Genomic DNA, 56,809 nt, shown 5'->3' on the forward strand with positions numbered 1-56,809 from the left:
CGCCGAGCAGGATCAGTGCCGGCCCGGCAAACACCCAGCCTGCGGTACTAGCGCGCATCGGAGACCTCCGCGCTCGGATGTGCCGCGCCTTCCGCTGCCGCCTGCGCGCGCACCCAGCGCCGCTTCTCGAGCAGCGTGTCCACGCGCGCATCCAGCCCCTGCAGCGCCTGGTCCTGCGGCATGCCGCCGCGGACCACGCGCTCACTGGCCAACCGCATCTCCTGCACGATCCGCTCCCATTCCAGGACCTTCGGCGTGGGCCGCACGTGTTCGAGCTGCTCGCGGAAGGCCAGCGCCTCCTCGCCGTACTGCATTTCGCCCGAGGCCCAGGTGCTGCGCCGCGGCGGCAGGTTGCCGATCATCTGGTAGAACCGCGCCTGGATGTCGGGCCGCGACAGGAACTCGACCAATTGCCAGGTCGCCTCCTTGTTGGGCGAATCGCGGAACATCACCAGCGACGTGCCACCGGCAATGCCCACACCCGGACCATCCGGCCCGGGCAGCGGCGCGGTCGCCCACTTGTCCTGCAGCTCGGCTGGCAACCGCGTGCGGAACTCGCGGATGTTCCAGGGGCCCGAGACGTAGAAGGTGAAGAACCCGCGGCCGAACTCGTCCCAGACATTGGAGATCTGGGTCTCCGACATCCGCGGCGCCCAACCCTGCTCGAACATATTGGCGTAAAACCCAAGTGCACGACGGAAACCCGGACTCTGGAAGTTGCCGCGGCCGTCGTCGTCGCGCAGCAACGGGTCGTCCTGCTGCAGGCCGAACGACAGCAACTGCTCGAACTCGTTGAGCGGCAGCATCACCGCGTAGCGCGACGGTCCGACATGGCGCTTGACCGCCGCCATCGCGTCTTCCCATTCCGCCCAGGTCTGCGGGAAGCGCGTCACGCCGGCCGCCTCGAGCAGGTCGCGGCGATAGAACACCAGGCGCGTGTCGACGTACCAGGGCACGCCGAGCAGCGTGCCGTCGACGACATTGGTATCCCAGATGCCCGGGAAGTAGTCCGCCTGATCGATGATCGTCGAGGCATCGACCCGCGACTGCACCGGCTCCAGCGCGCCGAGCACCGCGAACTCCGGCACCCAGGTGTTGCCGAGCTGGCACAGGTCGGGCAGCGCGTCGGCGGCATAGGCGGTGAGCAGCTTCTCGTGCGCCGAGGTCCACGGGATCTGCTGGATCTGTACCCGGATGCCCGGATGCTGATCCTCGAACTCGCGCACCAGTTCGGCGACGACCTCGGCCTCGCGGCCCATCGCCCAGAACCGGATCACGGTCTCGTCGGACCGCCGCGCGCAACCGGCCACGACCAGCACCAGTGCGCACAATAGCCAGGCACGGCGGATCACGGACGTCATGCCCGCCCTGCCCGTGCACGCCACGCGCGGCGTCCGACGCGACTCACTCGACCGGCACCGGATCGGACGCGCGCGCAGGCGCGGGCGCAGGCGCCGGCGCGTCACGCGGCGGCGTCTGGTTGGCACCGCGCGACTCGGCGATGCCGACCGCACGCGCAGTCGCTGCATCGGCGTCCGGCGGGCCCGAATCCTTGGGCTCGTCCTCGCCGGCAAGCCAGCCACCGGTGAACCCCGCCCGCTCCAGACCGGCGCGGATGTAGGGGTTCTTCTTCATCACGTTCCAGACGAAGTCGTTGCGGTAGTTGGCGATCATCGCCAGGATCGGTCCCTGGTCGATGGCGATGTAGTCGCTGGCCACCCAGCCCTTGCCCGGCACGATGCGACCGGTCTTCAGCGGCACGTCCTCGTAGGTGAAGCTCGGGTTGAACGCATCCAGGAAGCCGTAGCTCGAGTACAGGTAGTCGCCGTAGCGACGGTGCATTTCCTCGGTCGCCGGGATCACGATCTCCGGTGCGAACGCGATCGACGCGACCGCCGCGGTCGGCGCGATCGTGCCGTCGTCGAATGCGACGTCCAGACCCGCGCCGCGTGCGCTGTAGTGGCGGAATTCGCGCTGCTCGCCGTTGTAGTCCTGGTCGGTGCGCTGCGGGCCGTCGCTGGCGGTCAGGCCCCAGACGTTCTCGCCGTAGTCCTTCCAGCCCATCGGGTTGTCGATTGCGTACTGGCGCTGCGCATAGGTCGCGCGGCGGCTGTTCTCGAAGTAGTCGATGCCACGGCGGCGCATGTAGTCGTCACGGATGCCGCGGAAATCCACCCAGACATGGGTGTACTGATGGCCGAAGTGCGGCGCGAAGCTCAGGTACTCCTGGCCGCGGAACACACCCCACAGCCGGTCGTAGGTGCGCGTCCACACTTCCCACGCCTCGGGCCCGACCGGATGCGTCGGCGAGCCGAGCGCGAGGATGTAGACCAGCATCGCCTCGTCGTAGCCGGTCCAGTCGTGCTCGATGAAGCCGCTCTCGGGATACCAGCCCATCGAGATCAGCGGCTTGCGCTGCTGCAGGAACGGCCAGCGCACATTGCGGTACAGCTGATCGGCAAGCTTGCGGATCTCGGCCTCGCGCGGATCGTCACGGTCGTAGTACGACTGCGCGAACAACACGCCCATCATCATCAGGCCGGTGTCGACGCTCGACAGTTCCACCCACGGTTCGACGCGGTGGCCCTTGTCCATGTCGATGAAGTGATAGAAGAAGCCCTGGTGGCCACCGGTGCCGGTGGCCTGCGGCCCCATCTTCACGTCGCGGAAGAACCGCAGCGTGGTCAGCGTGCGATCGACCGCCTGCGTGCGGCTTACCCAGCCGCGCTCGATGCCGATCGGATACGCAGTCAGCGCATAGCCCACGGCCGCGACGCTGGAGAACGGCCGCGACGGGAAGCGGTCAGGCGTCAGGCCGTTGACCTCGTTGGTGGTGTCCCAGAAGTACTGGAACGTCCGACGCTCGATATCGGCGAACAAGGGCGGCAGTTCGGGCGGCCCCTTTTCTTCGGGCTCGGGTTCGGGTTCGGGCACCTGCGCGATGGGTCCCGGCTTGGGCGGCGGCACCGCCGGTTCGGCAGGCTCCTGTTTGCCGCAGGCGGCCAGGAACAAGGCCGCGATTGCGACGAGCATCAGGAGTTGGAACGCACGGAGACGGGATCGCATCGTGAAGGAAACCTCGCGGTGAAATCGTTTTCAGGGTGGAGTATAAAACTGCCGGTCTCCCGAGGGGGACCGGCAGCGGGGGTGACTTACCAGTCGATGCCGAACGACAGCTTGAAGGTGCGGGTCGGCAAGCGGATCGCGAGGTTGTGCTGACCGAAGTTCGCGCTCGTCCAGTCGTCGTTGTACGACTCCCAGTTGTAGCGGTTGGTCACATTCAACACGTCAGCGCGCACACGCAGGCTGATGTCGTCGGAGGCGTGCCACACCTTCTGGGCCGCCAGATCGAGCTGCAGATGGCCGAACGTGCCATCGGGGCGATACGAATCGAAGAACGCCTCGCCCTGGCTGCGATTCACACCGACGCGCTCGCGCTGACTCTCAAGCGTCAGCTTGCCCGAGTAAGTGATGCCGCCCGGACCATCCCAGATGCCGGTGGTGACGAAACGGTGCCGCGGAATCTGCGACACCGGCAGGTAACCGTAGTAACCCGCGTAAGGCCAGTCGAAGATCCCAGCGCCGTCCTCATTCGAGTTCCGCTCGGCATCGGTATACGTGTACGCGGTTGTGACACCCCAGCCCGACGCATTGGTATAGGGCTTGTCGAACTTCACCAGCAACGAGTTGGTGCGGGTCTCGAGCCCATTGTCCAGCAGCACCAGGCGGCCGAACGGCGGATCGTAGTTCCACGGCGGACCGAAATTGCTCCCCGGCTCGAAGAAGCTGCCGTCCGGGCGACGATTGCCCAGGCGCACGGACAGCCCATCGCGGCTGCGAACATGCGCAACGGCGACCTCGCTGTTCCACGTCGTTTCACCAAAGTCCCAGGCGTTGCGGATGCCGAGGCTGAACTGATCGGAGTACGGCACCTTCAAATCATTGTTGATCAGGTAGTACTCGCGCGAGACCTGACCCGAGTTCACCAGTTGGTCGCGGCCGGCTTCGGTCAGATAGCTGTCGTCCCAAGCGACACAACCACCGCCATTGCGGCACTGGCCATCGACGTCGGTGAACCACACGCGGTACGGCGCGGCGTAGGAGACCGTCTGCTCCTCCTTCTGCAGATTGGTGAACAGGTTGCGGTCGTACGACCGACCCGCACCACCGAAGATCACATGGCGCTGGTCACCGTTCAGGTCATAAGAGAAGCCCAGACGCGGCTGCCATGCGCCCTTGTAAGCACTGCGGTTGCTGCCGTTGCTGATGTAGTTCTCAACATCGATGTCGGAGTTCTGCAGGTTCGGGTAGTTGCGCAGGTTGGCGGCCAGGCCGGCCGGCGTCACGTAGTCCTCGTAGGCCGGGGTGGTCTCATAGTCGTAGCGCAGACCGAAGTTCAGCGTCAGGTGCTCGTTGACCTCCCAGTCGTCCTGAACGTAAATGCCGAACTGCTTGTTGTCCGACTTCGAGACGCCACCAGGCGTGCCGGGAATCGCGCGACCGAACTCGATCCGGTACGGCTGGTCGGTGCTCTGCGCGATGTCGTAGTACAACTGCGGGTTGGTGAAGTTGCGCTCGGTCGACAGCAGGTCCACCTGCTTGAACTTCACGCCCATCTTCAGCGTATGCGCGTCCCAGCCACTGAAGGTCAGGTCGTTCTGGAACGACCAGCCTTTCTGCCCCTTGTCCTGATTGCCCGAACCGGGGCCGGAGCTGACGATGTTGCGGGTGTTCTCGCGGAAACCATTGGTGGCGTTGTAGTCGGACACCGTCAGGATATAGCCGTTGCCGCCGACCAGCGGCTGCTGCACCCAGGCCGAATCCTCATAGGTGAGATGCATATCATTGAGCCAGCGGTCGCCGCTGTACTGCCAACGCAGGTCGTAACGGCTGACGTCGTTGTCGATGAAGCTGGCGCGGTCGATCGTGTACTCGCCGTTGTTGCGGATCGTCTCCTCTTCGCGGCGGATCTGCGTCGAGAGTTCGACCAGGTTGTAATCGTCGACCGACCAGCTCAGCTTGCCGAAGTACATGTCTTGCTTGAACGGCGAATTCGCAGGCCCGATGCCGGCGACGAGTTCGGCCGGAACATCCGACTCGTCGTAGCGACTGTCGTCGAGCAGTTCGAGCGTGCGCGGCGTGTTGTACTCCTTCGCCTCGTAAGCAACGAAGAAGTGCAGCCGATCCTGCAGGATCGGACCGCCGAACGACACACCGTACTGCTCTTCCTTCGAGTCGGACTTGGTGCCGTTGTCGAGCTCGGCCGGCGTCCGGGCGCGCCACTCGGCGGCGGTGCGATCCCAGAAGAAGCTGCCTTCGAATTCGTTGGTGCCGCTGCGCGTCGCAGCAACCACCGCGGCGCTGCTGATCTGGTCAAACTCGGCCTTGTAGTTCGAGGTGATGACCTTGTACTCGCCGATCGCCGACTGCGGGAACGGATTACCGCGGCTCGAATCCTGGCCAGGCACGCCGCCGGGCATCGTGTAGCTCTTCTGGCCGACACCGTCGATGAAGACGTTGATGTTGTTGGCCGACTGGCCGCCCGACCGCAGCTTGGCGTTGCCATTGCCATCCTGCTGGAACACCATGCCGGGCACGGTATCGGCGAAGGCCAGGAAGTTGCGGGTCGCCTGCGGCAGCGACTCGATCTGCTTCTGCGACACGTAGGTCGCCACTTCCGAGGTCTTGGTCTCGACCAGGGCTTCGGCGGTCACGCGCACGGCGTCCATGTTGGTCGCCTCACCCGCAGTCGCGGTCTCGGCGACGCCGCCCACGCCCAGATTCAGGGTCGCGGTCTGGCCGACGGCCACCGTCACGTTCTGCGAACTGCTCTGCCCGTTCGCCTCGACCTGCAGGCGGTAGGTGCCCGGCGGCAGGCCGGCGAGGTTGTAGCTGCCGTTGGCGCCGACCGCGACGCTGCGCGTCAGGCCGGTCGCGGTGTTGATCGCGGTCACGCGCGCATCGCCTGCCGGCGCCGAATCGACCGTCACCTGGCCGCGGATGGTCGCCGCCGTGGACTGCGCAAGCACGGCCGGCGCGGCCATCGACAGGCAACCTGTCAGTGCAATGCTGAGGAGGGAACGCGAGATCAGACGCGAGCGTTGGCGAAGGGGTTTCATCTGGGATTCTCTAAAGAAGGATCGGGGATTCGGCTGAAGGACACGGAAGGCAGGGCCGCGCGCACGGCCTCACCCGGACAGGAAATGGCCGGGCAGGTCTTGTGGGGACATGCGGATCGTCATCGGCGCCCCTCCCAAGGTGCCTTGCATCGCACGGCGGTCATTGCGGCGACCGGCTGCCGCACGAATCGCGGACCACCAGCACCGGGCGCAGCAGCGCGTCGTCGCCGGGCGGCGCGCCATCGACATGCGCTTCCAGGGCCACGAGCGCCTTGAGCGCGCGCGCGCCGAGTTCAGCGATGTCGACGCGCATCGTCGTTAGCGCCGGGTGAACGTAGCGTGCAAGCGGGATATCGTCGAAGCCAACAATTGCGACCTCATCCGGCGTGCGGACCCCACCCCGCCCCAGCGCATACAGGCAGCCGATCGCCATCATGTCGTTGGCTGCGAACACCGCATCGGGGCGCTCGTCCATCGCCAGCAAGGCCTCACCGGCCCGGTGGCCGGAATCCTCGTCGAACTGTCCCTTCAGTTCCCACGGGGCGTGGCCGACATTGGCCGCAGCCAGGCCATCGCGATAGCCGCGCAGGCGCTCGCGCGCATCGTCGTTGTCGTCCGGGCCGGTGATGAAGGCGATGCGGCGGTGTCCCGCGGCTGCCAGGTGACGGACCATTTCGCGGGCGCCGCCGTAGTTGTCGATGCCGATCGAGCGGTAGGCACTCTCGCCCGCGGCATTCATCAGCACCAGCGGCAGGCTGATATCGACGTTGCGCTCCAGGAAATCCGCGTCGTGGACATAGGGCGACATCAGCAGCAGCCCGTCGACGCGGCCGCGCATCGCCCGCAGTGCCGCGCCCTGCGCCTCGGGATTGCCGTGGTAGCTCGACACCAGCAGGTGCAGCCCCCGCGTGCGTGCGACCTGGTCGACGCCGCGCATCAGCTCGGAGAAGAACTCGCCATGCAGGTCCGGCAGCACCACGCCGACGGTCTGCGTGCGCCGGCTGCTCAGGCTGCGCGCCGCGTGGTGCGGGCTGTAGCGCAACTGGGCCGCCGCCTCGGCCACCCGCCGCCGCACCGCATCGGCCACGTTCTGATGGCCGTTGAGGGCGCGCGACACGGTGGCAACCGACACGTTGGCGGCCTTCGCGACGTCCTTGATGGTGACGCTCATCCCCACTCCGCTATGCGCGATTGCCGCGGAATGTAAGCGTTTTCATCCACCCATGTAATGCTGCAACGCAACAGATGCAGGGCGTGCGGCGGACGCGTGACGACCTGCAACCTGCCTCCTGTTCGCACGCGCCTTGGTCTGCGCACTGGATCACCTCGAGCCAGTGCGTGTGCCATGAGACATCGGGACGCTGGACACGGCCGGGGCGCTGCGCGTACCCTGTTGCCCAGCAACCCCGGCCCCGTTCCGCCGCGGCGGCGCGTCGCTCCAGACGCCAGCCCGCCCGCGGTCGTCGCACCGGTCCGGGTCCGACGCCTTCCGATCTCCGCGCCTGTCGCCTGCAGACGCGCTTCGCGCTTGGCGTACGGTCCGAAGACGTCCTCGCAGCACCGTTGTCCCTATCGCGCCGGCCGATGCCGCGCACCCGATCGGACCCGCGCCGCAGTGGCCGCCGTCCTGTCGCCACGCCCTGCCAATGATGCCTCGCCAGTGATCCCGCTCCCGAGCGACCCGATGCGGCCGCGCCCCGAATGAGCCAGCCCGAGACCGCGTCCGCGGCCGCAGGCCCCTCGCCCCAGCAGCAGGAAATGCCGCTGGCGCTGGTGCACGGCCAGCCGGTGCTGCAGATCCCGCAGGACCTGTACATCCCGCCGGACGCGCTCGAGGTGATCCTGGAGGCCTTCGAAGGCCCGCTCGACCTGCTGCTGTACCTGATCCGCCGCCAGAACCTCGACATCCTCGATATCCCGGTGGCCGAGATCACCCAGCAATACGTCGACTACATCGGCGTGATGCAGGAACTGCGCTTCGAACTGGCCGCCGAGTACCTGGTCATGGCCGCGATCCTGGCCGAGATCAAATCGCGGATGCTGCTGCCGCGGCCGGCGATCGAGGAAGGCGATGAAGGCGACCCGCGCGCCGAACTGGTGCGCCGGCTGCAGGAGTACGAACGCTTCAAGCAGGCGGCCGAGGACATCGACCGCCTGCCGCGCCAGGACCGCGACACCACGCCGGCGCAGGTCGCCCTGCCCGAGCGCCCGGTCAACCGCGAGCCGCCGCAGGTGGAACTGCGCGAGATGCTGCTGGCCCTGCACGACGTGCTCAAGCGCGCCGAGCTGTTCACCGGGCATGCGATCCGGCGCGAGGCGCTGAGCGTGCGCCAGCGCATGGGCGAGGTGCTGACCCGGCTGGCCGGCGGCGCGTTCCACCGCTTCGAGTCGCTGTTCGAGCCCGAGGAAGGCCGGCTGGGCGTCGTGGTGACGTTCCTGTCGATCCTCGAGCTCACCAAGGAACGCCTGCTCGATATCGTGCAGGAAGCGCCGCTGGCGCCGATCTACATCAAGTCGCTGGCCAGCGCCGACGGCGAGGCACCGCCGACGCGTTTTTCCAGCGAGTTCGACGACGACGTCCCTGACGCGCCGCAGTCCTGACCCCTTCTTTTTTCTGGATCTTCCGACCCTCCCGATGGACCAGACCCTGATCAACCGCATCGTCGAGGCCGCCCTGCTCGCCTCCACGCAGCCGCTGACCGTCGCCCAGCTCGGTGCGCTGTTCACGCTCGACGAGGCCCCGCCCGACGACAGCCTGAAGCAGGCCCTGGCCGAACTGCAGGCCGCCTGCGCCGAGCGCGGCGTCGAACTGGTGGAGCTGGCCTCGGGCTGGCGCTATCAGGTCAAGAGCGACGTCCACGGCTGGGTGGCGCGGCTGTGGAGCGAGCGGCAGACCAAGTACACCCGCGCCACGCTCGAGACGCTGGCACTGATCGCCTACCGCCAGCCGATCACCCGCGGCGAGATCGAACAGGTCCGCGGCGTGGCGACCAACAGCAACATCATCAAGGCCCTCGAAGAGCGCGAGTGGATCCGCGTCGTCGGCCACCGCGACATGCCCGGCCGCCCCGAACTGCTGGGCACCACCAAGGCGTTCCTCGATTACTTCGGCCTCAAGCGGCTCGACGAACTGCCCCCGCTGTCCGAGCTCAAGGATTTCGCCGAGCTCGACCCGCAACTGCGCCTGGCCGGCGCCGAGGGCGGCAGCGACGAGGGCACGCGCGGGATCGGCGGCATCGCCGGACACGACGATGTCGACCCGGCTGCCCACGACGATGCCAACGCCGACAGCACCCCACCGTCCGAAGCGTCGGACGCCGACCCATCGGATGAGGCCCCGGCCTCGTCGCAAGCCTCACCGCAAGACCTGCCGCCGGACGCACCGTCCGACACCTCACCTTCCACGCACACTGACGAAGACCCCGCCCTCGCCGCCGACGGCGACAGCGACCGGAGCCCCACATGACGCAGCAACGCAACACCGAAAAACCCGCACGCACCCTGTCGCTCAAGCGCGGCGAGACGCCTGCCGCCGAGGCCGCGCCGCGCCTGGAAGAACGCCTGCACAAGGTGCTCGCGCAGGCCGGGCTGGGCTCGCGCCGCGCGCTCGAGCAGCGCATCGCCGACGGCCTGGTCAAGGTCAACGGCGAGGTCGCGCAGACCGGCATGTCGATCAAGGGCGGCGACCGCATCGAACTCGACGGCAAGGTCTTCGTCGCCAGCGCGCTGACCGAGCCGGCGCGCGTGCTGATCTACAACAAGCCCGAGGGCGAAGTCACCACGCGTGAAGACCCCGAAGGCCGGCCGACGATCTTCGATGCCCTGCCCGCGCTGAAGGGCGCGCGCTGGATCGCGATCGGCCGCCTGGACATCAACACCACCGGCCTGTTGCTGCTCACCACCGACGGTGAGCTCGCCAACGCGATGATGCACCCCTCCTACGAGGTCGAGCGCGAGTACGTGTGTCGCGTGCGCGCCCCCGAGGGCGAGGACACGGTCTCGGAGAAGATCGTCGATCGGCTGCGCCGCGGCGTCGCGCTCGAGGACGGGCCGGCGAAGTTCGACGAGATCGAGCGCATCGGCGGCACCGAATCGCACGACTGGTTCCAGGTGCTGCTCAAGGAAGGCCGCAACCGCGAAGTCCGCCGCCTGTGGGAATCGCAGGGCTGCCAGGTCAGCCGGCTCAAGCGCGTGCGCTACGGCCAGGTCGTGCTGCCGCAGCCGCTGCTGCGCGGCCAGTCGCAGGAACTGCCCGACGCGCAGGTCGAGGCGCTGCGCAAGGAACTCAAGCTCGAGGAAGGCCCGCCGCCGGCGCTGACGCTGCAACCGGTGATCGGCCAGCGCAAGGCCGCCAAGTCGACCGTGCACCTGGGCAAGGGTGGCGCCGGCAAGGCCTACGTCAACGGGCACACCAGCGGCGCCGACGAAGGCCGCGAACTGCGCCGCTTCGACCACGTGCGCGAAGACCGCGGTCGTGGTCGCGGTGGTCCGCGCAAGCCGCATGGCGGCCTGACCGTGAGCGGCGATGCCGCCGCCAAGCAGTCGCACAAGCCGTTCAAGCAGCGCGCCGACAAGGGTGCGCGTGCGCTGCCCGAGGGCAACCCCGCCGCCTTCCGCACCTGGTACGTGCCCGATGGCGTGGAGACCGGCCCCAGCGGCCATCGCAACGCCGACGGCCGCGGCCCCAAGAAGCCCTACGGCGGTGCCGGCGCGAAGAAGCGCGGCCCCGGCGGTCCGGGCGGACAAGGTCCGCGCGGCGGCGGCCAGGGCCCTTGGTCCTCCAAGCCGGCCGGCGCTGGCGCAGGTCGTCCGCGCGCCCCGTATGGTCATCCCGACAGCGCCCCGACGTTCCCGTCCGACCACGCCAACCCCGGCAGCTTCAACCCCAACGCCGGCCCGCGCGGCCCGCGTCCGGGCGGCAACCGCGGCCCGAAGGGGGCAGGCGCCCGTGGTCCGGGTGGCGGCAATCGCGGACCGGGTGGCCCAGGCGGCGGCCGCGGCCCCGGCGGTCGTCCGCCCGGCGGCGGCAACCGCGGTCCGCGCGGTGGCGGTCGCTGAGGCCAGCGACCAGTCGTGCATCAAACACGGGGCCTTCGGGCCCCGTGTCGTGTCCGGCATATCAGCGACCGAAACGGCCCTCTCCCTCCCCCGCTTGCGGGGCATTGCGCCCTTCACGGGTGGAGGGTTGGGGTGGGGGCCGCTTTCCTGGGGAAAGCCCATGCCCCCCCACCCGACGCGCGTGGCGCGCCGGCCTCCCCCGCTCGCGGGGGAGGCGAAGAGCGTGGTGCCTCGCTTTCTCCGTGCCCGGCTGAATTGCTTCCGTGCGCACAACTCCGGACACATCAGCAACCGAAACGTCGGACGCCCTTCTCCCTCCCCCGCTTGCGGGGCATTGCGCCCTTTACGGGTGGAGGGTTGGGGTGGGGGCGCTTTTCCCGGGAAAGCCCATGCCCCCACCCGACGCGCGTGGCGCGTCGGCCTCCCCGCACGCGGGGGAGGCGAAGCGCATCGTGCATTCGCGCAAGGAGCGCCTGCCTCCTTCCCGCTTGCGTAGCATCGCGCTCCTTGGCGGGCGCTTTCGCGGGGATCAGGGGTCGAGGATTTCGAAGCGGTCGGCGTCGAGCATCGCGGGGAACCGTTCGCGGTGTGCGGCCAGTTCCGATGCCAGCAGCGTCGTGGTCGAGGCGACTTCGGCGTCCGTGCACTCACTCAGCGGGGTGCCGAGGAAATCGAGCACGGCACTGTTGCCGCTGTAGTCCAGGCCGTTGCCATCGCGGCCGACGCGGTTGACGCCGACCACGTAGCACAGGTTCTCGATCGCGCGTGCACGCAGCAGCGTTTTCCACGCGTACGCACGCGCCGCCGGCCAGTTCGCCACGAACAGCTGCAGATCGAAGTCCAGTTGCCCCGGACGCTCGACATCGAAGCGATTGCGGCAGAACACCGGAAAACGCAGGTCGTAGCAGACCTGCGGATTGATCCGCCAGCCCTTGAGCTCGACCGTCAGCCGCGCCCGCCCCGGCGCGTAGCGCTTGTGCTCGCCGGCGTAGCGAAACAGGTGCCGCTTGTCGTACCACTGCAGCGCGCCATCGGGCGTGGCCCAGAGCATGCGGTTGTAGACGCCGTCGCCGTCGCGCAGTTGCACGCTGCCGGTCACGGCCGCATCGAGCGCGGCAGCCTGCGCGCGGATCCAGGCCACGGTGGGTCCGTCCATGTCTTCGGCGCGGTCGATCGCGTCGTTGCTGAAGCCGCTGGTGAACGTCTCGGGCAGCACCACCAGATCGCTGAGGCCACGCAGCGGCGCGATCAGGCCGCCGTAGTAATCGCGATTGGCCTCCGGGTCGTGCCAGATCGTGGCGCCCTGGACGATGGAAACGCGGAGGTTGTGCATGCTGCGGCCCTGTCGACGACCGCGACGCGGCCGGACCCCCGATTCTCGTCCGCGCCGCCTGCCGACTCAAGCCAGGCAGCCGCGGCGCCTGCGATCACTCAGGCGCGGCAACGCGCAGCGGTTGCTCGGCCCAGCGCTCGACCGAGCCGTCGCGGCCGACGATCTCCAGCCCCAGCCAGTACAGGCCCGGCGGCCGGTCGCGCAGATCAAGCGTCGCGGTAAAGGCGATGTCCGGCTGCCCGGGATCGTGCGAGCGTCCCTGCAGGAAGCCGCCGACGAACGTGTTGCGCAGCCCGTAGTGGGCGGTGGCGACAGGCGCGCCGTCCAACGTCACCACGACCGACTCGACACCGGCGACGTCCTTGATCGCCCAGCCGCTCACCTCGACCTGCCCGGCCACGCGAGCACCCGGCGCCGGCGCATCGATATGCGCCACGACAGGCGTGACGCAATCAGCGGCCGGCGCAGCGTCGCGATCGAAGCGCAGCAACACGAAGCGCTGTCCGCCGCGATCGACGTTGACCACGCGCGTCACCGGCAGGCTGCCCAGCGTTGCGCACAGTTGCTGATAGCGCTCGAGCAACGCGCTGAACTTCACGTCGGTCGCGCCCACCACCACCAGCGCCGGGCGACCGCCCAGTTCCGCGCGGTCATCGAGCTGCAGCCCCCAGAGCTGGAGCTGCGGCGCGCGGCCATGATGGCGGTTGATAGGATGATCGAGCACGCGGATGTCCGGATCCCCCAGCGCGAAACCCAGTTCGGCACCGATCTTGAAATTGTCGGCGACGAGCACCGTGTCGTCGGGCATGTCGGCCCGCACCTCGCGCACCGCATCGGCCAACTGGTCCCAGCCGGCGAAGTTCGACGGGTACCACTTCAGCGCCGTGGCACGCTCGCGCACCTGCGGCGAGGACACCGCGACGTAGTAGCCGTTGACCAGCAAGAAGCCCGCAACCAGCGACGCCCAGGTCAGCGCCTGCAACCAGCGCGGCCAGCCCACCAGTACGAAGCCGGCCAGTGGCAGCAGCGCCAGATAGCCCGGCAGCGGCCAGTGGAAGCTGACGCGTTCGGTATCGGCGACGAAGCCGAGCGCGAAGAACCCGACGACGATCAACGCGCCGCACAGCGCGAGGAACCGCGCGGCATCGTCGGGCATGCGGCGCATGCGCCAGGCCGCGAGCGCGAGCACCGCGAACACCAGCGGCGTCACCAAACCTGCCTGGATCACCAGGAACTGCCAGCCGTCGAGGTGGAACGCCCACGGGTGACGGTCGACCATCTGGAAGCGCAGCCCGGCCTCGGCGTTGGCGAGATTCCAGGCCAGCAGCGGCCCCCAGGCGGCGGCGCCGAACGCGATCGCGATCCACACCCGCGGGTCGCGCAAGGCCAAGCGACCGGACGGCAGCGACGCCAGCGCGACGATGCCCACGGCGATCACTGCGATGAAGCGGTAATGGCTCAACGCGCCCAGCGCCAGGCCGAGCGCAAGCAACAGCGACGCACCGTAGGTCACCCCGCGCAGCAAGCGCGTGCCGGCGTCCAGGCACAGCACCGTCGCCAGCGCCAGCACCGCATCGGGCAATGCCATCACCCCGAGCGAGCCCAGCAGCGGCAACAACAGCGCCAGGCAGCCGGTGGTCCAGGCCGCATCGGCGTCGAACTCGCGCGCGGTCAGGCGCACCAACAGCCACGGCACCAGCGCCGAGATCGCGACGAACGGCAGGCGCACCGCCAGCAGTCCATCGCCGAAGAGCTCGGTGCCCAGCCGGATCAACCAGGCGGTCAGCCCCGGCAGATCCGAGTAGGCCCAGGCCAGCCGCTGCCCCTCGAGCCAGTAGAAGGCCTCGTCGACGAACAGCGGCAAGCGCATCGCGATCGCCAGCTTCAGCGCGACGACCAGCACCCACAGCGCAATGAACACCGTGCGCATTTCGATCCGCCGCATTGAACCCGACCTCGCTACACTCGGAGAAGAACGTCGCAGGGAAGACCGCGCATGCCCGATCCGTCCACGACCCGCGCCATGCTAACCGACGCACAGCGCAACGCTCTGTCGTCGGCGCGCGCCCAGGTCAATCGCCTGGTGCTCGGCAAGGAGACCGCGGTCACCATGACCTTCGTCGCGCTGCTCGCCGACGGCCACCTGTTGATCGAGGACCTGCCGGGCCTGGGCAAGACTACGCTCGCGCATGCGATCGCCGCGACCGTCGGGCTCGGCTTTCAGCGCGTGCAGTTCACCTCCGATCTGTTGCCGTCCGATGTCGTCGGCGTCTCGGTCTACGACGGCGCCGCGCGGCGCTTCGAGTTCCACGGCGGCCCGGTGTTCACCAACGTGCTGCTGGCCGACGAGATCAACCGCGCGCCGCCGCGCACGCAGAGTGCCCTGCTGGAGGCAATGGCCGAGCACCAGGTCACGGTCGATGGCACCACGCACGCCCTGCCCGACCCGTTCTTCGTCATCGCCACGCAGAACCCCGTGGACCTGTCGGGCACCTATCCGCTGCCCGACTCGCAGCTCGACCGCTTCCTGATGCGGCTCAACCTCGGCTATCCCGACCGCGACGCCGAGCGTGCGCTGCTCGCCGGCGAAGACCGGCGCGTGCTGATCGCCGGCACGTTGCCGCAACTGGGCGAAGCCGACCTGCAGCAGATGCGCGCCGCGGCCGCTGCGGTTCACGCCAGCCCGGCGCTGATCGACTACGTGCAAGCGCTGCTCGCGCGTAGCCGCCACCATCCCGGCGTCCGTGTCGGTCTGTCGCCGCGCGCGGGCCTGGCCCTGCTGCGCGCCGCGCGCGCGCTGGCCCTGCTCGAGGACCGCGCGCACGCGCTGCCCGACGATGTGCAGCGGCTGTTTCCATTGATCGCCGCGCACCGGCTGGTCGCCGACGATGCCGGCGACGGCGACGCGCTGGCCACCGGCATCCTGCAGGCCGTGCCGGTCGACTGACGCGATGGCTGCCACTGGCTTGCGCCGCCGCCTCGAACGCTGGATGCGCCCGCGCCACGCCGAGGCGCTGCCGGTGCGCATCGACCGCCAGCGTATCTACGTGCTGCCCACGCCATTCGGCGGTTTCGTCATCGCGCTGCTGGCGACGATGGCGGCCGGCGCCCTGAACTACAACAACAATCCGGCGCTGCTGCTGTGCCTGCTGCTGGGCGGTGCGACGCTGGCCAGTCTGCTGTGGACGCAATTGCAACTCAGCGGCCTGGAGGTGCGCGCGGTGCGCGGCGAGCCGGTCCCCGCCGGTCGGCCGATGCCGCTGCACGTGCACGTGGGCGCAGCGCCGGGGCGCGAGCGCCGCGGCCTGCGGGTCGATTGCGAGGATGCCGTCGCCGCGCCGCTGTCGCTGGAGGAGACCGGCGGCGAGACCACGTTGGCGCTGCCGACGCAGCGGCGTGGCTGGATGGCCGCGCCGCGGATCCGCATCTCCAGCACCCGGCCGCTGGGCCTGGCGCGCGCCTGGGCCTGGGTGCGCCCCGACATCCGGCTGCTGGTGCATCCCGCGCCCGAGGCGCACGGCCCGCCGCTGCCGCGGGGCGCCGGCGAGGACGCGCAGGCGCGGCCGCACCCGGCCGGCGACGACCTGCACCATCTGCGCGAGTGGCGCCAGGGCGACGCGCGTCGCGCAATCGCCTGGAAAACCTCGGCCCGACGCGATGCGCTGGTTGTGCGCGAGTTCGAGCGACCGCAGGGGGCCGACGTCGTGCTCGACTGGGCGGCGTTGGGCGGCCTCGGTCACGAAGCGCGCATCCGCCGGCTCGCGCGCTGGGTCGACACCGCCGAACGCGACGGCGTGCGCTCGCTGCTGCGCGTGCCCGGCCATGCACCGCTCGGCCCCGACCGCGGCGAGTGGCACCGCCAGGCCTGCCTGCGCGCCCTCGCCCTGCTCCCCGAGGGCCCATGACCCGACCCACCGGCCAACCGCTGGACGCACGCGGACGCCGCCGCACGCTGCTGGCCGCAGCGGTGTGTCTGCTGCCGTTGCTGCTTCAGCTTGCGTTGCCGGTGGCGATCGTCGTCGCCGCGGTCGGCGTGCTGGTCACGTCGGTCTCCGGCCGCCGCCAGCTGCCAGCGTGGCTGCGCGGCGCCGCGGCCCTCGCCCTGCTGGGCTGGGTGCTCGCGCAGGCCGGCGGCACGGTCGGACGCGAGACCGGATGCGCGCTGCTGGCGGCGATGCTGGCGGTCAAACCGTCCGAGCTGCGCACGCTGCGCGACGCCCGCAGCCTGCTCGGCTTCGCGCTGTTCGCGCCGTTCGCCACGTTCCTGCTCGACCAGGGCCCGCTGTCGCTGCTGCTGGGCCTGGCCGGCACGCTGCTGGTGGTGGTCGCCTTGCTCGCACTGTCGGATGCGGAATCGGGCCTGGCACCAGACAGCGACCGCCGCCGATGGGGCACCGCGCTGCGTCTGATCGCGCTCGGCCTGCCGCTGGCGCTGGCGGTGTTCTGGTTGTTCCCGCGGCTGTCGACGCCGCTGTGGGGCGTGCCGGACCGCGCCTCGGCCACGCCGGGGCTGTCGGACGAGATGGGCGCCGGCCAATGGCTGGATCTGCTGGCCGACGATTCGCCCGCGCTGCGCGCGGCGTTCACCGGCCCCGAGCCTGCGGTCTCGCAGATGTACTGGCGCGGGCCGACGCTCACCGACTACGACGGCCGCACCTGGACGCGCTCGCGCCGGCAGCCGCCGCCCACGCCAGACCTGGTCGCCCACGGCACGCCGACCTGGGACTACGAGATCGTGATCGAACCGACCGGGCGCGACCTGCTGGTCGCGCTGGACCTGCCGACCGCGTTGCCCGACGGCGTGCGCGGCACACGCGACTACACGCTGCGCAGCCCGCGTCGCCTCGACAGCGTCAGCCGCTGGCGTCTGCGCTCGGCGCCGCCGCGGCAGTTCGAGCCCGAACTGCCCGCGCTCGCACGCGCCGAGGCCCTGCGCGTGCCCGCCGGCCTGAACCCGCGCACCCGCGCGCTCGCCCGGCAATGGCGCGCGGAGACCCGCGACGACGCCGCACTGGTTGCGCGCGCGCTGGCCTGGATCGAGCGCGACTTCGCCTACACCCTGGACACGCCGCTGCCCGGCCGCAACGCGATCGACGACTTCCTGTTCGACCAGCAGGCCGGCTTCTGCGAGCATTTCAGCTCGGCCTTTACTGTGCTGATGCGCGAGGCCGGGATTCCCGCGCGCGTGGTCACCGGCTACGTCGGCGGCCGCCGCAACGCCTACGGCAACTACTGGCTGGTGCGGCGCATGGACGCGCACGCCTGGAACGAGGTCTGGCTCGAAGGCCGCGGCTGGGTCCGCGTCGACCCGACCGCAGCGGTCGCGCCCGAGCGCATCTACGACACACTCGAGGACCGGCTCGCGGCCGGGCGCGTAGGCGGCGCGCGCTTCGCGCCGATCTTCGACCTCGGCGACTGGGCCCGGCGCGGCTGGAACGATTTCGTGCTCGGCTTCGACGCCGACCGCCAGCAAACGATGCTGCAACGGCTCGGGCTCGGCGGGCTGGGCGCCAGCGGCCTGGTTGTGCTGCTGACGGTTGTCGCACTGCTGGCGCTGGGCGCGATGGGGTGGCTGATCGCGCGCAGCGAACGCGAGCGCGATCCCCTGCTCCGCGCCTGGCACCGGATGGGCCGGCGCTATGCCCGCCGCGGCCTCGGCCGCCTTCCGCACGAGCCCGCCTCGGCCTGGGCCGCCCGCATTGCGCCGGCCACCGGCGACGCCGTCGGGCTGACTGCACTCACCCGCCGTTTCGTCGCCGCACGCTACGCTGCCGCCCCGGCCGACCCCACGCTGGCGCGCGACCTGCGCGCGCATCGCCCCACCGCAACGCCTGCTGCGAAGGAGACTTCCCGATGAGCCCCGCCCGCCTGTTGCCCATCAGCGCCCTGGCCCTGCTGCTCGGCGCCTGTGCCTCGCAGCCCAAGCCGCTGCAGGGCGGCTTCGCCGAATCGCCCACGCCACATGCCGCCGTGCAGGGCGATTACACCGGCACCGCGGTGCGCTGGGGCGGGCGCATCGTCCAGGTCGAGCCGCGGCCCGACGCCACGTGTTTCGAGATGATCGCCACCCGGCTCACCGCGACCGGGCGCCCGTACTGGGCCAGCGACGACACCAACGGCCGCTTCATCGCCTGCCGCGCCGGCTTCTACGACCCGGCGGTGTTCGAGAAGAACCGCGAGGTCACCTTCACCGGCCGCATCGCCGGCTACGACACCCGCCGGATCGGCGAGTACGACTACCGCTTCCCGCGCCTCGATGCCGACGTGGTCTATCTGTGGCCGGTGCGCGAGACGGTCGACGTGCTGACCCGCCCGGCGCCCTGGCCGTGGTGGGGCTACTGGTAAGCCCGCGCCGGCACGCTCACGCGGGCGTGCCGAAGCGCCCGAGCGGCGCACCGGCGAGCAAGTGCAGATGGATCTGGTACACCGTCTGCCCGCCGTGGTCGTTGCAGTTCATGACGATGCGGTAGCCGTCCTTGTCGAACCCCTGTGCCTTCGCATAGCGCGCGGCGGCCAGCGCGAGCCGGCCGATGACCTCCGGCGCATCCTCGGGCACATCGTTGAGCGTCGCGTAATCCTGCTTGGGCACGAACAGCACATGCACCGGCGCCTGCGGGCCGATGTCGCGGAATGCGATCAGGTGCTCGTCCTCATAGACGATGTCGGCCGGGATCTCGCGGCGGATGATCTTGTGGAAGATGGTCATGGAAGCCGTCACTCGTGATTCGCGATGGCCAGAGCATACCGCTGCCGCCGGTCGCACTGCCGCCCCGTCGACGCGCAACGCACATCACCGGGCCTGGATCACGAATCGCCGATTTCGCTGCGGCTGCCGAACGCATGCGATAGCGTGCCGCGATCGACGAACTCCAGTTCGCCGCCCAGCGGCAGGCCGTGCGCCGGACGGCTGGGCCGCACGCCGTGCTGGCGCGCGATCTGCGCCAGGTAGTGCGCAGTGGCCTCGCCCTCGACCGTGGGATTGGTGGCGATGATCAGCTCGCGCACTTCGCCCTCGGCCAGCCGCGCAGCCAGAAGGTCCAGGCCCAGCTCGCGCGGGCCGATGCCGTCGAGTGGACTCAGCCGGCCCTGTAGCACGAAGTAGAAGCCGCGGTAGCCGGTGGCCTGCTCGATCGCCAGCCGGTCGGCCGGCGTCTCGACCGCGCACAGGGCCTGCGCATCGCGCGACGCACTGGCGCAGGTCGCACACACCGGCGTCTCGCTGAAATCGCGGCACCGCGCGCAGTGGCCGATCTTCTCGACCGCCTCGGCCAGTGCCGCGGCCAGCCGCGCGCCGCCGTCACGCCCGCGTTCGAGCACGTGATAGGCCATGCGCTGCGCGGACTTCTGCCCGACCCCGGGCAGCACACGCAACGCATCGATCAGTTGTTCCAGCAATGCGGACATGCGCGATAGACGCTAGAAGGAGGGGCCGCGACACACGCCTCGTTCGCCGCGGCGCGTTTGGCGAACGGGGCGCCGAGGCGCCCCGCCCTGGAGACCGTGGGCCTTAGAACGGCAGCTTCATACCCGGCGGCAGCGGCATGCCGGCGGTGGCACCGGCCATGCGCGCCTTCGATTCCTCGTCGACCTTGTTGGACGCGTCGTTGAACGCGGCCGCGATCAGGTCCTCGGCCATCTCCGGGTCCGACAGCACCGACGGATCGATGCGCACCTTGCGGCAGGCCTTGGCACCGGTCAGCGTGACGCTGACCATGCCGCCGCCGGCGCTGCCCTCGACCTCGAGGTTGGCCAGCTCTTCCTGCACGCGCTGCATGTTTTCCTGCATCTTCTGGGCCTGCTGCATCAGCTGGCCGATATTTCCACGCATCATCAAAGTCCTTGTTCGTCGTAAGGGCGAATGGAATCGGGCACCAGGCGTGCGCCCTGCTGCGACATCAGGCGCTGCACGTCCGGATCGGAAAGGAAATTCTGCTCGGCCGCCGCCTGCAACGCATCGCGCTGCTGCGCATTGCGTTCGTGCAAGGTCGGCGCCGTGCGCGCGGCCGCGGTCTCGAAGCGGATCTGCGGCGTCGCGCCGAGCGGCCCGGCCAGCGCAGACGCCAGCTGATGGACCATGATCGGCGCCTTCAGGTGCTCGTCGGACTCGGGCAGCGCCAGCGTCAGCACCTCACCCTCGAGCCTGACGAAGGCCGCGCTGGCCGCCAGCTCGCGCACCGGGCCGCGCAACGGCAGATCGGCCACGAGATCCAGCCAGCCGTCGGCATCGAGCGTCATCGACGGCTTCGCTGCCGACGGCGCCGGTTCGGCGCGCGGCGCAGGGGACGCAGGCGGCTCGGCACGGGTCGCAGGGGTAGGTTCGGGAACCGGTGCAGGCGGAGGTGTCGGCGCCGCCTTGCGCGGCATGTCGATGCCCTGGCCGGCAGCCGCCATCGGCACCGCATCGGCCGGCGCACGCGGCACCGGACGTGCCAGCGTCGCGGCCTCGGGCGCCGGTGCGGCAGCCCGCGGCGGCGGCGCGGCTGCATCACCCAGCGCGGCCCGCGCCGCGGCCGGCCCCGATGCCCGACCCTGCCCGGCACCGCTGCCCGCCGGCGCGCCGGCGTGGCCGCCCTCGGCCGGGCGGAACGCATACATGCGCAGCACGGTCATCTCGAAGCCCGCGCGCGGGCTCGGCGCCAGGGCGAGATCACGGCGACCGTTGAGCGCCATCTGGTACCACAGCTGCACGACCTCCGGCCGCACCGACGACGCCAACGCATCGAGATCCAGGCCGTCGGCCTCGATGCCGACCTCGGGCACCAACTGGCGGACCTGGATCCGGTGCAGCGCTTCGGACAGCGCGTCGAGCACGCCCGCCCAATCCGGCGAGAACTCCGCCAACGCCGCGACCTCGGCCATCAGCCGGGCACCATCGGCCTGCGCCAGCGCCGACAACAGGTTGCCGACCCGAGTGCGGTCGACACTGCCGAGCATCGTCGCCACCGCCGCGTCGGCGAGCGCACCGCCCTCGCCGCCCGCACCGGTGTAGGCGATCGCCTGGTCGAGCAGCGACAGCCCGTCGCGCAGGCTGCCATCGGCCGCCTTGGACAGCTGCCGGATCGCCGCCGCATCCGCCGCGATACCCTCGGCCTCGAGGATCCGGGTCATCTGCCCCTGGATCTGCTCCTCGTCCAACCGCTTGAGGTTGAACTGCAGGCAGCGCGAGAGCACGGTGACCGGCAGCTTCTGCGGGTCGGTCGTCGCCAGCAGGAACTTCACGTGACCCGGCGGCTCTTCCAGCGTCTTGAGCAGCGCGTTGAACGCCGACTTCGAGAGCATGTGCACTTCGTCGATCAGGTAGACCTTCACCCGGCCGCGCGAGGGCATGTACTGCGCGTTGTCGATGAGCTCGCGCACATCGTCGACGCCGGTGTTGCTGGCCGCGTCGATCTCCAACAGGTCGATGTAGCGCCCCGCGTCGATCGCCAGGCACGTCTCGCACTCGCCGCACGGGTCGGACGAGGTGCCGCGCTCGCAGTTCAGGCTCTTGGCGAAGATGCGCGCGATCGTCGTCTTGCCGACGCCGCGGGTGCCGGTGAACAGGAAGGCGTGGTGGACGCGGCCGGTCTCCAGCGCGTTGGTCAGCGCACGCACGACGTGCTCCTGCCCGACCAGCTCGGCAAACCGCTTCGGACGCCACTTCCGGGCGAGGACGAGATAGGACATGCCGCTATTCTGCCACGCCCGTCCGCCTTCCTTGTGACCGGGCCGCGGCCCGGCTAGAATGGCCGGCCCGCGGCGGTCCAGCCGTCGCAGCGTGCCGCCCCGCGGCCCGCGCGGGACAGATCCGGAGAGGTGTCCGAGTGGTTGAAGGAGCACGCCTGGAAAGTGTGTAAGCGTCTAAACCGCGCTTCGGGGGTTCGAATCCCCCTCTCTCCGCCAGAAACGCAAAGCGCCCCGCAAGGGGCGTTTTGCGTTTCTGGAGGTGTGCGGGGACTTGATGAGAACCCCCGGTTCGACGGATTCGCCTGGAGAGAATCCGGCCAGCCCAGAAGGCTGGCCACGCAGGCGCTCCGTGCCCTGACGGGGCCTGACGGCTTGAAGTGACTTAGTAGTCCATTGACGCCGCTTCTCTCAGTGCTTCACAGCGCACTCCACAAACAACCCATTTCGCAGCTCCAAAGCCCCACACGCTACAAGCGACTCCGCTCTCCCCACCAGCACCGCACGCAGTTGCGCGCTTGTTGTTCGGAATCCGAGTCGGCGCGACACGTGAAGAGCAATCTCGTCCAGCGAGGCACCCAGATTGTTGCGCACCAGGTCCAGAATGGCAGCATCCATCTCCATCGGCGGGAGATGCTCGGGGCGTCGCAGGGTCAGCGACTGAACATCGCTCCTGTCCCGTACTCGAATAGCGCGTCCAGGCCATAAAAGGAACTCACCATCCTGCAGCACCACCATGCTTTCTTCTACGGCCCGTCGGATGCCCTCGTCGACCGCGCTCTGTATGCGACCTCCCGCCCGCTGCAGGCCCCACAGAGACCGTATGCGCACCACGACCTCCGAGCGATGGATGGGACCTTCGACATGCACCACATCCCGAACGAAGCCCGCCATTCGCATCGCCGGGACAGTGTGCAACTCCTGCTGGCGGTTAGGCACTGAGAAATTGGCTTCCACGTAAGGATCGGTGTCAGGCAACGCATCAGAGCTCACCAGCCCCACTTCGACGAAGTCGTCGTGATCCACGCTCTCGATGTCGATTGGAACGGCTCGGGATCGGGAGGCCGCTTCGACCTCAAACGGATCCGGTTCTATTTTCGCGGCCTCAATGACCCGCACCAGTGCATCGAGTTCCGCAGCGGGCCGCAGGAACCATTCTGCACTCCACACCCGATGGACCTGCCAGCCCTTGTCGCGGAGCGCCTGCTCGCGCAGACGGTCTCGATCACGCGCGCCCTTCGACCGGCGGTAGGAGTCTCCGTCGCATTCGATGCCGATGATGTAGCGTCCAGGCTTCTCGGGATCCGCGATGGCGATGTCAACGAAGAACCCGGCTACGCCCACGTGCATATGGAGGTCGTAGCCGCGGGCAATGAGCGCCTTGGCAACTTCCTGTTCGAACGTCTTCTTGCGCTCTTCAATGGCTTCGGTGGCGATGTGAAGGCGTCCCGTGCGGGCGTAGTGCAAGAACAGCTTGAGCGCAGCGGTACCTTTCCCCTTGCCGCGGGTAAGATCGATGTCTTCATCGGTGATGGAAGAGAAGACCTCACAACGCGACTTCGCCCGACTGATGAGCACGTTGAGCCGACGCTCGCCGCCCTCGTTGCTCACAGGCCCGAAGTTCATACTCACGCCACCCCGGGCATCGCGCCCATACCCGATCGAAATGAGGATGACATCACGCTCGTCGCCCTGGATGTTCTCCAGGCTTTTGACGAAGAACGGCTCATGGGCGTGGGCGGTGAAGAAGCCCTCGGTCTCAGGGTGCTGGCGTCGCAGCAACTCCACCTCGTCAAAGATGGCGCGCCGCTGCTGGGTCGAAAACGCCGCAACGCCCAGGGTGAGGTGTGGGGTCGTTTGTGCGTGGGCAACCACCGCCATGGCCACCGTCTTCGCTTCACGAGCATTGGTGCTGGTGCCACCACGATCGTAAACCGCGTCTGGCAGATGGTGGAACCGCAGCCCCACTCCGGCCTCGCTTGTGTAGGGACTCGGGACGATCAACAACTTGTTCTCGTAGAACTGGCTGTTGGACACTGCGATCAAGGACTGGTGGCGGCTCCGGTAGTGCCACTGGAGCATTCGATCTGGCAGCCCGCGCGCCAAGCATAGGCCTAGGATGCTCTCGACATCGGCAGGCGCCGCCGAGTCATCCAGCGGTGGTGAGGAATCGCCCAAGGCCCTCGAGAAGAACCGCGTGGGGGGCAGCTGGCGCTCATCACCCACAATGACGAGCTGCTTGGCGCGGGCGATGGCACCCAAGGCGTCGATTGGCTGGACCTGACTGGCCTCGTCGATGACCAGCAGATCGAATTCGACCGAACCAGGCGGCAGGAACTGCGCCACCGAAAGCGGACTCATCATGAAGACCGGCTTGAGCGCTTGGATAGCGGGCGCCCCCCGCTCCATAAGCTGCCGGATAGGTAGATGCCCCCTCTTCTTGGCCATCTCGCCGAGGACCACGGCCACAGGCCCAGCGGCCCCGCTCTTTGATGGAATTCGCTCACGGTGTGATTGCGACACTTGACGTCGAGCCAAGTCAATGCGGCTTCGGTCCAGCTCGCAGAACGACTCGACGAGCTCCGTTTGCTTCTTGCCGTCGAAGGTCGCCAGCTCTGGGTCCCTGTCCACCATTGCCGACAGGACCGCCTCGTAATAGGCCAAATCGAATGTGCCTCTGGCCTCGTCGGGCGCTAGCGTGCCCGTCGCCAACGCATCGACGAAGTTTTTCAGCCCACGGCGCTTGGCCACTTTTGCCTGGGCGATATAAGCGACCCACTGCGGGAGGCCTTCCGGATCTGCCTCCCACGCCCGAAGCTGGCTTATTACGGCGTCCACGGAGACCTCAGCGGGGTCCGATGCAACCTCGTCGTTCCCTGTAAAGCGAAGGATGACGAACAGTTCGGACAGCTCTCCACCCAGCCTCCCGCTTCTTTCGAGCTGCTGAGTCGCCTGATCCAGCTTCCGCTGAGGGTCTGCGATACGCGACGCCAGCATCCGCAGGCCCGAGTTGGTGATCATCCAGCGAGACGCTCCTTCGAGCGCAGCAGCGTCCGAAGTGAGGCCTTCCCACAGGCCACCAAACGCGGCTGCACCTTGCGAATCGATTTGAGTCAGTGCGGCAAGCGCTGCCTGAGCGTCGGTCAGGGCATTGATGCGCTCCAGGGCTTGTGCCGAGGTCAGCGCCTCCGCGTCCTTCAACGAATCGCATGCCTGGATGGTCTGCCCGAAGAGCGCTGTGTCGTCTGTCAGTCGACGCAGCGGCACCCTGGGAAGCGAAGAGTCCTCCCCGCTCCACAGCATCTGCCCTCCGGCCAGCAACGATTCGTGGATCGGAGAGAGGTGGGCCTGCACTTCGGCAAGCGCTGGTCCCAGCCGAGCCGCGAGTTCGGCTGCCAAGCCGCGGTCACCGATCGCGGCGACTTGATCGCGAGCGCCCAGCCCAAGTGGACGCATGCCTCGCATCCAAGTCACCACCCCCTTCAAAAACGCCGTATCGGACCGATCGCGCTCCCAGTTAGCGCCGAACGCTTCCTCGCCCTGAGCATTGCCCTCCTCGATCCGACGAAGTGCTGCCTGTGCGTCGAGGAGCTTGTCCAACGCCGGCAGCAACTGATCGGCCGGGAGCTTGGGGTTGCGGAGCTGCGCACGAACCAGCCGATTTGCGGCCCGCCACTCGCCGCTAAAGAAGCGGAAGAAGCTCACGCTGCGGCTGGCGATTTGAAGCCGAGCGTCTTCCAGGTCGGTCGCCCACGCGGACTCGCGAAACACCCCGCTCAGTTCACGGCGGGCCAACTGGACCTGCTGGACCCAGTCGACCAGATTCTGGACCGAGTCGACTCCTCGATCCCAGATGCGGGCAACCAACGCGTCGCGGTCGATCTGTGGCGCGGAGCTCGCGCGCTCCGCGAGTGCGCACATGTGGGCCACGATTTCGAACGTCAGTGGTCTCTGTTCGCCCACCAGTTGGGCGAGCCGAGCGAGGTCGGACTCCAAACCCGAAAGATTCTGGTGGGCATCGCGCAGGGCCGATACTTCCTTGCCGAGGACGAAGTAGTCAGGAACCTTCGACAATTCGTGACTCGTCTCCCCCCAAGCCTGTTCGAGCGCAGAATCGGCTGCAAATTCGAAGCACGCTTGGCGCAGGTCCTGCCCCCGTCGCACGTCTTCTATCAGGCCTTCTGGGCCGGCGGGGCTTTCCCACGAGGGATGCGCCAGCGCCGCTGCCCCAAGGGGCGGTGCCGTTAACAGCGCCTTGGCCCGGTCGATTGCCGCTTTCGGGGCATCGAGCCGGCCCGAGAACTGCAGGTCGAGCATTTCGGTCAGCTCGGCGGCGCTTTGCCGCCAGTCGTCCAGCTTTCTGGCGAGATCAGCGATTTCCCGAATCAGACGGTCTCGATCATTCGGCAGGAGGGTCTCGTTCGCGACTCCGGCCCAAGCATGGCGGTCCGGGACACCCATCATCCGAACGCGATCGCAAAGATCCTGAAGGAGCTTTTGGTTCTCTCCCACCTTGTCCCACGCCCACTCCAGCGGCGATTCGAGACGAATGCGTGTGGTGACGTATCCCTCTCGGCGCAGTCGAACCAGGTTGCCGAACACCTCATAGGGCGTCAGCTTCGAAGGAAGCAATTCCTGATGGAGGCGTTGGGCGTGGGCATTGAGGGCGTCCCGCCGCTCGGTAAGCTGACGAACGATGGGCCCGCTGTCTTCTGGGGCTCGCGGGCTCAAGCTCCACGTGAGTCGTAGTTCTTCGAGCAGCGCGCGCTTGTTCGCCTTGTTGCTGTGAAGCTCGAGGCAGGCCGCGCCCAGACGAACCTGGTCCAAGCGTCGCTTGACCACTTCGAGTGCCGCCAGCTTCTCCGCCACGAACAACACGCGCTTCTTCTCGGCGATGGCGCCCGCGATGATGTTGGCGATGGTCTGGGACTTACCGGTGCCTGGCGGCCCCTGAACGACGATGCTCCGTCCGTTGAGCACGTCGTGGACGACAAGGGACTGGGAGCTGTCGCTGTCGACCACATGCCGCATCCGATCTGCGCTGACCGTCGCGTCGATGTCCTCGTCGTTCGTCGAAATGGCGGCGCCTGGGAAGCCCTCCGACACCACGCCTCGAAGCGTGGGGATGGCCTCCAAGCCGCCCAACTGCTCCCAGCTCGTCGGATCCAGGTCGCGATACATCATGAATTTGGCGAACGAGAAGAGACCCAGGACCGCATCGTCCGGAACCACCGCCCAGTCCGCCTTGCCCTCAATCAGGGAGGCAACCTTGGCTAGGTAGTCGTCGATATCGAGGCTCTCGAACTCCTCGATCTCGGGAAGCTTCATCTCGAACTGGCGCTGCAGAAAAAGCTGCAACGACAGGTTTGCGACGATTTCATCCCCCTGCCAGCGGAGGTGGAACTTCTCGCCCGCATTGCTGCGCTCCAAGGCGACAGGCACCAGCACAAGCGGTGCATACCGGTCGACCTTGGGCGTGGTCGGCGCTCGCCACTTCAGGTATCCAATGCCGAGGTAGAGCACGTTGATGCCCTGCTCTTCCTGAAGCGTCCGCGCGTCGACGTAGAGGTCCAGCAGGCGCTTCTGGAGACCGGTCGGCGTCAGGCGCGTCATCAGCTGCGCGTCCCAATGGCTGACCCGCCGTCCCTGTTCGTCCAGTTCTAGATCGGGCTGCGCCAACAACTCGGGGTCCTCCGGCTCCTCCTCGAGCAGCGCGTACTCGGGATCGGCATTACCGGCGCTGACATCAACGAGGCTGGCTGGGTCGGACGTGCCACCTTCCTCGTCGAGGGCCTCGTCCACTGCTGTTTTGGGGTCAGCCCTGCCGGCCACGAAGGTGAAGCGCTTTCCGTCGATGACGAGCGTCTGATACATCGCTCGCGCCAGCTCGTTAACCACCTCTACGGTCTTGGCGTGCCCGGACCGGGGTACGCTGAGCAGCCGGTTGCGGGTCGACAGATCCAGCAGCTCCAAGCGGGCTCGATTGACCTTATCGATCAGCGAGCCCCGCTCCCGAAGCACAGAGCCGCTTTCCGGGGCATCGCCCCTCTCTTGCTCTAACGAGCTTTCCATGCTTTTCCCCTGTGGCCCGCAGCCGGAGCGCCAAAGCTATAATGCCGCCATATGGGTCGGCCTTCCAGCCGGCGAGCGAGAGGGTCCATGGACGGCCTGCGTCCGAGTGAAATCCACTGGATCGTCAACCATTACATCGGGGTATCGGGCGGCTATCTGGGCGATTTCAGCTACGCGACCCATCGCGAGTTCTACGCCGCCTATTGCGACCTGGCGATCGATCCAGAGGAATACCCTGGCACCACGACGCGCCAACGTTTCTTGGCCGTGCTGTCGTCCGCTGACCCTCGATGTCAGGCAGCGATCGTCCGAGGCGTGGCTCGGCGTTTCCCGGCGGGGTCAGAGGTCCAGCGAACCCCAGAGGCGCAAGCCAAGCTGCTGGCGTTCGCTAGACGCTGCGCTCAAGTCGCGGCCGTGAAGCCGACATCCCCGAAGGTCGCAAGCGAGCTTGTTCGTCAAGCATTGGCAGACGCGCAATCGCTGCTGGAGGCTCAGGGACCGACGAGCGCCTTGGATCGCGTCCACACCGCTCTTCATGGCTACCTAAAAGCGGTGTGTCGGTCAGCGGGATTGGACTTGGCCACATTGCCGGCGGACCCTGGAATCACTCAGATCTTCAAGTTCATGCGTGAAAACCATCCGGCTCTACGCGATTTGGGAGTGCAGGAGGAAGCGATCCGAAAAGTGATCTTTTCGCTCGGAAACATCCTCGACGCGCTGAACCCGCTTCGAAATCGGGGAAGCTTGGCACATGCCAACGATCAGCTTGTCCATCGTGACGAGGCGCTGCTTGTCGTCAACCTTACGCGCACCATCATTCAATACTTGGATGCGAAGATAGCCATTGACTGAGGACGGACAGATGACGACAGAGAGTTTCGAACTAAAAAATATGCAGTCTGGATTGACGAAATCCTTCAGGTTGGCATACGCCCATCTGTAGAACTCGCTTTTGGCAGGCACCCAATTGAGGGCAAGTGGTCGTACACGCCCCAAAACGAATTCAATGACGACTTCTACTAAGAAATACCTCGCTGCGCCTAGCCGCTTACGAAACGAGCTCTAGCCCAATCAGTCTTGGTTCCAGCGCCGCCTGAGCAAAACGACAAAGTCTTCGATCACACGACGTGTATCCATCGACAGTACCTGCCTGACTTGATGAGCTGGAGCTAGGAACACCGGCTCCTCATGCTCACCTTGTCGCCATGGAAACTGCCCCGAATTGGGGCTAGCGTCATGCTCCTCCCTGGTGCGCCACGCGCCGCCGCCATCACCACCGAGCCTAACGGCTGGCACGATGTGGGTGATTCTCTCCGTGGGATCGATGCGCGACAGCAGCCAGGCCGCATATCCCACAGCGCTGGTCAATTTGCTAGCGACATCTTCTTCTAAGACCACGGACAGCCCCATTCCGCGCGCGGGTGGCGGCACAGGCAGGCTGACCAACAGATCACCGTTTGGCCAGAGGCACACCGACGCGCCAGGCCTGTGCCCGTCATTCTGATCCACAACCAGCGCCTCCCCTTCCAAGCGAGATCGGCTACCGGCCGCCCGATCAAAGATTGGGTGAACGCCAAAAAGTGCGCTCTGCTGGATCTCTGCGATCAGGGATGGAGCCTCTATCTCTGCAGGCCGAAGGATTGCTGAGACCGGGCCGCTAGCTATTGCCAACTGAAGCGTGTTCGCCCCATACCCCTTTTCCAAAGCTGGAAGGAGTCTAGTAGCCCTAGCCTTCAGCTCTTCAGGATTCAGTGGCGCTACGGCATGAGCTAGCTCGTGCCGATGAATGGCGCGGATTGCTTTGTCTTCCAAGTCTTCTGGGGAATCAAACTCCTGTCGAAAGAGTCCGCCCTCCCAGCCTCCGACTTCATTTATCAAAGCAGCCTGACTCTCTTCCGGCTGAGCGCCCGCTTGCAGAAACACGAGAATCGGCTTCCGGTTGCGCGCTTCCAAAATCTCTTCGTGAGTCGCAGAAAAACCACCTGCCTGGGGCACACCATAGCGCCCCCCCAAGATCACGATCACGAGGTCGGACTCTCGCACTCCGCCTAGGCAAGCGACTTTGGGCGAACTGGACCTTGCACCGAAATTCTCCGCATTGATGGGAGCGTGTCCCAGCCTCTCGACGGCACGCTGGACAGCTGCCCGCTCGGCCTCCATCCCGGAAATCAATGAACTAATGAAAACCTTCATTTAGACACCTCAGATATACAGTCGAGCGCCAGCGTTAAGCCGGACCAATAGCCAAGACTCCATTAGACGCTTAAACAGTCTCCTGAGCTGAGACAGCAGGGATACCTACTCCCCCTTGCTTAGATAGGTGAGTTCGACTCTCGATTGCAACACCTAATTTGTGAGGAGACCCATGTGACCTGGCCTGAGCAGCTTCATTGCCAAGTGGAGTGCCCGTGGCCGTTAGTCGCCTGGACCAACACGAACGTCGACTCGCGCGCACGGAGTTCCGCTCACCGCTAATACTCTTTCGTTGACGCCACATACCGCTTGACAGCCACGCAAATCCCTAGCAAGCTCAACCACGGAGCGTAGAAACTCCTCAGACAGCGGTACCCACCTCCGACAAACCGGTGGTTTTTTTGTGCCCGGCACTTTGCGGGCACAACCGACGCGTTGCCTGCGTCGGGAGGGCGGCTAATACAACACCCTTCGGGGAAATACGCCCGCCGTCTGTCTGCGGTTTCTAACCTCCCGACTTCCCGTCCGCCATCCGGTGGGCGGGTCACTTCGATGGAATGAAGGAGGCAACATCATGTCGAACCGCGAATCGAACGATACTGAACGCGCTGGCTACTTCCTGCCGGAAGACGACAGGACGCGGCTGACAAAGCTGCGCGACCACATGGAATTCCTGTCGCGCTTGGCGGAGCCGCGTACGTACGATGAGGAGCAGGACGATCCGCCCGAAGTCAGCCATGGCGAGCTGGCCACGTGCCTGGCCATGTTGGCCGAGCAGGCGGAACTGGTGCTGGAGGCCATGGCCTGGCGGCCGTCGCCGAACGCGCGGCCTAGGACGCGGACAGCGGCCGAAGCAGACGAGCCGGCCATTGACCCCGACGCGACGCAGGAAGCCGCCCAGCCGACGCATGCAGCCAGCGTACCGGAGGGCTACGTCTTCGGCGTCACGATGGATCAGGCCGATGCGCTCGATCGGCTGGTGCAGATGCTGATGGCGCACGGCGATGTCATCGCGTCCGGCCATGAAGACGACCTTGCGGATGACACCGTACCGGCACTGGGTTTGGCGATCTCGGAAGGTGCGGATGCGGTGCGGGAGATTCTGGATCAAGTGCAGGACCAGTTGATCCAGCCTGCAACGACATCGCGTTGCAGCGTGCGTGAGGAACGGGCGGCCTATGGCCCGGTACCGAAGCAGGCAACGCGTCTTTCGCTGCACTAGCTGAGTAGAGGGGGCGGGTGCGCCGTTGCAGTCCTTTGGCTTTTTCGACTGGCGTACCCGCTCTCCTTTTTTGGACAGCCGCCCTTGCTCGGCTTTTACGGTCTTCCGCGGCACATCAAGTTGCGCACAGACCGCAACAGCGAACGAGCCGCCCGCACAATATGGTGCGGGCGGCCCGGAGATCATTCGCATTCCAATCGATGTCGCGACTCGCTTTCCTGCGCCCTCGTCGATTCAAGCGAATCCGAGCGCTACTCTTCAATGCTGAACTCAGTGCTCGGCGCAACTCGGTCAGACGGCGCCTCCTGACTCGCCTCCACCGGCTTCTCTGGCGGAGGCGCATGCATCGTGAAGTGCTCTGCCACTACGAATGCCGGCGGTTGAACCGGCGGCGGCTTCAAGGTGGCTGATGCTTCCACCACCATACTCAGCATGCTCTGCAGCGCGGCGCCGTCTATCGATCCATTCATCGCCATTTGGCACATGTAGAACAGCCCGAACGACAGGAATGTCGTTCGCTCGGTCGCAACGAGTGCGGACGTCGCATCCGATCTGAAGTCGCCTGCGCCACCACCGCCTGCGTTGACCTCCCCTGGCACATTGACAGTCCCCGCGCCGCCCCCGGACGTGCCAAGGTTGACCAGGCGCGTTGGCAACTGCATGCAGGCCTTGCCGCCCACTACCACTGCGGCGGCCTTGTCAGGACTCCAGGTCGTGACCGTACCGATTGTCCACTTACTCTTTCCGTAGCCCTGAATGATGGGCTCTCTTTTGAGGGTCGAGCATCCCGCACTCGCTATCGCAACAACAACCACAGCCGTGATCGCTTTCATGTTGCCCCCTGACCGGCAGCGTCATGCCGCCGCTGAGGCGTTTTACCACAGCCGGATACCGGTGTATGAGGAGCCCGAATTCAGGCGACGCGGGGCTCGGCTGGCGCACCACCAGCCATCCCCCAAGCGAACAACGAACCGCCCGCGATGTTTCGCGAGCGGTCCGCAGATCGCCGACTTGGCGAATCGATGACTCAGTGAATGACGCAATATCCACTGGCGTCGAACGTGCACTCGTACAGAAAGCGCCATTCGCCGTTCTGACACATGAAGACGCGCTGCCCGTTCAACAGATCGACAGATCCAATCACGCCGTTGGCGGTGCATTCGCTTGCAGGTGGCGTCTCGAATGACTGAGACGATGCGGTTCCGATCGTGAGCGACAACCCGACGGCGAGGGTGCCCAGCATCTTCGTCAATGCCTTCATCTGCTTTCTCCATGCGTTGGTGTGATGCGGCAAGAGCCGCACGGCCCAATCTGGTAGGCCAACTGGAGAAGGAGAATCAGAGAACTCCTCATGTGCCTGTAGGGATAGTCCTACGTGCACGCATGTGACAATCGACAAGCGGTCTCCCCTTCGAACCATGCACGTGACCGTTGTTCGTCGTGGGCGTGGGACACGCTATATCCGCCCGCTGCTGTGCTGATGGGCGCATCCAAGCTCCGATGCCTCACCGAACGCCCCTCCCTGGGCGTCCGGTCACGCTCGACGCTTACTCTTCCTCCTCGCCCTGCTCCGGACGGCCTGGCTCGCGTTGGTTGTCGTCCTGGCGCTGCTCGCGGCCACCCTGCTGCGGGTTCTGGTTCTGGCCTTCGCGCTGGTTCTGATTGTTCGGACTCATGGTCGTCTCCTTGCGGCGGACATTCGCCACAGGCGCGACGCTGCGCCGCCGGGTGTTATCCGCGTGCGAGGGCGCTGCATTCATCGGCTGCGGGTTTTGCCGACTTGATGAACCAGTTTCGGGTTGCGCCAGAACGAGATCGTCTGCCGCTACGGACAAGGGTGGCGATCTTGCCGGGCCCGCCGTCCGCATGCCCCACCCGCTCACACCGCATTGCGGCTGTGATTGGTTGCATCCGGGCTTTGCCACGAAGGAGATGCGATGAAAGCCCTGACCTATCACGGCACGCGGGACGTCCGGGTCGAGACGGTGCCCGACCCCGTCCTGCGCGAGCGTGACGATATCCTGCTGCGCGTCACCGCGACGGCGATCTGCGGCTCCGACCTGCATCTGTACCGCGGCAAGATTCCCGAGCTGCACGACGGCGACATCCTGGGCCATGAGTTCATGGGCGTGGTCGAGGACGTCGGCGCCGATGTGACCTCGGTGCGCAAGGGCGATCGGGTGGTAATCCCGTTCGTCATCGCCTGCGGCGACTGCTTCCATTGCCGGCTGTCGGAGTTCGCGGCCTGCGAGACCACCAACACCGGCCAAGGCGCGGCGCTCAACCGCAAGGGCATTCGGCCGCCGGCGGCACTGTTCGGCTACAGCCATCTGTATGGCGGCATCGCCGGTGGTCAGGCGGAGTTCGTGCGCGTGCCCAAGGCCAATGTCGGCCCGCTGGTGGTGCCGGAGGTGCTCAGCGACGAGCAGGTGCTGTTCCTGTCGGACATCCTGCCCACCGGCTACCAGGCGGTCATCGATGCGAAGGTCACCAAGGGCTCGACGGTCGCGATCTTCGGTGCCGGCCCGGTCGGGCTGATGGCGGCTGCGTGCTGTCGGATGTTGGGCGCCGAGCGCATCTTCATGGTCGATCGTTATCAGTACCGGCTCGATTTCGCGCAGGCGACCTACGGTGTGATCCCGCTGAACTTCGAGGAGATCGACGACCCGGCCGATGCGATCGTCTCGCAGACCGATGGGCGCGGCGTGGATGCGTCGATCGATGCGGTCGGTTTCGAGGCCAAGGGCAGCAAGGCCGACACCGTGCTGACCGGGCTCAAGCTCGAGACCAGCAGCGGGGCTGCGATCCGGCAGTGCATCGCGGCGACGCGGCGCGCGGGTACGGTCAGCATTCCGGGCGTGTATGCGGGCTTCATCCACGCGTTCATGCTGGGCGATGCGTTCGACAAGGGGCTGACCTTCAAGATGGGCCAGACCGATGTGCAGCGCTACATGCCCGAGCTGATGACGCGCATCGGCAACGGCGATCTGCGGCCCGATGTCATCATCTCGCACCGGATGAAGCTCGAAGACGCGGCGCGCGGGTACGAGATCTTCGACGGCAAGGACGAGGACGATGCCTGCCGCAAAGTGGTGCTGACGCCCTGAGCGTCGCGCGGCGCCGGTTCTGCCGGCGCCGCGAGGGGGCCGGACAAGGCGATGGCCCCGCCGACTGACCTCGGCGCCCGCATCGACCGATACCGTTGCTGCCTTCCGGCCCTGGCGGGATTTTCGATCTAGCGTCGCGAGGGGCCGACGGGGCCACCATGGAGACACGCGCCGGCAAGGCCGGCCCCGCAGCAGCGGGACGGGGATTCTAGCAGGGCGAGCGCGCTTGCGCCTATCGGCTCGGCGTCATTCGCTGCGTTCGACGACCGGCACGCCGTCGTGCTGGCGGAATCGGATCGCGTACGAGAGCCGGACCGAGGTCGGCGTTTCGGTCACGCCCGGTGCGGCGCAGGGATCGCTGCCATCGAAGCCGGCCGGCGCGGTGCACAGCGCGGCCGGCCAGTAGGTCCAGGCGCGCACGGCGGCCAGCGTGGGCGTCACGAACGCGGCGCGATCGGGCACGCCGCGCGGTGTCGCGCATCGCGGATCCGGGCGCTCGGCCGCAGCGACCACCTGTCCGTCCGTGCCGACCACGACATCCACGCAGACCGCGACCGGCGGGAGGCGCAGCGGCAGCAGGTCTGCCGGATAGTCGGGCATGGCGGCGGGTTGTTCGAGCGTGGGGTAGACGAAGCGCTGGTGGCGGCCAAGCGCCATCCGGTTGCTGTCGCCGTCGGGTGCGAGCAATGCCGCGCCGACTTCGCCGCGCGCAGGCGGCGCAGGTGCCGGTTCGGGCGGTACCGGTGCGCTGGTGCACGCGGCCAGCAGCATCGCGAGCGCGCCGGCCGCCGCGCCGCGCCTCATCGCGGCGCCCCGCCCTCCGCCGGCTCGGGATGCAGCCAAGTGGCATCGCCGTCGGCGTAGCGCTCGTGCTTCCAGATCGGCACGCGGTCCTTGATCTCGTCGATGATGTAGCGGCAGGCATCGAATGCGGCGCCGCGATGCGGCGCGGACACGCCCACCCACACCGCCATGTCGCCGATCGCCAGGTCGCCGATGCGATGCACGCAGACGGCCGCGCACAGCGCGAAGCGTTCGCGGGCCTCGGCGATCACCTTTGCGCCTTCGGCCTGCGCCAGTTCGACGTAGGACTCGTAGCGCAGGCCGAGCACCGGGCGGCCGTCGTTGTGGTTGCGCACCCAGCCCTCGAAGCTGGCGAAGGCGCCGGCGCGGTCGTGTTGCAGGCGCGCGCGCAGCGGCGCCAGGTCGAGCGGCGCATCGGCCAGCCAGAAATCGCGGTCGTCCATCGTCAGCCTCCGCTGACCGGGGGAATGAAGGCGATCTCGCTGTCGCCGCGGACCGCATCGTCCCAGCGCGCGAAGGCGCCGTCGACCGCGACCCGCAACCGCTCGGCCGGCAGCGCGAAGCCGTGCTGGGCGCGCACTTCGGCGTAGAGCGCGCGCAGGTCGGGCGCGGTGGTCTGCCAGGTTTCCTCGCTGCGGCCGGCGGCATCGCGCAGGCTGGCGAAGTACAGCAATCGGACATCGGTCATGGGGTGGCGCCTCCCTCGATCGTGCCGACGTCGCGCTTGCCGCCGCGCTTGCCGACCAGCTTGGCCGGTCCGAGCACGATGGCGTGCGAGAGCGCCTTGCACATGTCGTAGACGGTCAGCGCGGCGACGGTGGCGCCGGTCAGCGCTTCCATCTCCACGCCGGTACGGTGGGTGGTCTTGACGGTGCAATCGATGCGCAGTTCGCGCTCGCCGCTCCAGTCGATCGCGATCCGCACACCGTCGATCGGCAGCGGATGGCAGAACGGGATCAGCTCATGGGTGCGCTTGACCGCCATCGTGCCGGCGACGATCGCGGTGTCGACAATGCCGCCCTTGGCGCTGCGCAGGCCGCTGGCACGCAGTTGCGCGGCGACCGGCACCGGGAAGCGAACGCGGCATTCGGCGCTCGCGGCGCGGGCGGTGACGGTCTTGGCCGAGACGTCGACCATCGTCGGCCGGCCGTCTGGATCGATATGGGTCAGCGCTGGGGACGCCGGGGTTCTGCTGCGGGCCATGGCGCCTGCGTGGTGACTGCGGACCTCAGATGGTACCGGCCCCGGTGTCCGGCGTCCCCTGATGGAAGACCATCCGCCAGGCGCCCTCGGCGTCGCGGCGCCACCATGAGGCGCGCAGCGAGCGACGCACATCGGTGCCATCGCGGCGCGTGACGCCGTACGCCACACGGGCCACGTCGTCGGTTACTGCGTGGATGCGCATCGGTCCGGCCTCGAACACGGGGCCGATCTGTTCAGGCAGCCGGTCGAGGACGTCCCCCTTGCCGAACACCGCGCCCGAGGCGCCGATTTCGGTGAAGTCGTCGGCGATCAAGGCGTCGAGGCGCGCGCGATCGGCACGTACGGCCGGATCGAGCAGCGCGCGTTCCAGCGATTCGAGCAGCGCGGCGAGGCCGGGGGGCATGTTCAACCGCCGACCAGGAACATCTCGACGTGCCGGCGCGGGGCGCGGGTGCTGCCGCGCAGTTCGCTGTAGCGATCGGCGCGACGCGACCACAGGTCGGTGAGCCGAGACGCGAATGCGGCCTCACCTTCGGCCAGCCAGTCGCGCAGCGGCTGCCCTTGGCCGGCGAACAGACAGGTGTAGAGGCTGCCATCGGCCGAGACGCGGGCGCGGTGGCAGTCGCCGCAGAACGGCGCGGTCACCGAACTGATGAAGCCGATCTCGCCGGCGCCATCGGCATAGGCATGGCGCTCGGCCACCTCGCCGCGGTAGTCGGCATCGAGCGCGCGCAGCGGCCAGCGCGCGGCGATGCGCGCATGCAGCTCGCGCGAGGGCACCACCCGCGCGCGGTCCCAGCCATTGCAGGTGCCCACGTCCATGTACTCGATGAAGCGCAGCACATGACCGGTACCGCGGAAGTGCGCGGCCATGCGCTCGACTTCGTGGTCGTTGACACCGCGCTGGACGACGCAGTTGAACTTGATCGACGAAAACCCGGCGCGCTCGGCCGCGGCCACGCCGTCGAGCACCGCGGCGATGTCGCCGCGCCCGCCCGACAGCTGATGGAACAGCGCAGGATCGAGCGCGTCGAGGCTGATCGTCAGCCGCCGCAGGCCGGCATCACGCAGCGCCTGGGCCTGGCGCGCGAGCAACGCGCCGTTGGTGGTCATGGCCAGGTCGTCGATGCCGGGGATCTTGGCCAGCCGCGCGATCAGCGTGGGCAGTTGTTTGCGCAGCAGCGGCTCGCCACCGGTGATGCGCAGCTTGCGCATGCCCAGCCGCGCGAAGCCGCGCACCAGGGTTTCGATCTCGTCGAACGACAGCCGCCCGGCCTGATCGAAGCCGTAGTCGTCGGGCACGCGGTCGGCCGGCATGCAGTAGCCGCAGCGGAAGTTGCAGGCCTCGATCACCGACAACCGCAGGTCGTGCAGCGGGCGGCCGAGACGGTCCAGCGGGGCCTGGGGCAGTTGCGGCAAAGCGCTCATGCGCCGACATCCTGCACCGGCACCGGTGCACGCAGCGCGAACCGCTCGCCGGGACGGGCCACGCGATGGCCGCGTGCGCGCAGCGCCTCGCCGTCGGCGTCCGAGGCGTAGTGGTAAAGCGCGCAGCGCGCGAGCAGCGCCGGTGGGTACTCGCGCTCGAGATCGTCGATGCCGCTGTGCGAGGGATTGCCGTGCAGACCGCAGTCGTGGGCGATCAGCTCGTCGCGGTCGGCATACCGGGCCAGCATCTCGGGAATCGGCCGGGTGTCGCCGCTCCACACCAGGCTGCCGGGCAGGCGCAGGCCATAGGCGGTCTCCGGCCAGTGATGGCGCACCGGGAACACCTCCAGGCGCACGCCGTCGTGCCAGAACGCATCGCCGACCGGGATCAGCCGGAACGCGTCCCAGAAGTTCGCGCCGCCTTCGGCGAGCACGTTGGGATAGTCGCCCACGCGCCGGTGCAGCAGCGGCACCACCGGCGCCGGCACGTACAGCGGCATCGCGCCGCGACGTGCAGGGTCGAAGTAGCGGTCGACGAACAGGCGCTCGAAGCCGCCGACGTGGTCGAGGTGCACGTGGGTGACGAACAGCGCGCGCGGCGCCTCGCCGTAGCGGTCCAGATGCGCGGTCAGGCCCTCGTTGCCACAGTCGATCGTCAGCCACGGCGCGCCGTCGCGCTCGATCGTCGCCATCGGCGAGCCCAGCGCCACTGCCGAGGCGTTGCCGACGCCCAGAAACCGCAGTGCCCAGTCCATCAGATGCCCCGGCTCCAGAGCACGTCGTAGGAACGGCGCAGGCGTGCGAAGTCCGCCGCCACGGCGTCCTCGCTGCGTGCCCCGCGCAGTTTCTGCAGCGAGCGCTCCAGCCGCGCGAGGTTGCGCGCGCGCCAGCGGGTTTCGGGAATCCGCAGGCGGCCGCGGTCGAGGTCGATCAGCCAGCCCTTGCCCAGGCTGTCGAACAGGATGTTGTGGGCGTTGAGGTCGGCGTGGTCCAGTCCGGCGCGGTGGAAGCGCGCGATCAGGCGGCCGGTTTGCTCCCAAGGGGCGTCTTCCGGCGATTGCGCGACCAGCTCGGCCAGCGAGCGCACGTCCACCAGCCGCTCCATCAGGATCCAGGCGCGGTAGGTCAGTCCGCGGCGCAGGTAGCTTGCGGCGATGGGCTGCGGCACCGGCAGGTCGCGGCGCATCAACTCGCGCAGCAGCCGGAACTCGACGAAGCTGCGCACGCGTGGCCCGCCACGCCACAGGTGCAGGTCATGGTTGACGCGGCCGACCATGCCGCCGCGCAGGTACTGCCGCAGCACACAGGGGCCGTGCGAGGCGTCAATGAACCATGCGCCGCCGCGCCCGCTGCCCGAGACCCGCTGCGCGCGCTCGCCCCACTTCGCCGGATCGAACCAGCGTGGATCGGCTTGCCGCAGCTGCGTGCCGTCGAACAGAATGGCGCCGTACTCGCCCGTGCGACCGTCCGCCGGAATCGGCGTCAGGCTTTCGCTGGGGTCGAATCTGCTCATCCAGCGAGTCTATCAAGCCTTGGCCCCTGCCCCGACCGTCGTTTCTCCCGTGCCCACCGGCCAGGCGCCTGCTTTCAGGCCCCATTCGGTGTGTCTGCTGCGCCTGTCGGCGCTCGGCGATGTGACCCATGTGCTGCCGTTGATCGCCACGTTGCGCCGGGCCTGGCCCGATCTCGCGCTGAGTTGGGTCATCGGCAAGGGCGAGCATCGCTTGCTCGAAGGACTGCCCAACGTCGACTTCGTCGTCTACGACAAGAAGAGCGGGCTGGCCGGCATGCGCGCGATGCGGCGGGAATTGCGTGCGCGGCTGGGCGATGCGCGCCGGTTCGATGCGCTGCTGCAGATGCAGGTCGCCGCGCGCGCCAATCTGCTCTCGGGCTTCGTGCCGGCACGCCGACGCGTGGGCTACGACCGGGCCCGGTCCAAGGATCTGCATGGCCTGTTCGTCAACGAACGCATTCCCGACCGGCCCGGCATCCACGTGCTCGACGCAATCGGCAGCTTCTGCGAGCCGCTGGGGCTGCGCCAGGACACCGTGACCTGGAACATGCCGGTGCCCGACGACGCGCACGCCTGGGCGCGGGCGCAGTGGGACGACGATGGCCGCCCGGTGTTGATGATCTCGCCATGCTCGAGCCACGTGCGCCGCAACTGGTATCCCGACCGCTACGCCGCCCTCGCCGACCATGCTGCGGACGCCGGCTGGCGGGTGGTGCTGTGCGGCGGCCGCAGCGAGCTGGAGCGCAGTACGGCCGACGCGATCCTGGCGGCGATGCGGCACGAGGCGCTGGACCTGGTCGGCAAGGACACGCTCAAGCAGTTGCCGGCGCTGCTGGCGCGCGCGCAGCTGCTGGTCACGCCCGATTCGGGGCCGATGCACATCGCCAACGCGATGGGCACCAAGGTGCTGGGCCTGCACGCGGCCAGCAATCCGGTGCGCAGCGGCCCGTACTCGGACCGCCGGTTCTGCGTGGACCGCTACGACGACGCTGCGCGCCGCTTCCTCGGCAAGCCGGCGGCTGCGCTCAAATGGGGCACCAAGATCGAGTTCGACGATGTCATGGCGCTGGTGACCGTCGAGGACGCGATCAACGCGTTCGAGCGCCGGCGCGCCGACCTCGGGCAGGCTTGAGCGTCGCGCGCGACGGCGCGATCAGGGCGCGGCGTCGCCGGTGCGGTAGTCGGCGTAGGACTTTTCTTCGACGTAGGCCGAGCCCAGTGCGAGGTTGATCGCCTTCTTGATGCGCGCGCGCTCGTCGTTCTCGATGTAGACGCTGCGCGCCAGCCGCACGAAATCGGCATCGAAGGCCTGGGCCTTCTCCTTGAGCCGGATCTCGTCTTCGATATCCCACAGTCGCTCGTTGACCGCCTTGAGGTCGGCGCGCAGGCGCACGATGTCGTGCCCGGCGCCCGGATGCGCCATCCAGGTCTGCTCGAGCGCGGTCAACTCGCGGCGCACATTGGCGAGCTTGGCGGCATCGGTCATGCGCTCGGACTTGATCTGCAGGATCGAGATCTTGTCGAGCAGTTCGCCGAAGGACACGGGCACGGAAATCTCGGACATGGGCGCTGCCGCAACGGATGGGCTGGCCAGTGTACCGCTGCCGCGGATGGGCCAACGGCGGGCGATGCCCCCACCCAACCCTCCCCCGCTTGCGGGGGAGGGCTTTTGCGGCGTCGATCGGATCGATGTACGCGTCGGATCAGCACACGCGTCGGAAGGCGCACCCACCGTGTTCGCGGCTGGAGGCCAACAGCGCGCCACCTCCCCCGCTTGCGGGTGGAGGTCGATGCCGAAGGCGTCGGGTGGGGGCCGGGGCTTTGGCGACCAAGGCCGAAGACATCGCGTCGACCGGCCACCCCCACCCAACCCTCCCCCGCTTGCGGGGGAGGGCTTTTCGCGGTCTCGATCAGAGATCGCGAGCGCTGGCAGCGCGCCACCTCCTCGCGTGCGGCAACGGCCGCAACGAAAAAGGGCTGCGTCCAGGACGCAGCCCTTGTCGATTCTGGCGGAGAGGGGGGGATTCGAACCCCCGAGGCGCTATAAACGCCTGCCTGATTTCGAGTCAGGTACATTCAACCACTCTGCCACCTCTCCGGTGGTCCCGGGCCTGCGTGCAGAACCCGGGGGCGCAATCATACGGGGGCGGTGCGTGGCCGACAAGCGGGCGAGGCAGAACGGGCCGTCGATGGCCCAGTGGCCGGCGGCGACCGTCGGGGCAGTCGGTCGAACGGCTGCCCCTCCTTTGCACCGGCGGGCCCGCTTTGCACCAACGGCAAGCGCCGTGCATCGCACTCCCATCGCCGCCTCTTTGTCGCCACACGCGGGGCCGCGCAGCGCATTCACACTCAGGCGCTGACCTGCGCTGCCCCTCGACGCCCCATTAACCGCGCACTGCCTAGAGTCAAAATTTTCCCAGTACGGACCCCTGCCATGCCGCAACCCACCGTGCTGATCCTCGACGACGATGGCACGTTCTCCCGCGCCGCCGGCCAACTCGCGTTCGCCGCCGGGCTGCGCGTGCAACTGGCCGAGACGCTCGCCGAGGCCCGCGGTTATCTCTCCCGCGCCCGCGCCGACCTGATGTTGCTGGACCTGCAGTTGCCCGACGGTTCGGGGCTCGACCTGCTCGACGACATCGACCTGGCCGAGCATGGCCAGATCGCGATCGTGACCGGACGGCCGACGGTGGAATCGGCCGCACGCGCGGTCGCCTCGCCAGTGATCGAGTACCTGGTCAAGCCGCTGGATCCGGCGCAACTGCGACGGCTGATGGAGCGTGTGGTCGCGCGCTACCAGCCGCCGCCGTCCTCCGACGTGCCAGGCGCAATCAGCGACATCGCCGGCAACTCGCCGCAGATCCGGCGTGTCGTGGATCAGGTGCTGCGCATCGGGGCGACCGATGCGCCGGTGCTGGTGTGGGGCGAGCGCGGGACGGGCAAGACACTCGTGGCGCGTGCGCTGCATACCGCGAGCGGGCGACAGGGGCCGCTGGTGACGGTGGATTGCGGTGCAACCGACCCCGACCAGCTCGCCGCCGAGTTGTTCGACAAGGCAGGCGGTCTGGGCGACGCGTTCTCGCGGGCGCAGGGCGGCACCCTGCTGCTGGCCGACCTCACGGCGATCCCGATGGCCTTGCAGGCCCGGTTGCTGCGTGCACTTGAGGCCGGTCCGGCGCTGGCCAGTCCACAAACGCGGTTGATCGCCAGCACCCACCGCGACCCGCACGAGGCGATGCGCGACGGCACGTTGCGCGACGATCTCTATCATGTGCTGGCGCCGCTGCCGCTGCCGCCGCTGCGCGATCGCGGTGAGGACGTGGCAGTGCTCGCCCAAGTGTTTCTCGACAAGCTCAACGCGCATTACAGCCGCAACAAGCGGCTGGCCGCCGGGGCTGAGTCCACCTTGCTGCGTCACGATTGGCCGGGCAACGTGCGCGAATTGCGCAGTGCGGTGCAGCGCGCCTATCTGCTGCAGCAGGACGACGACCTGTACATCCGCCCCACGCTGCCCAGCGAAACCGTGCTCAAGGAGTCGGAGACTTCGATCATGTTCTCGGTCGGCACGACCCTGGCTGAGCTCGAGCGGCGCGCGCTGCTCAAGACGCTGGCGCATTTCAACAACGACAAGACCGCCACGGCCCGTGCGCTGGGCATCAGCGTGCGCACCGTGCACAACCAGCTGGCGCGGCTGGCCGGGCAGGATGCGGACGTGCGCAAGGCCGCCCCGTGAGTGCAGCCGTGCTCGAACCGGGAGTGGTCGATCCCGAATGGCTGCACGCGCTGCGCAATGCCGCCAACGCCGCGACGATCGCCGCGGCCGCGGTGCGCAGTGCGCTGGATGCGGGCGACCCGGCGCGCGCGTCCCAGTTCCTCGATGAGGCCGATGCGGCCTGCCGGCGTCTGCGCACGCTGCTGACGCCGCCCGTGCACCAGCGCTGACACGCGCTGCGGGCAACGCCGCAACGGTCAGAAGCCCAACTGCTGGAGCGCCTGGTCGAGGTCCACCGGCTTGAGGCAATGCGCGGACGCGGCGAATTCGCTCGGCAGCATGGCCAGGTCGTAGCCGGAGGCGAACACGAACGGAATCCCCACGCGCTGCAGGCGTTGCGCCAGCGGGTAGCTCTTTTCGCCATCGAGGTTGACGTCGAGGATGGCCGCGTCGAAATCGGGCTCGGGCTCCAGCAAGGCCAACGCCGCGCCGAGCGTGGCGACCGGGCCGACCACCTCGATCCCGCGCGCGCACAGGCCGTCGTGCAGGTGCATCGCCAGCATGTACTCGTCCTCGACCACCAGGATGCGCGGCATCGTCACGCCGCACGCTCCCGCAGTATGGCGCGCGTGCCGTCGAGCGGCACATCGATGCGACACAGAATGCCGTCGGCCAGCAAGCGGTGGGTCGTCCGCGCGCCCAACTGATAGGGCAATGCGTGCTCGATCAATTCGCGGCCGTAACCGGCGACGCTATCGGCGACCGCCATGCCGGCCACGCCGTGTTCGTGCCAGGTCAGCCGCAGCTCGGTCGACTGCTGGGCCTCACCCGGCACGATCTCCCAGCGGATATCCAACTGCCCGCCCGCATCCGACAGCGCGCCGTGCTTGAAGGCGTTGGTCGTGAGTTCGTGCAGTGCAAGCGCGAGCGTCTGCACAACGCGCGAGCGCAGCGGCACGCCGGCCGGTCCATCGAGTGTGACCCGGGGGTCGTCCTCGCCCACGCCGTGGGCCTCGAGCTCCTGGCGCAACAAGGCATCGAAGGTGACACGGTCCAGCGCGGCCCCCTGCGACAACAGACCCTGGACCCGCCCGAGCGCATCGAGCCGGGCGCGGAACCGGCTCGCGAACGAGGCCAGATCGGGGCTGCCTTGCAGCGTGCGGCGCGCCAGCGACTGCACCACTGCGATCAGGTTTCGGGTGCGATGTTGCAGCTCGGCGACGAGCGTTTCGAGCAACACCGCGTGCTCGCGCTCGGCGGTGATGTCGCGGCCGATGCCCGCGATCCGCTGCACGCGGCCGGCATCGTCGAACAGCGGGAAGGCGGTATTGCGCACCCAGATCGTGCGGCCGTCACTGGGGCGTTGCACGCGGAACTCGAAGTCGGCGCGACCGCCATGGCGCACCTTGCGCATCCGCGCGCGCACCTCGGCCAGATCATCGGCATGCACGGTCGACATCCATAGTCCCGGGTCGCGGATCGCAGCCTCGCGCGCGACGCCGTAGATCGCCTCGAACGCCGGGCTCAGATACTCCAGCGCCAAGGTGTCGGCGTTGCGGATCCACAGCACATCGGACGAGGCGTCGCTGAACTGACGGAACCGCGCCTCGCTTTCGCGCAGCGACAGCTCGGCCTGGCGCCGGCCGGTGATGTCCATGCTGACCGCCAGGCTGCCGACGATCTCGCCGTCGGCGTCGCGCCATGGCACCACCGACAGCCGCAGCCAGTAGCGCTCGCCGTCCACGACGATGCGCTTTTCCACGGTGTTCGCCACACCCTCGTCCAGGACGCGTTTCAGCAGCGCAGCGCTCTCGGGCCAATCCTCGGGATGCGTGAGCTCCTCGATCCGCTTGCCGACCAGCGCTTCGCGCGGCGCGCCGACCGTCCGGCAGTACTGCTCGTTGACGTAGACCAGACGGGTGTCGCGGTCGGCGATCGCCACGCCGATACCGGCCTGCTCGACGACTGCGCGATAACGCTGCTCGCTGGACGTCAGCGCGATCTCGGCAGCGGCCCGCTCGGAGGCCGCGCCTGCGCGCTCGCCGACTTCGCGCAGCAGGTTCAACTCCGCGGTGGTCCAGTGCCGCGGCGTGCGCGCAGCCGCAACGAACACCGATGCGCCCTGCTGTCCGCGCCCGGCGCGCACGGTCATCACCAGCGCGGCGACCTCTTGCATCCGCAGCGCGGAGCGCGACGCCGCATCGAACGTGGTGTCGCGTTCGACGTCGTGGCTCACCACATTACCGTGTTCGGCGACCCAGTCGGGCAGCCGCAGCACCGGTGCGCGCGGGTCGCGGCTCCAGCCCTCGCGCACGCGCAGGCCGCCCACCGGATCGTCGGCCGCCAGGCCGACGCGATCGAGGCCGAGGTGCTCGCCGATCCTGCGCGAGGCCACGCGCAGGATGTCCGCCGGTGCGCACAGACTGCGCAGTTCGTCGCCCAGCGCCAGCAGGAAGGCCTCGTGCCGGCCTGCCTCGCGCGCAGCGGCCAGCATCGACTCGCGGGTCAGCTCGCGAATGATCGCCAGCATGCCGGCAGGGCGCCCCTGCTCGTCGCGCAGCGGCGAATAATCCGCGTCGAACAACGCCCGCTCGGGCACGCCGTTGCGCATGAGCTCCAGCGGGTGGCCGCGCAGTTGCAGCGAGCGCCCGGCCAGGGTTTCGCTCAGGATATGGTCGACGAACGCTTCGGCCTCCGGCCAGGCCTCGATCAACGGCAGGCCAAGCTGGCGCGGATGGCGGGTGCCGGCCACGTCGCGATGGGCGTCGTTGTAGAGCAGCAGCCCACTCGGGCCCCAGGCGATCGCCATCGGCGCCGGCGAATCGAGCATCGTCGCGACCGCCTGGCGCAGCGCCGCGGGCCAGCGCTCGATGCTCCCGATCGGCGTGGACCGCCAGTCGAACGCGCGGATGCGCGTGGCCATCTCGCCATCGTTCCAGTGCCACGGGACATCGGGTGCTTGCATTGCGGGGTCGGGGACAGACAAGGCCATCACGATACGGCAGCGGGCTGCGCCCGCAAGCCCGCCTACACGGGATCGGTACAGGTGCCGGCCTATGCTCGCGGGCCGACCGGCGCCACAATGCCCCATGCGCGCCCCCACCCCGCCTCCGAGCCTTGCCGCCCGAGCCCCTTCCTGCCCCGGCCCGCTCCCGGTCCGTCGGCGCGGAGACCCCGCATGATCGAATTCGGACATCTGACCCACGTCGGCCTGCGCCGCGAGCTCAACGAAGACACCTACTACGGCGACAGCGAGCTTGGGCTCTGGCTGGTCGCCGACGGCATGGGCGGGCACGAGTACGGCGAGGTCGCCAGCGCGCTGGCGCGCGAGGCGATCGTGCGCGAGATCCGCCAGGGGCGCTCGCTGCCCCAGGCGATCCGGTTGGCGGACGAGGAGATCATCCGCGCATCAAGGCGGCGTAGCGACACCCTGCCGATGGGCACCACCGTGGTCGCAGCGCGCGTCACCGGCAGCCGTTTCGAGGTCGCCTGGGTCGGCGACAGCCGGGTGTACCTGTGGCGCGACGGGCAACTGGCGCAGTTGTCGCAGGACCACAGTTATGTGCAGGCGCTGATCGCGCAGGGCGCGCTGAGCGTGGACCAGGCGCGGACCCATCCGCAGCGCAATGTGGTCACCCAGGCACTGGGGGTCACCGACCCGCAGGCCCTCAATGTCGAAACGCTGGCTGGCGAACTCGCGCCGGGCAATCAGCTCTTGCTGTGCAGCGACGGCCTGACCGAGGAAGTCGACGACCGGGCGATCGCGCAGGTGCTGGCGCATGCCGAATGCAGCGCGCAGGAATGCGTCGACGGTCTGGTGGCCGCCGCGCTCGACGGCGGCGGCTCGGACAACATCACCGCGATCCTGATCCGCCGCCACTGAGCGGCGCAGTCGTCCCCGGGTCGCCGCCTCAGACGGCCTCGGCCACGACGGGTGCGTCCCACAGGCACTGGCCGGCCTTGCGGCGGATCGCCTCCACCCGCGCCGCATGCAGCGCTAGGTCGGCCTCCGGCACCGCCAACGCCGGCCGCACGCCGGTGGGCTGCACTGCGGTCACCTGCACCGTGGCCCGGGTCTCGACTGGCGCTGCGAAGCCGATCTCATGCTGGCCCGCAGTCAGCGCCAGGTAGACCTCGGCCAGCAGCTGCGCGTCGAGCAGTGCGCCGTGGAGCTGGCGGTGGGTGTTGTCCACGCCCAGCCGCTTGCACAGCGCGTCGAGCGAGTTGCGCTGGCCGGGATAACGCTGGCGCGCCAGCAGCAGGGAGTCCTCGACCGTCACCCGGCTGCGGATGTCACCGTAATGCGGGCCCAGCCGGGACAGTTCGTAGTCCAGAAAGCCGATGTCGAACGCGGCGTTGTGGATGACCAATTCGGCGCCATCGATGAAGGCCAGGAAGGCGTCGGCGATCGCCTCGAACGGCGGCTTGTCGGCCAGGAACTCCAGGCTCAGGCCGGTGACCTCGGCGGCGCCCTGCTCGAAATCCACATCGGGCCGGATGTATTGATGGTAGGTGCGGCCGGTCGGGCGGCGCTCGACCAGTTCCACGCAACCGATCTCGACGACCCGGTTGCCCTTCTTCCATTCCAGGCCCGTGGTCTCGGTGTCGAGCACGATCTGTCGCATCGGTCGGAATTCCTTGTTGTCGTCGGTCAGGCGACCGCGGCGCGCTGGGCGCGCGCGGCGGCGGTGGCGAGCGCGTCGGCACGCTCGTTCTCCGGGTGACCGGCGTGGCCCTTCACCCAGTGCCAGGCGATCTCATGGCGTTGGCAGGCCTGCTGCAGGCGTTGCCACAGGTCCTGGTTCTTGACCGCGCCGCCGCCGGCGGTCTTCCAGCCGCGCCGCACCCAGTTGGCCAACCATTCGGTGATGCCCTGGCGCACGTACTGCGAATCGGTATGCAGATCGACCCGGCAGGGCTCGGTCAGCGCCTCGAGCGCGGCGATCGCGGCCATCAGCTCCATGCGGTTGTTGGTGGTCTGCGGCTCGCCGCCACTCAGTTCGCGCTCGGTGCTGCGGTAGCGCAGCAGCGCGCCCCAGCCGCCGGGGCCGGGATTGCCGAGGCAAGCGCCATCGGTATAGATCTCGATCGACTTCATCAATGTCCTGTTGCGGAGGGGTCAGGCCGCCGGCGCGGCGGCCGGCAGGGCCAGCGTGCGCGGCTGGCGGACCGGGGTCAGCGGCAGATGCCGCTTCTGGCAACGCATCGCGTAGGCGGCACGAAAGCCGGGCCCGTGCTGGAGGGTCGGCGACACCACCGGCCGCCAACTGGGGCCGACGCCGCGCGAGACGGCGTCGGGCGCAAGCCCGGCCTCGCGCAGCCGCCGGCGCCAGGCCAGCGGCTCGGCGCTGGCGATGCCGCTGCCACGCCAGCGCCAGCGGTAGGGCGTGAGCGGGTTGAGCAGCAGCAGCCACAGGTGACCGCCGGGGGCAAGCACGCGCACGGCCTCTTCGAGCAGGCCACGATCCTCGCCGTGCGGGCCGACCACGTGCTGCAGCAGCACCGCGCCGAAGGCCTCGCTGGGCAGCGGCAACGGCCAGGCGCAGCGCACCGGGCCGTGCAGGCCGTGGCCGCCGCGCACCAGGCACAGGCCGCGCCCGTCGATCTCGATCTCCGGCGCGACTGGCGTCAGCCACAGCCAAGGCAGCCCGGGATGCCCGCCCAGCGCCTCGGCCACCAGGGCGTGTTCGCTGTCGAGCACCGCGCGTCCGGCCGGGGTCTGGAACCAGACGCCGACGCTGCCGGGTTGACCGGATGGAGAAATCGCGGGCATGGTCCGCATTGTAAGGCCTCCGGCCGCCACCGCCTTCCCGACCGATGCAACTGCAGGCGCTGCGCGCGTTCGAGGACAACTACATCTGGACGCTCGCGGCCGACGATGGCGCCGCGGTGGTCGTCGACCCCGGCGAGGCCGGGCCGGTGCTGGCGGCCGCCCAGCAGGGCCTGCGCCCGGCGCTGGTGCTGCTGACCCATCACCACAACGACCACATCGGCGGCGTCGCCGCCCTGCGCGAGCGCTGGCCGTCGCTGGAGATTGTCGCGCCCGACGACGCCCGCATCCCCCTGGCGACCCGCCGGGTGGGCGACGGCGAGCGGCTTGAGATCGGCCCCTGGGCCTTCGACGTGCTGGCCGTGCCGGGTCACACCCGCAGCCATATCGCCTTCGTCGGCCACGGCCACCTGTTCTGCGGCGACACGCTGTTCAGCCTCGGCTGTGGGCGGATGTTCGAAGGTAGCGCGGTCCAGATGCTGGCCTCACTCGACCGCCTGGCGGCGCTGCCCGCCGATACGCTGGTCTGTTGCGGCCATGAATACACCCGGTCCAACGCGGCATTTGCCCGCGTTGTCGATCCGGACAACGCGGCGCTGCGGCGCCGCGAACAGGAGATCGTCTCGATGCGCAGTGCCCACCGGCCCACGCTTCCCGTTCCCCTGCAGGCCGAGCTTGCCTGCAATCCGTTCCTGCGCGTCGACGCCCCGGCCGTCCGGGCCGCGGCCTGCGCGCATGCCGACCTCGCCCCGGGCGCTGGCCGCGCCGACGTGTTCGCCGCCCTACGGCACTGGAAAGACGGCTTTCGCGCATGAGGGCGGGCCCTCGTACCCGGCTCGTGGCGGGCCTGCTGGCCGCCGCGGTCTCGGCGCTGTGCCAGGCCGGCAACGCCCCCAGCCCCGCCGCGCCGCCGCCCACAGCGCCCACCGGCGCCCTGGCGCAGCTGGCGACGCCCGCGGCCTCCCCGGCGCCACCTCAGGCGACGACGCGCACCGGCCGGGAGATCTACCTGCGCTTTCGCGACGGACTGGCCGAACAGGACTGCAGCGACGATGCCAGCGAGCGCTGGCGCTCGCATTTCGCGCATGTCCCGCGCCAGCTCGTCTCGCGCAACACCGATGTCCTGCCGCTGTTCGGCTACGTGGTCGATGCGGTGCGCGAGGCGCACCTGCCGACCGAGTACGCACTGATCCCGTTCGTCGAGAGCGGCTACCGACCCGGCGCGCGCAGCGCGGCAGGGCCGGCCGGACTATGGCAGTTCATCGCGGTCACCGCGCGCAACCACAAGATCCCGATCCGCGCCGGCTATGACGGCCGGCTGTCGCCCGCCGACTCCACGCGCGCGGCGGTACGCTATCTCAAGACCCTGCACGGCATGTTCGCCGGCGACTGGCGGCTGGCGGTAATGGCTTACAACGCCGGCGAGTACCGTGTCTTCGGTGCGCTCGAGCGCGCTGGCCAGGTCGCCGCCAAGGCCGATCCGGAGGCGCTGCCGATGCCCGCGCTGACCCAAGCCTACGTACGCAAGCTCCATGCGCTGTCGTGCCTGATCAAGGAAGCCGAGACGCGCGAGGACTGGATGGCCGCGCTCGATCGCGAAGTGCCGATCCTGCAGGCGATCACCGTACCCGACGGCATCCGCGATCTCGACGGGCTCGCATCGCGGCACGAGACCGACGCGGCCCAGCTCAAACGACTGAACCCGGCGCACACCGACGGGCGCATCGCGCGTATCGGACAGCCCACCCAGGTCCTGGTGCCGCAGGCCGCGGCGACACCGCCGGTGTTCCTGGCGGAAGCGCCGCCGGAGTTCGAACCGCTGCCGCCGGCCGGAGGCGCGTCGCAGGCGGCACCGACGCGCAGTGCAGCGCCGTCGGTGCATACGGTGACACGCGGCGATTCAGTCTGGTCGATCGCACGTCGCTATGGCCTCAGCAGCCAGGAACTGCTCCGCCGCAACGGTCTCGATCCGCGCAGCATCCTGCGTCCGGGCATGGAATTGCACATCGGCGAGGCGCACTAGGCGCCAAGGTACGCGGCCGGCCTGCGGGTTCGGTCGCTTCGGATGCGTGCGCGTTCGTGCACACCCGGCATCGATGCGCGCGTGCGTGCGGCGCCCTCGGTCGAGGGCGGTCGCTGGACACGGCGCGCAGCCCGACGCACCCACATTTCCGCGGCTGTGCAATCGCGCATCTCAACCGGATCGAAGCCGTCGCCTGCCGTCTGCTCCTAAGCGGTGTCGGCATCGCGATGCACACGGCGCGCCCAACCGAGCTTGCGGGGCACATAGCAAAACGCCCGGCATGGCCGGGCGTTTGCTCGATCTCGGCGCCCGGACGGCGCATGCGCCGCCGGGTTCGAAGGGTGACGTCAGAGCCGCTCTTCGTTGACCGTGATCTTCATCTGCCGGCGCAGGGCCCGCTGCAGCACATCCGCATCCTCATTGCCGAGCAATGCGCCGAGCTGCTGCTTGAGCATCGCCTGCTGCTGCGGCGGCGCCTGCGCCGGATCGCCCGGCACCACGCGCTCGACGACGAACACCACCGCGCTGCCGTCAGGCCGCAGCGTGCGACCGGGCGCGGTCTTGCCCTCGGCCGGCGGCATCGTCTGGAAGTACGCCGTATTCGACGCCGGGTCGGGCACCGGCGCGCCGCGCGGGATACCCGGCACCGACTGCGGCTCCAGGCCGTGCGCCTGGGCGACCGCCTGCAGGGTCTTGCCGGCCTTCAGCTCGGCGACCATGGCATCGGCCGCCTGCTCGGCCTGCTGGCGCATGCGATTCGCTCGAACTTCGGCGGTCACACGGTCGCGCACCTCGTCCAACGTCTGCGCACGCTCAGGTGTGTGTGCAGTGACGCGGATGAAGACCGTGTGGTTGGGCGCGATCTCGATCGGATCGCTGACCGTGCCGTCCTGGGTCAGCGCCTCGGAGAACGCCGCCTGCTCCACCGCCCGGTTCGCGGCGATGCCGGTGCCGGCACCGCGTGCGAACGGTGCGATCGTGCGCACCTCGAGCTGCCCCGCGGCCGCAGCCTGCTCGAGTGACATCGGGTGGCGGTTGATCTCGTCCACGATCCGGCCGATCTGCTCGTTATAGGCGCGCGCGCCCTCGCCGTCGCGGACTTCGCGCTCCATTTCTTCGCGCACGTCCTCGAACGCGACCGGCTTGCCGGCCTCGATCTCGCGCAACTGCAGCACATGCCAACCGAAGTCGGTCTTCACCGGCTGGCTGACCGTCCCGGCCTGCATGCCGAACAGTGTGTCCTCGAACGGGCCGGCCATCATGCCCTTCTCGACCCAGCCCAGATCGCCGCCGTTGTCGCGCGAGCCTGGATCGTCGGAATGCGCACGCGCCAGCGCGGCGAAGTCGGCGCCGGGCTGGGCTGCCTGTGCGGCAAGATCCGCTGCTTCCTTCTGCGCCGCCTGCTGCGCGGCCGCGTCGGCACCGGCCGGCACTTCGACCAGAATATGCGAGGCCAGACGGCGCTCGGTGGCCGCGAACCGCGACTTGACCTGCTCGAAATGCGCGCGCGCCTCGGCTTCATCGACCTCGCCGGCACCGGCCTGCGGCTGGGCGAGCACTTCGATGTACTCGAGCGCGACCTTTTCCGGTTCGCGGTAACGGTTGGCGTTCTTCTCGAACCACGCCTTTAGATCCGCATCGGCCACCGGCGCCGTATCGACCGCCGGCGGCGGCACGACCACGAACGCGACGTCGCGACGCTCGTCGAGCAGACGCATCATGCGTTCGGCTTCCGACGGGGTGACGAATGCCGACTCGGCGATCGCCTGCGGCACCAGCGCACGCTGCAGGTCGCGACGGATCGACGCCTGGAACTCGGCCGGAGTCCGCGGCGGCTGCCCGGACTGCAGCGTCATCTGGTAGCGCTGCGCATCGAAGCGGCCATCGACCTGGAAGGCAGGAATCGACGCGATGATCTCGCGCACCTGCGCATCGCCGACGACGATGTTGGCGCGCTCGGCGGCCAGACCCAGCACCGCGCGGTCGATCAACTGCTCGAGCACTTCGCGCTTGCTGTCCAGGGTCTCGAATGCGCGCGCATCGAAGTTCTCGCCTTCGTCCTGACGGCGCTGCTCGCGGACCGAGTCGAATGCCTGGCGGAACTCCTCGGGTGTGACCTCAGTCGAGGTCCACGCCAGCTTGCGCACCAGCCACATGTCGGGCGCCGAGCGCCACCAGGTCGGCGGGGCCTCGACCTTGGCCGCATAGTCGGCATTGTTCTGGAACAGGTAGTGCTCCATCCCGAAGAACGCGAACGGCACCGCCAGCAACGCAACGATGGCGATGGCGATCCAACCACTGGTCTTTTCTCGAAGCGCTTGCAGCATGAGTCGGGGCACGGGATGGGCGAGCCGGGCAGTTTACCCGCAAGCACGGACCCGCGCAGGACCGGGGCCCGACGCGCCCTTGGCGGCCCCGTCGGGCAGCCATTCAGGCCTGCACCCGCAAGGTCGTAATCGACCGGGGGATCGCGTACCATGCGCGTCCGACCGGCGCCGCCCGGCCGGCGGCGCCGTGCATGCCGGCTCAGCGTCCAGACGCTCAACGTCGAATAATTAAAAGAGGAATTCACTGATGGCCCTTAGCAAGAACGATGTCCTGGCTTCCGTCGCCGAGAAGGCCGGCCTGTCCCGCGCCGACGCTGGCCGTGCGGTCGACGCGCTGCTCGACACCATCACCGAAGCGCTGAAGAACGGCGACGCGGTGAACTTCGTCGGCTTCGGTTCGTTCGTCGCCCGTCCGCGCGCCGCGCGCACCGGCCTGAACCCGCAGACCAAGGAAACGATCCAGATCCCCGCCTCGACCGTCCCGGCATTCAAGGCTGGCAAGGCGCTCAAGGATGCGGTAAAGTAAGCGGCTAGGCTGTTCCGCATGGGTGCTTAGCTCAGCGGTAGAGCGTCTCCCTTACAAGGAGAGGGTCGGGGGTTCGAAACCCTCAGCACCCACCAAGCAACAGGTTTCCAATGTGGAGCGGTAGTTCAGCTGGTTAGAATGCTGGCCTGTCACGCCGGAGGTCGCGGGTTCGAGTCCCGTCCGCTCCGCCACTGGTTGAAGAAGAACCCCGCCTTGGCGGGGTTTTTTTTGTGCGTCCGATGCGTGGTGCGGGCCTGGCGCGATGTTGAACATGGGCGTCGAATCCGACTTCGCGTGTGGGCGCCGAGTCCGGCTTCGCGTGTCCTGCCCCGCCCCCACCCAACCCTCCCCCGCATGCGGGGGAGGGCTTTTGCGGTTTCGACCGGACCGCGCGAGCGCCGGATGGCGCACCACCTCCCCGCATGCGGGGGCTTCCTGCACTCTCGAACTGAGGACGCGAACGTCGAGTGGTGCACCACCTCCCCCGCTTGCGGGCGGAGGTCGACGCCGAAGGCGTCGGGTGGGGGCGTGGGCTTTTGGTGCTGCGGCAGGTCGAGACCTGCACGCGCACGAGATCGCTTTCGACGCGCATGCCGGCACAGCGATCGCACCACGCCCCCACGCAACCCTCCCCCGCATGCGGGGGAGGGCTTTTGCGGTTTCGATCGGACCGCGCGAACGTCGGATGGCGCACCACCTCCCCCGCTTGCGGGCGGAGGTCGACGCCAAAGGCGTCGGGTGGGGGCGTGGGCTTTTGGCGCCGCGGCAGGTCGAGACCTGCACGCGCAGGAGATCGCTTTCGACGCGCATGCCGGCACAGCGATCGCACCATGCCCCACCCAACCCTCCCCCGCATGCGGGGGAGGGCTTTTGCGGTTTCGATCGGACCGCGCGAGCGTCGGATGGCGCACCACCTCCCCGCATGCGGGGGCTTCCTGCACTCTCGAACTGAGGACGCGAACGTCGAGTGGTGCAACACCTCCCCCGCTTGCGGGCGGAGGTCGACGCCGAAGGCGTCGGGTGGGGGCGCGGGCTTTTGGCGGCAGGTCGAGACGTGCACTTGCATGACGCCACTCTCGACGCACGTACCGCGACAGCGACCCCGTCACTGCGACACACCCACGATCCACGTATGCAGTGACATCGCTCATCGCACACCTTGTCCGACGCTGCGGACCGTCGACACATCGCGCAGCCCACGCACATCGATCGACGCAGCGCATGCGCCTTGCAGACGCATTGATCCGACAGCACACGCACCGACGAAGACGGCGATGAAAAAAAGATCGCGCACCCCCTTCCCAAGCGCGCGAATTCGCGTAGAATCTCGCGCCTCGGAGCGGTAGTTCAGCTGGTTAGAATGCTGGCCTGTCACGCCGGAGGTCGCGGGTTCGAGTCCCGTCCGCTCCGCCAGTGTTACGAAAAACCCCTGCAGCGATGCAGGGGTTTTTTCGTTCTGGTCCGCGCAGGCCGCATCGCCTGCGACGGCGATGCCGCGTCTCGCTCAATCGCAGTCGCCGATGCGCACCAGCGCCAGGTCTTCGAAGTCGTAGCTGAAGTCCGCGTCCGGATCGACCTTGGCCATCTGCAGCGAGACCGCGCGGCCGTTCACCGGCGTCGGTCGCAGCCAGGCATCGACGTCGACATCGGGCGCGCGCCAGCGCACCTGGAGCCCGCCCTCGACCGCGACGACGTCGCCATCGAGTTTCGGCGAACGCATCGAGATCCAACGCAGGCCACCGTCGCGCGGACACAGCGCGACATCACCGAACCACGGATCGCGGTAACGCCCGGCAAGCGAGGCGGCGGCTGCCGGCGCGATGGCGACCGCATCGTCGGTCTCCGGCTGCGTTGTGTGGTCTGCGGTCCCCCGCTCCGCCTCCAGCCGGCCGGCATAGTCATCGATGTCGTGCGCGCCGCCGTCGGTGGCGACGAACTGCTTGACCAGCGCCTGCGTCAGCACGGTGCGCGCCTGGTCGGCATCGCCGTTGATCAGCACCACGATACCGACGCGCTGCTCGGGCAGCAGCACCAACGAGGACACCATGCCCGACAGCGTGCCGGTGTGCGACACCTTCGCGGTGCCGTCGACATCGGTCAGCCGCCAGCCATAGCCATAGGCCGAGAAATGGCTGCGGTCCCAGGCACGCATGCGTGCGGTCAGCGGCATCGGCATGTGCGCGGTCCAGGCCGCCTCGCGCTGCGCGGCCGACAGCCAGGGCCGGCCTGGCGCACCGATCTCGGGGTCGAGCCAGGCCTGCGCCCAGCGCAGCATGTCGTCCAGGCTGCAACGCAGTCCGCCGGCTGCCATCATCGGTTCGTCGGGAATCATTGCGTCGTCGCCACGCACGACGGTATTGCGGCCCTCGAGGCGGGCATGCGGTTGGGCGACGTTGCCGACCGCATCACGCTCCCAGGCGCCGGCCTGGCAGCGGGTCATGCCGAGCGGTTCGAAGACCTCGCGGCGCACCAGCGTGTCGTACGGGGCGCCGCCGGCCGCGGCCGCGACTTCGCCGGCGACGATATAGAGCGTGTTGTCGTAGGCGTAGCGTGCACGGAAACTCCAGCGCGGCCGCAGGTGGCGCAATCCCTCGATCACCTGCGCGCGGGTGAAGGCGTTCGGCGACGGCCACAGCATCAGGTCGCCTGCACCCGGACCCAGGCCGCTGTTGTGGATCAGCAGGTCGCGGACCTGGATCTCACGCGTGACCCAGTCGTCGTACATGCGGAAATCCG

The 56,809-nt window shown here is 68.4% G+C and carries 48 protein-coding genes, 5 tRNA genes, 1 other RNA gene and 1 pseudogene (2 of these 55 cut by a window edge); 21 read left to right on the plus strand and 34 right to left on the minus strand.

The genetic code is table 11. From position 1 onward, the window contains the following. From FHW73_RS09215 to FHW73_RS09235, 5 genes are all read right to left on the minus strand, one after another. Window positions 1-58: the 5' portion of a sugar ABC transporter permease gene (locus FHW73_RS09215; protein ID WP_183426405.1), read on the minus strand. It extends 821 nt beyond the left edge of the window; only the first 58 of its 879 coding nucleotides appear in the window; its start codon is at window positions 56-58; the stop codon falls past the left edge of the window. Beyond that, complete coding sequence (locus FHW73_RS09220; RefSeq protein ID WP_183426406.1) at window positions 48-1,361, minus strand: sugar ABC transporter substrate-binding protein; 1,314 nt, start codon at window positions 1,359-1,361, stop codon at window positions 48-50. Before FHW73_RS09220 ends, FHW73_RS09215 begins: the two co-directional genes overlap by 11 nt. A gap of 43 nt (window positions 1,362-1,404) precedes the next feature. After that, window positions 1,405-3,066: a glucoamylase family protein gene (locus FHW73_RS09225; protein ID WP_183426407.1), complete on the minus strand. Its 1,662-nt coding sequence runs from the start codon at window positions 3,064-3,066 to the stop codon at window positions 1,405-1,407. Between the two features lie 86 nt (window positions 3,067-3,152). Continuing rightward, window positions 3,153-6,119 (minus strand): TonB-dependent receptor, encoded by a 2,967-nt coding sequence (locus tag FHW73_RS09230; RefSeq protein WP_183426408.1) that lies wholly within the window; start codon window positions 6,117-6,119, stop codon window positions 3,153-3,155. Window positions 6,120-6,279: 160 nt separating this feature from the next. Then, window positions 6,280-7,290, minus strand: coding sequence for a LacI family DNA-binding transcriptional regulator (locus tag FHW73_RS09235; protein WP_183426409.1), 1,011 nt, complete (start codon window positions 7,288-7,290; stop codon window positions 6,280-6,282). Window positions 7,291-7,820: 530 nt separating this feature from the next. Here FHW73_RS09235 and FHW73_RS09240 point away from each other — a divergent pair. The 3 genes and pseudogenes from FHW73_RS09240 (at window position 7,821) to FHW73_RS09250 (ending at window position 11,177) form a co-directional block, all read left to right on the plus strand. Then, entirely contained in the window at window positions 7,821-8,720 is a 900-nt protein-coding gene (locus FHW73_RS09240) for a ScpA family protein (RefSeq protein ID WP_183426410.1), read from the plus strand. A gap of 34 nt (window positions 8,721-8,754) precedes the next feature. Next, window positions 8,755-9,300, plus strand: a pseudogene (gene scpB, locus FHW73_RS09245) (SMC-Scp complex subunit ScpB); the annotation flags it as partial. A gap of 281 nt (window positions 9,301-9,581) precedes the next feature. Next, entirely contained in the window at window positions 9,582-11,177 is a 1,596-nt protein-coding gene (locus tag FHW73_RS09250; RefSeq protein WP_183426412.1) for a pseudouridine synthase, read from the plus strand. A 529-nt stretch (window positions 11,178-11,706) separates the two neighbouring features. Here FHW73_RS09250 and FHW73_RS09255 read toward each other — a convergent pair. Continuing rightward, on the minus strand, window positions 11,707-12,510 hold the full coding sequence (locus FHW73_RS09255) for an amidohydrolase (RefSeq protein ID WP_183426413.1): 804 nt from the start codon (window positions 12,508-12,510) through the stop codon (window positions 11,707-11,709). A 94-nt stretch (window positions 12,511-12,604) separates the two neighbouring features. Next, entirely contained in the window at window positions 12,605-14,455 is a 1,851-nt protein-coding gene (locus tag FHW73_RS09260; protein ID WP_183426414.1) for a glycosyltransferase family 39 protein, read from the minus strand. Between the two features lie 78 nt (window positions 14,456-14,533). Here FHW73_RS09260 and FHW73_RS09265 point away from each other — a divergent pair, with 78 nt between their 5' ends. The 4 genes from FHW73_RS09265 to FHW73_RS09280 are packed head-to-tail and all read left to right on the plus strand — an operon-like array spanning window position 14,534 to window position 18,855. Continuing rightward, entirely contained in the window at window positions 14,534-15,457 is a 924-nt protein-coding gene (locus FHW73_RS09265) for an AAA family ATPase (RefSeq protein WP_183426552.1), read from the plus strand. A 4-nt stretch (window positions 15,458-15,461) separates the two neighbouring features. Continuing rightward, window positions 15,462-16,415, plus strand: coding sequence for a DUF58 domain-containing protein (locus FHW73_RS09270; RefSeq protein ID WP_183426415.1), 954 nt, complete (start codon window positions 15,462-15,464; stop codon window positions 16,413-16,415). Next, window positions 16,412-18,367, plus strand: a complete 1,956-nt coding sequence (locus FHW73_RS09275) for a DUF3488 and transglutaminase-like domain-containing protein (protein WP_183426416.1) — start codon at window positions 16,412-16,414, stop codon at window positions 18,365-18,367. Before FHW73_RS09270 ends, FHW73_RS09275 begins: the two co-directional genes overlap by 4 nt. Next, on the plus strand, window positions 18,364-18,855 hold the full coding sequence (locus FHW73_RS09280) for a Slp family lipoprotein (RefSeq protein ID WP_183426417.1): 492 nt from the start codon (window positions 18,364-18,366) through the stop codon (window positions 18,853-18,855). The genes FHW73_RS09275 and FHW73_RS09280 overlap by 4 nt, the downstream gene beginning before the upstream one ends. A gap of 16 nt (window positions 18,856-18,871) precedes the next feature. On the opposite strand, the gene FHW73_RS09285 is transcribed toward FHW73_RS09280, so the two are convergent. From FHW73_RS09285 to dnaX, 4 genes are all read right to left on the minus strand, one after another. After that, window positions 18,872-19,216 carry a histidine triad nucleotide-binding protein gene (locus FHW73_RS09285; RefSeq protein WP_183426418.1) on the minus strand — a complete coding sequence of 115 codons (345 nt, stop codon included), beginning with the start codon at window positions 19,214-19,216 and terminating at the stop codon, window positions 18,872-18,874. A gap of 98 nt (window positions 19,217-19,314) precedes the next feature. Further along, on the minus strand, window positions 19,315-19,914 hold the full coding sequence (recR, locus tag FHW73_RS09290) for a recombination mediator RecR (RefSeq protein ID WP_183426419.1): 600 nt from the start codon (window positions 19,912-19,914) through the stop codon (window positions 19,315-19,317). Window positions 19,915-20,017: 103 nt separating this feature from the next. Further along, window positions 20,018-20,338 carry a YbaB/EbfC family nucleoid-associated protein gene (locus FHW73_RS09295; RefSeq protein WP_047136330.1) on the minus strand — a complete coding sequence of 107 codons (321 nt, stop codon included), beginning with the start codon at window positions 20,336-20,338 and terminating at the stop codon, window positions 20,018-20,020. A gap of 2 nt (window positions 20,339-20,340) precedes the next feature. Continuing rightward, complete coding sequence (gene dnaX / locus FHW73_RS09300) at window positions 20,341-22,176, minus strand: DNA polymerase III subunit gamma/tau (RefSeq protein ID WP_183426420.1); 1,836 nt, start codon at window positions 22,174-22,176, stop codon at window positions 20,341-20,343. Window positions 22,177-22,299: 123 nt separating this feature from the next. On the opposite strand from dnaX, the gene FHW73_RS09305 reads away from it, so the two are divergent. After that, window positions 22,300-22,392, plus strand: a tRNA-Ser gene (locus FHW73_RS09305). 192 nt (window positions 22,393-22,584) lie between these two features. Here FHW73_RS09305 and FHW73_RS09310 read toward each other — a convergent pair. After that, window positions 22,585-28,245 carry a DUF3320 domain-containing protein gene (locus FHW73_RS09310; RefSeq protein WP_183426421.1) on the minus strand — a complete coding sequence of 1,887 codons (5,661 nt, stop codon included), beginning with the start codon at window positions 28,243-28,245 and terminating at the stop codon, window positions 22,585-22,587. An 87-nt stretch (window positions 28,246-28,332) separates the two neighbouring features. Between FHW73_RS09310 and FHW73_RS09315 the strand changes: the two genes are divergently transcribed. Then, entirely contained in the window at window positions 28,333-29,097 is a 765-nt protein-coding gene (locus FHW73_RS09315) for an abortive infection family protein (protein WP_183426422.1), read from the plus strand. A 219-nt stretch (window positions 29,098-29,316) separates the two neighbouring features. On the opposite strand, the gene FHW73_RS09320 is transcribed toward FHW73_RS09315, so the two are convergent. Then, entirely contained in the window at window positions 29,317-30,438 is a 1,122-nt protein-coding gene (locus FHW73_RS09320) for a DUF4062 domain-containing protein (RefSeq protein ID WP_183426423.1), read from the minus strand. A 574-nt stretch (window positions 30,439-31,012) separates the two neighbouring features. Here FHW73_RS09320 and FHW73_RS09325 point away from each other — a divergent pair. Beyond that, a complete protein-coding gene (locus FHW73_RS09325) occupies window positions 31,013-31,660 on the plus strand; it encodes a hypothetical protein (RefSeq protein ID WP_183426424.1) in 648 nt (215 codons plus the stop codon). Window positions 31,661-31,911: 251 nt separating this feature from the next. Here FHW73_RS09325 and FHW73_RS09330 read toward each other — a convergent pair whose 3' ends face one another. The 3 genes from FHW73_RS09330 to FHW73_RS17470 all read right to left on the minus strand — a co-directional run bounded on the left by FHW73_RS09330 (window position 31,912) and on the right by FHW73_RS17470 (window position 33,336). Then, complete coding sequence (locus FHW73_RS09330) at window positions 31,912-32,493, minus strand: hypothetical protein (RefSeq protein WP_183426425.1); 582 nt, start codon at window positions 32,491-32,493, stop codon at window positions 31,912-31,914. A 194-nt stretch (window positions 32,494-32,687) separates the two neighbouring features. Beyond that, entirely contained in the window at window positions 32,688-32,921 is a 234-nt protein-coding gene (locus FHW73_RS09335) for a hypothetical protein (protein WP_183426426.1), read from the minus strand. Between the two features lie 286 nt (window positions 32,922-33,207). Then, window positions 33,208-33,336 (minus strand): hypothetical protein, encoded by a 129-nt coding sequence (locus FHW73_RS17470; protein ID WP_255492886.1) that lies wholly within the window; start codon window positions 33,334-33,336, stop codon window positions 33,208-33,210. 261 nt (window positions 33,337-33,597) lie between these two features. On the opposite strand from FHW73_RS17470, the gene FHW73_RS09340 reads away from it, so the two are divergent. After that, the gene (locus FHW73_RS09340; RefSeq protein WP_183426427.1) at window positions 33,598-34,767 is read left to right on the plus strand and encodes a zinc-dependent alcohol dehydrogenase; all 1,170 of its coding nucleotides are present in this window, start codon (window positions 33,598-33,600) and stop codon (window positions 34,765-34,767) included. A 54-nt stretch (window positions 34,768-34,821) separates the two neighbouring features. Here FHW73_RS09340 and ffs read toward each other — a convergent pair. The 9 genes from ffs to FHW73_RS09385 all read right to left on the minus strand — a co-directional run bounded on the left by ffs (window position 34,822) and on the right by FHW73_RS09385 (window position 39,715). Next, an RNA gene (gene ffs, locus FHW73_RS09345) (signal recognition particle sRNA small type) lies at window positions 34,822-34,918 on the minus strand. A gap of 95 nt (window positions 34,919-35,013) precedes the next feature. Further along, complete coding sequence (locus tag FHW73_RS09350) at window positions 35,014-35,571, minus strand: hypothetical protein (protein ID WP_183426428.1); 558 nt, start codon at window positions 35,569-35,571, stop codon at window positions 35,014-35,016. Then, entirely contained in the window at window positions 35,568-36,020 is a 453-nt protein-coding gene (locus FHW73_RS09355; protein WP_183426553.1) for a molybdenum cofactor biosynthesis protein MoaE, read from the minus strand. Before FHW73_RS09355 ends, FHW73_RS09350 begins: the two co-directional genes overlap by 4 nt. Continuing rightward, window positions 36,017-36,259 carry a MoaD/ThiS family protein gene (locus tag FHW73_RS09360; RefSeq protein WP_047136182.1) on the minus strand — a complete coding sequence of 81 codons (243 nt, stop codon included), beginning with the start codon at window positions 36,257-36,259 and terminating at the stop codon, window positions 36,017-36,019. The genes FHW73_RS09355 and FHW73_RS09360 overlap by 4 nt, the downstream gene beginning before the upstream one ends. Continuing rightward, on the minus strand, window positions 36,256-36,774 hold the full coding sequence (moaC, locus tag FHW73_RS09365) for a cyclic pyranopterin monophosphate synthase MoaC (RefSeq protein ID WP_183426429.1): 519 nt from the start codon (window positions 36,772-36,774) through the stop codon (window positions 36,256-36,258). The genes FHW73_RS09360 and moaC overlap by 4 nt, the downstream gene beginning before the upstream one ends. Window positions 36,775-36,799: 25 nt before the next feature. After that, on the minus strand, window positions 36,800-37,177 hold the full coding sequence (locus tag FHW73_RS09370; protein ID WP_183426430.1) for a DUF4440 domain-containing protein: 378 nt from the start codon (window positions 37,175-37,177) through the stop codon (window positions 36,800-36,802). 2 nt (window positions 37,178-37,179) lie between these two features. Continuing rightward, entirely contained in the window at window positions 37,180-38,202 is a 1,023-nt protein-coding gene (gene moaA / locus FHW73_RS09375) for a GTP 3',8-cyclase MoaA (protein ID WP_183426431.1), read from the minus strand. After that, window positions 38,199-38,957, minus strand: a complete 759-nt coding sequence (locus FHW73_RS09380) for an MBL fold metallo-hydrolase (protein WP_183426432.1) — start codon at window positions 38,955-38,957, stop codon at window positions 38,199-38,201. The genes moaA and FHW73_RS09380 overlap by 4 nt, the downstream gene beginning before the upstream one ends. Continuing rightward, complete coding sequence (locus FHW73_RS09385) at window positions 38,957-39,715, minus strand: 3-deoxy-D-manno-octulosonic acid kinase (protein ID WP_183426433.1); 759 nt, start codon at window positions 39,713-39,715, stop codon at window positions 38,957-38,959. Before FHW73_RS09385 ends, FHW73_RS09380 begins: the two co-directional genes overlap by 1 nt. Window positions 39,716-39,764: 49 nt before the next feature. Between FHW73_RS09385 and FHW73_RS09390 the strand changes: the two genes are divergently transcribed. Beyond that, the gene (locus FHW73_RS09390) at window positions 39,765-40,847 is read left to right on the plus strand and encodes a glycosyltransferase family 9 protein (RefSeq protein ID WP_345776170.1); all 1,083 of its coding nucleotides are present in this window, start codon (window positions 39,765-39,767) and stop codon (window positions 40,845-40,847) included. A gap of 21 nt (window positions 40,848-40,868) precedes the next feature. Here FHW73_RS09390 and FHW73_RS09395 read toward each other — a convergent pair whose 3' ends face one another. Then, window positions 40,869-41,279: a DUF6165 family protein gene (locus FHW73_RS09395; protein ID WP_183426435.1), complete on the minus strand. Its 411-nt coding sequence runs from the start codon at window positions 41,277-41,279 to the stop codon at window positions 40,869-40,871. Window positions 41,280-41,722: 443 nt separating this feature from the next. Continuing rightward, window positions 41,723-41,813 (minus strand) — tRNA-Ser (locus tag FHW73_RS09400). A 336-nt stretch (window positions 41,814-42,149) separates the two neighbouring features. Between FHW73_RS09400 and FHW73_RS09405 the strand changes: the two genes are divergently transcribed. Continuing rightward, a complete protein-coding gene (locus FHW73_RS09405; RefSeq protein WP_183426436.1) occupies window positions 42,150-43,448 on the plus strand; it encodes a sigma 54-interacting transcriptional regulator in 1,299 nt (432 codons plus the stop codon). Continuing rightward, window positions 43,445-43,657, plus strand: coding sequence for a hypothetical protein (locus tag FHW73_RS09410; protein ID WP_183426437.1), 213 nt, complete (start codon window positions 43,445-43,447; stop codon window positions 43,655-43,657). The genes FHW73_RS09405 and FHW73_RS09410 overlap by 4 nt, the downstream gene beginning before the upstream one ends. 27 nt (window positions 43,658-43,684) lie before the next feature. On the opposite strand, the gene FHW73_RS09415 is transcribed toward FHW73_RS09410, so the two are convergent. Together FHW73_RS09415 and FHW73_RS09420 are read right to left on the minus strand one after the other, a co-directional pair. Next, window positions 43,685-44,029: a response regulator gene (locus FHW73_RS09415; RefSeq protein WP_183426438.1), complete on the minus strand. Its 345-nt coding sequence runs from the start codon at window positions 44,027-44,029 to the stop codon at window positions 43,685-43,687. Beyond that, window positions 44,026-46,392, minus strand: coding sequence for a PAS domain S-box protein (locus FHW73_RS09420; protein ID WP_183426439.1), 2,367 nt, complete (start codon window positions 46,390-46,392; stop codon window positions 44,026-44,028). The genes FHW73_RS09415 and FHW73_RS09420 overlap by 4 nt, the downstream gene beginning before the upstream one ends. Window positions 46,393-46,605: 213 nt before the next feature. On the opposite strand from FHW73_RS09420, the gene FHW73_RS09425 reads away from it, so the two are divergent. Next, entirely contained in the window at window positions 46,606-47,310 is a 705-nt protein-coding gene (locus FHW73_RS09425) for a protein phosphatase 2C domain-containing protein (RefSeq protein WP_183426440.1), read from the plus strand. Between the two features lie 28 nt (window positions 47,311-47,338). Here the strand turns inward: FHW73_RS09425 and dnaQ are convergent, their stop codons facing one another. The 3 genes from dnaQ to FHW73_RS09440 are packed head-to-tail and all read right to left on the minus strand — an operon-like array spanning window position 47,339 to window position 49,200. Beyond that, entirely contained in the window at window positions 47,339-48,052 is a 714-nt protein-coding gene (gene dnaQ / locus FHW73_RS09430) for a DNA polymerase III subunit epsilon (protein ID WP_183426441.1), read from the minus strand. Window positions 48,053-48,078: 26 nt separating this feature from the next. Then, complete coding sequence (rnhA, locus tag FHW73_RS09435; protein WP_183426442.1) at window positions 48,079-48,525, minus strand: ribonuclease HI; 447 nt, start codon at window positions 48,523-48,525, stop codon at window positions 48,079-48,081. 21 nt (window positions 48,526-48,546) lie between these two features. Continuing rightward, window positions 48,547-49,200 carry a methyltransferase domain-containing protein gene (locus tag FHW73_RS09440; protein WP_183426443.1) on the minus strand — a complete coding sequence of 218 codons (654 nt, stop codon included), beginning with the start codon at window positions 49,198-49,200 and terminating at the stop codon, window positions 48,547-48,549. Between the two features lie 44 nt (window positions 49,201-49,244). On the opposite strand from FHW73_RS09440, the gene gloB reads away from it, so the two are divergent. Next, window positions 49,245-50,012, plus strand: a complete 768-nt coding sequence (gloB, locus tag FHW73_RS09445; protein WP_183426444.1) for a hydroxyacylglutathione hydrolase — start codon at window positions 49,245-49,247, stop codon at window positions 50,010-50,012. Further along, window positions 50,009-51,220, plus strand: a complete 1,212-nt coding sequence (locus FHW73_RS09450) for a lytic transglycosylase domain-containing protein (protein WP_183426445.1) — start codon at window positions 50,009-50,011, stop codon at window positions 51,218-51,220. Before gloB ends, FHW73_RS09450 begins: the two co-directional genes overlap by 4 nt. A 347-nt stretch (window positions 51,221-51,567) precedes the next feature. On the opposite strand, the gene FHW73_RS09455 is transcribed toward FHW73_RS09450, so the two are convergent. Beyond that, window positions 51,568-53,547, minus strand: coding sequence for a SurA N-terminal domain-containing protein (locus FHW73_RS09455; RefSeq protein WP_183426446.1), 1,980 nt, complete (start codon window positions 53,545-53,547; stop codon window positions 51,568-51,570). A gap of 247 nt (window positions 53,548-53,794) precedes the next feature. On the opposite strand from FHW73_RS09455, the gene FHW73_RS09460 reads away from it, so the two are divergent. The 4 genes from FHW73_RS09460 to FHW73_RS09475 all read left to right on the plus strand — a co-directional run bounded on the left by FHW73_RS09460 (window position 53,795) and on the right by FHW73_RS09475 (window position 55,486). Next, entirely contained in the window at window positions 53,795-54,073 is a 279-nt protein-coding gene (locus FHW73_RS09460) for an HU family DNA-binding protein (RefSeq protein ID WP_047136197.1), read from the plus strand. Window positions 54,074-54,093: 20 nt separating this feature from the next. Further along, a tRNA-Val gene (locus FHW73_RS09465) sits at window positions 54,094-54,168 on the plus strand. A 19-nt stretch (window positions 54,169-54,187) separates the two neighbouring features. Beyond that, a tRNA-Asp gene (locus tag FHW73_RS09470) sits at window positions 54,188-54,264 on the plus strand. A gap of 1,145 nt (window positions 54,265-55,409) precedes the next feature. Beyond that, window positions 55,410-55,486, plus strand: a tRNA-Asp gene (locus FHW73_RS09475). 91 nt (window positions 55,487-55,577) lie between these two features. Here FHW73_RS09475 and FHW73_RS09480 read toward each other — a convergent pair. Further along, a protein-coding gene (locus FHW73_RS09480; protein WP_183426447.1) for a serine hydrolase domain-containing protein crosses the window boundary here: on the minus strand, window positions 55,578-56,809 show its 3' portion. Its footprint extends 340 nt past the window's final position; 1,232 of the gene's 1,572 nt are visible here — the last part of the coding sequence; the start codon falls outside the window, past its right edge — the gene reads right to left on this strand; it ends in the stop codon at window positions 55,578-55,580.

The sequence above is a fragment of the Luteimonas sp. RC10 genome, from assembly GCF_014192745.1.
GTDB lineage: Bacteria > Pseudomonadota > Gammaproteobacteria > Xanthomonadales > Xanthomonadaceae > Luteimonas.

Coding starts and splice junctions, on each gene's coding strand:
- FHW73_RS09330 (WP_183426425.1), bottom strand. CDS start 32,493: ATGAAAGCGATCACGGCTGTGGTTGTTGTTGCGATAGCGAGTGCGGGA.
- FHW73_RS09340 (WP_183426427.1), top strand. CDS start 33,598: ATGAAAGCCCTGACCTATCACGGCACGCGGGACGTCCGGGTCGAGACG.
- recR (WP_183426419.1), bottom strand. CDS start 19,914: ATGTCCGCATTGCTGGAACAACTGATCGATGCGTTGCGTGTGCTGCCC.
- FHW73_RS09295 (WP_047136330.1), bottom strand. CDS start 20,338: ATGCGTGGAAATATCGGCCAGCTGATGCAGCAGGCCCAGAAGATGCAG.
- rnhA (WP_183426442.1), bottom strand. CDS start 48,525: ATGAAGTCGATCGAGATCTATACCGATGGCGCTTGCCTCGGCAATCCC.
- FHW73_RS09425 (WP_183426440.1), top strand. CDS start 46,606: ATGATCGAATTCGGACATCTGACCCACGTCGGCCTGCGCCGCGAGCTC.
- moaA (WP_183426431.1), bottom strand. CDS start 38,202: ATGAGCGCTTTGCCGCAACTGCCCCAGGCCCCGCTGGACCGTCTCGGC.
- FHW73_RS09225 (WP_183426407.1), bottom strand. CDS start 3,066: ATGCGATCCCGTCTCCGTGCGTTCCAACTCCTGATGCTCGTCGCAATC.
- FHW73_RS17470 (WP_255492886.1), bottom strand. CDS start 33,336: ATGAGTCCGAACAATCAGAACCAGCGCGAAGGCCAGAACCAGAACCCG.
- FHW73_RS09460 (WP_047136197.1), top strand. CDS start 53,795: ATGGCCCTTAGCAAGAACGATGTCCTGGCTTCCGTCGCCGAGAAGGCC.
- FHW73_RS09265 (WP_183426552.1), top strand. CDS start 14,534: ATGCTAACCGACGCACAGCGCAACGCTCTGTCGTCGGCGCGCGCCCAG.
- moaC (WP_183426429.1), bottom strand. CDS start 36,774: ATGGCCCGCAGCAGAACCCCGGCGTCCCCAGCGCTGACCCATATCGAT.
- gloB (WP_183426444.1), top strand. CDS start 49,245: ATGCAACTGCAGGCGCTGCGCGCGTTCGAGGACAACTACATCTGGACG.
- FHW73_RS09315 (WP_183426422.1), top strand. CDS start 28,333: ATGGACGGCCTGCGTCCGAGTGAAATCCACTGGATCGTCAACCATTAC.
- FHW73_RS09325 (WP_183426424.1), top strand. CDS start 31,013: ATGTCGAACCGCGAATCGAACGATACTGAACGCGCTGGCTACTTCCTG.
- FHW73_RS09380 (WP_183426432.1), bottom strand. CDS start 38,957: ATGGACTGGGCACTGCGGTTTCTGGGCGTCGGCAACGCCTCGGCAGTG.
- FHW73_RS09280 (WP_183426417.1), top strand. CDS start 18,364: ATGAGCCCCGCCCGCCTGTTGCCCATCAGCGCCCTGGCCCTGCTGCTC.
- FHW73_RS09220 (WP_183426406.1), bottom strand. CDS start 1,361: ATGACGTCCGTGATCCGCCGTGCCTGGCTATTGTGCGCACTGGTGCTG.
- FHW73_RS09250 (WP_183426412.1), top strand. CDS start 9,582: ATGACGCAGCAACGCAACACCGAAAAACCCGCACGCACCCTGTCGCTC.
- dnaX (WP_183426420.1), bottom strand. CDS start 22,176: ATGTCCTATCTCGTCCTCGCCCGGAAGTGGCGTCCGAAGCGGTTTGCC.
- FHW73_RS09260 (WP_183426414.1), bottom strand. CDS start 14,455: ATGCGGCGGATCGAAATGCGCACGGTGTTCATTGCGCTGTGGGTGCTG.
- FHW73_RS09255 (WP_183426413.1), bottom strand. CDS start 12,510: ATGCACAACCTCCGCGTTTCCATCGTCCAGGGCGCCACGATCTGGCAC.
- FHW73_RS09420 (WP_183426439.1), bottom strand. CDS start 46,392: ATGCAAGCACCCGATGTCCCGTGGCACTGGAACGATGGCGAGATGGCC.
- FHW73_RS09270 (WP_183426415.1), top strand. CDS start 15,462: ATGGCTGCCACTGGCTTGCGCCGCCGCCTCGAACGCTGGATGCGCCCG.
- FHW73_RS09450 (WP_183426445.1), top strand. CDS start 50,009: ATGAGGGCGGGCCCTCGTACCCGGCTCGTGGCGGGCCTGCTGGCCGCC.
- FHW73_RS09320 (WP_183426423.1), bottom strand. CDS start 30,438: ATGAAGGTTTTCATTAGTTCATTGATTTCCGGGATGGAGGCCGAGCGG.
- FHW73_RS09240 (WP_183426410.1), top strand. CDS start 7,821: ATGAGCCAGCCCGAGACCGCGTCCGCGGCCGCAGGCCCCTCGCCCCAG.
- FHW73_RS09350 (WP_183426428.1), bottom strand. CDS start 35,571: ATGAGGCGCGGCGCGGCGGCCGGCGCGCTCGCGATGCTGCTGGCCGCG.
- FHW73_RS09395 (WP_183426435.1), bottom strand. CDS start 41,279: ATGTCCGAGATTTCCGTGCCCGTGTCCTTCGGCGAACTGCTCGACAAG.
- FHW73_RS09230 (WP_183426408.1), bottom strand. CDS start 6,119: ATGAAACCCCTTCGCCAACGCTCGCGTCTGATCTCGCGTTCCCTCCTC.
- FHW73_RS09275 (WP_183426416.1), top strand. CDS start 16,412: ATGACCCGACCCACCGGCCAACCGCTGGACGCACGCGGACGCCGCCGC.
- FHW73_RS09310 (WP_183426421.1), bottom strand. CDS start 28,245: ATGGAAAGCTCGTTAGAGCAAGAGAGGGGCGATGCCCCGGAAAGCGGC.
- FHW73_RS09285 (WP_183426418.1), bottom strand. CDS start 19,216: ATGACCATCTTCCACAAGATCATCCGCCGCGAGATCCCGGCCGACATC.
- FHW73_RS09455 (WP_183426446.1), bottom strand. CDS start 53,547: ATGCTGCAAGCGCTTCGAGAAAAGACCAGTGGTTGGATCGCCATCGCC.
- FHW73_RS09335 (WP_183426426.1), bottom strand. CDS start 32,921: ATGAAGGCATTGACGAAGATGCTGGGCACCCTCGCCGTCGGGTTGTCG.
- FHW73_RS09405 (WP_183426436.1), top strand. CDS start 42,150: ATGCCGCAACCCACCGTGCTGATCCTCGACGACGATGGCACGTTCTCC.
- FHW73_RS09235 (WP_183426409.1), bottom strand. CDS start 7,290: ATGAGCGTCACCATCAAGGACGTCGCGAAGGCCGCCAACGTGTCGGTT.
- FHW73_RS09385 (WP_183426433.1), bottom strand. CDS start 39,715: ATGAGCAGATTCGACCCCAGCGAAAGCCTGACGCCGATTCCGGCGGAC.
- FHW73_RS09370 (WP_183426430.1), bottom strand. CDS start 37,177: ATGCCCCCCGGCCTCGCCGCGCTGCTCGAATCGCTGGAACGCGCGCTG.
- FHW73_RS09360 (WP_047136182.1), bottom strand. CDS start 36,259: ATGACCGATGTCCGATTGCTGTACTTCGCCAGCCTGCGCGATGCCGCC.
- FHW73_RS09440 (WP_183426443.1), bottom strand. CDS start 49,200: ATGCCCGCGATTTCTCCATCCGGTCAACCCGGCAGCGTCGGCGTCTGG.
- dnaQ (WP_183426441.1), bottom strand. CDS start 48,052: ATGCGACAGATCGTGCTCGACACCGAGACCACGGGCCTGGAATGGAAG.